General features: G+C 69.1%; 50 protein-coding genes. 30 read left to right on the top strand and 20 right to left on the bottom strand.

From position 1 onward, the window contains the following. Positions 1-244 precede the first annotated feature (244 nt). Complete coding sequence (locus J1M36_RS07750; protein ID WP_276401456.1) at positions 245-604, top strand: TadE family type IV pilus minor pilin; 360 nt, start codon at positions 245-247, stop codon at positions 602-604. 1 nt (position 605) lies between these two features. Then, positions 606-1,025, top strand: a complete 420-nt coding sequence (locus J1M36_RS07745; RefSeq protein WP_064846642.1) for an Rv3654c family TadE-like protein — start codon at positions 606-608, stop codon at positions 1,023-1,025. A gap of 148 nt (positions 1,026-1,173) precedes the next feature. On the opposite strand, the gene J1M36_RS07740 is transcribed toward J1M36_RS07745, so the two are convergent. Beyond that, positions 1,174-3,486 (bottom strand): DEAD/DEAH box helicase, encoded by a 2,313-nt coding sequence (locus tag J1M36_RS07740; protein ID WP_197493140.1) that lies wholly within the window; start codon positions 3,484-3,486, stop codon positions 1,174-1,176. A gap of 190 nt (positions 3,487-3,676) precedes the next feature. Between J1M36_RS07740 and J1M36_RS07735 the strand changes: the two genes are divergently transcribed. From J1M36_RS07735 to J1M36_RS07700, 8 genes are all read left to right on the top strand, one after another. Next, on the top strand, positions 3,677-4,135 hold the full coding sequence (locus J1M36_RS07735; protein ID WP_082943346.1) for a pyridoxamine 5'-phosphate oxidase family protein: 459 nt from the start codon (positions 3,677-3,679) through the stop codon (positions 4,133-4,135). A gap of 3 nt (positions 4,136-4,138) precedes the next feature. Further along, the gene (locus J1M36_RS07730; RefSeq protein ID WP_064846644.1) at positions 4,139-6,034 is read left to right on the top strand and encodes a methyltransferase; all 1,896 of its coding nucleotides are present in this window, start codon (positions 4,139-4,141) and stop codon (positions 6,032-6,034) included. Between the two features lie 10 nt (positions 6,035-6,044). Beyond that, complete coding sequence (locus tag J1M36_RS07725; RefSeq protein WP_064846645.1) at positions 6,045-6,470, top strand: pyridoxamine 5'-phosphate oxidase family protein; 426 nt, start codon at positions 6,045-6,047, stop codon at positions 6,468-6,470. A 158-nt stretch (positions 6,471-6,628) separates the two neighbouring features. Next, the gene (topA, locus tag J1M36_RS07720) at positions 6,629-9,532 is read left to right on the top strand and encodes a type I DNA topoisomerase (RefSeq protein WP_064846646.1); all 2,904 of its coding nucleotides are present in this window, start codon (positions 6,629-6,631) and stop codon (positions 9,530-9,532) included. A 120-nt stretch (positions 9,533-9,652) separates the two neighbouring features. Next, positions 9,653-10,633 (top strand): exopolyphosphatase, encoded by a 981-nt coding sequence (locus J1M36_RS07715; RefSeq protein WP_064846647.1) that lies wholly within the window; start codon positions 9,653-9,655, stop codon positions 10,631-10,633. Further along, positions 10,630-11,433, top strand: coding sequence for a sugar phosphate isomerase/epimerase (locus J1M36_RS07710; protein ID WP_064846648.1), 804 nt, complete (start codon positions 10,630-10,632; stop codon positions 11,431-11,433). Before J1M36_RS07715 ends, J1M36_RS07710 begins: the two co-directional genes overlap by 4 nt. A gap of 500 nt (positions 11,434-11,933) precedes the next feature. After that, entirely contained in the window at positions 11,934-12,773 is an 840-nt protein-coding gene (proC, locus tag J1M36_RS07705; RefSeq protein WP_064846649.1) for a pyrroline-5-carboxylate reductase, read from the top strand. A 48-nt stretch (positions 12,774-12,821) separates the two neighbouring features. After that, a complete protein-coding gene (locus tag J1M36_RS07700; RefSeq protein WP_064846650.1) occupies positions 12,822-13,919 on the top strand; it encodes a YbdK family carboxylate-amine ligase in 1,098 nt (365 codons plus the stop codon). Positions 13,920-14,082: 163 nt separating this feature from the next. Here J1M36_RS07700 and J1M36_RS07695 read toward each other — a convergent pair whose 3' ends face one another. After that, the gene (locus tag J1M36_RS07695; RefSeq protein WP_035965130.1) at positions 14,083-14,751 is read right to left on the bottom strand and encodes a TrkA family potassium uptake protein; all 669 of its coding nucleotides are present in this window, start codon (positions 14,749-14,751) and stop codon (positions 14,083-14,085) included. Beyond that, positions 14,744-16,189 (bottom strand): TrkH family potassium uptake protein, encoded by a 1,446-nt coding sequence (locus tag J1M36_RS07690; RefSeq protein ID WP_064846651.1) that lies wholly within the window; start codon positions 16,187-16,189, stop codon positions 14,744-14,746. The genes J1M36_RS07695 and J1M36_RS07690 overlap by 8 nt, the downstream gene beginning before the upstream one ends. A 147-nt stretch (positions 16,190-16,336) precedes the next feature. On the opposite strand from J1M36_RS07690, the gene J1M36_RS07685 reads away from it, so the two are divergent. From J1M36_RS07685 to ccsB, 11 genes are all read left to right on the top strand, one after another. After that, positions 16,337-17,548, top strand: a complete 1,212-nt coding sequence (locus tag J1M36_RS07685) for an acetoin utilization protein AcuC (RefSeq protein ID WP_064846652.1) — start codon at positions 16,337-16,339, stop codon at positions 17,546-17,548. Positions 17,549-17,635: 87 nt separating this feature from the next. Beyond that, the gene (locus J1M36_RS07680) at positions 17,636-18,673 is read left to right on the top strand and encodes a helix-turn-helix transcriptional regulator (protein WP_064846653.1); all 1,038 of its coding nucleotides are present in this window, start codon (positions 17,636-17,638) and stop codon (positions 18,671-18,673) included. 37 nt (positions 18,674-18,710) lie between these two features. Then, positions 18,711-20,051 carry an NADP-specific glutamate dehydrogenase gene (gdhA, locus tag J1M36_RS07675; RefSeq protein WP_064846654.1) on the top strand — a complete coding sequence of 447 codons (1,341 nt, stop codon included), beginning with the start codon at positions 18,711-18,713 and terminating at the stop codon, positions 20,049-20,051. Between the two features lie 87 nt (positions 20,052-20,138). Then, positions 20,139-20,981 carry a FadR/GntR family transcriptional regulator gene (locus J1M36_RS07670; protein WP_082943348.1) on the top strand — a complete coding sequence of 281 codons (843 nt, stop codon included), beginning with the start codon at positions 20,139-20,141 and terminating at the stop codon, positions 20,979-20,981. Between the two features lie 151 nt (positions 20,982-21,132). Beyond that, positions 21,133-21,231 (top strand): AURKAIP1/COX24 domain-containing protein, encoded by a 99-nt coding sequence (locus J1M36_RS07665; protein ID WP_005504750.1) that lies wholly within the window; start codon positions 21,133-21,135, stop codon positions 21,229-21,231. Positions 21,232-21,315: 84 nt separating this feature from the next. Further along, the gene (locus tag J1M36_RS07660) at positions 21,316-21,747 is read left to right on the top strand and encodes a glutaredoxin family protein (protein WP_082943349.1); all 432 of its coding nucleotides are present in this window, start codon (positions 21,316-21,318) and stop codon (positions 21,745-21,747) included. 83 nt (positions 21,748-21,830) lie between these two features. Beyond that, entirely contained in the window at positions 21,831-22,502 is a 672-nt protein-coding gene (locus tag J1M36_RS07655) for a histidine phosphatase family protein (protein ID WP_206478999.1), read from the top strand. Positions 22,503-22,594: 92 nt separating this feature from the next. Beyond that, complete coding sequence (locus tag J1M36_RS07650; protein ID WP_342358318.1) at positions 22,595-23,182, top strand: TlpA disulfide reductase family protein; 588 nt, start codon at positions 22,595-22,597, stop codon at positions 23,180-23,182. Continuing rightward, the gene (locus J1M36_RS07645; protein WP_085106234.1) at positions 23,179-23,937 is read left to right on the top strand and encodes a cytochrome c biogenesis CcdA family protein; all 759 of its coding nucleotides are present in this window, start codon (positions 23,179-23,181) and stop codon (positions 23,935-23,937) included. Before J1M36_RS07650 ends, J1M36_RS07645 begins: the two co-directional genes overlap by 4 nt. Then, entirely contained in the window at positions 23,934-25,607 is a 1,674-nt protein-coding gene (locus J1M36_RS07640) for a cytochrome c biogenesis protein ResB (RefSeq protein ID WP_193518970.1), read from the top strand. The genes J1M36_RS07645 and J1M36_RS07640 overlap by 4 nt, the downstream gene beginning before the upstream one ends. Positions 25,608-25,611: 4 nt before the next feature. Further along, positions 25,612-26,766 (top strand): c-type cytochrome biogenesis protein CcsB, encoded by a 1,155-nt coding sequence (gene ccsB / locus J1M36_RS07635; protein WP_241246965.1) that lies wholly within the window; start codon positions 25,612-25,614, stop codon positions 26,764-26,766. Between the two features lie 103 nt (positions 26,767-26,869). Here the strand turns inward: ccsB and J1M36_RS07630 are convergent, their stop codons facing one another. After that, entirely contained in the window at positions 26,870-27,451 is a 582-nt protein-coding gene (locus J1M36_RS07630) for a PLDc N-terminal domain-containing protein (RefSeq protein ID WP_241246964.1), read from the bottom strand. Between the two features lie 242 nt (positions 27,452-27,693). On the opposite strand from J1M36_RS07630, the gene J1M36_RS07625 reads away from it, so the two are divergent. Continuing rightward, entirely contained in the window at positions 27,694-27,972 is a 279-nt protein-coding gene (locus tag J1M36_RS07625; protein WP_035965117.1) for a DUF4229 domain-containing protein, read from the top strand. Positions 27,973-28,065: 93 nt separating this feature from the next. Here J1M36_RS07625 and J1M36_RS07620 read toward each other — a convergent pair whose 3' ends face one another. The 5 genes from J1M36_RS07620 to J1M36_RS07600 all read right to left on the bottom strand — a co-directional run bounded on the left by J1M36_RS07620 (position 28,066) and on the right by J1M36_RS07600 (position 32,236). After that, the gene (locus tag J1M36_RS07620; protein ID WP_035965116.1) at positions 28,066-28,950 is read right to left on the bottom strand and encodes a 1,4-dihydroxy-2-naphthoate polyprenyltransferase; all 885 of its coding nucleotides are present in this window, start codon (positions 28,948-28,950) and stop codon (positions 28,066-28,068) included. A gap of 228 nt (positions 28,951-29,178) precedes the next feature. Beyond that, a complete protein-coding gene (locus tag J1M36_RS07615; RefSeq protein WP_206478997.1) occupies positions 29,179-29,691 on the bottom strand; it encodes a 2'-5' RNA ligase family protein in 513 nt (170 codons plus the stop codon). Between the two features lie 95 nt (positions 29,692-29,786). Then, the gene (locus J1M36_RS07610; RefSeq protein WP_206478996.1) at positions 29,787-31,007 is read right to left on the bottom strand and encodes an AMP-binding protein; all 1,221 of its coding nucleotides are present in this window, start codon (positions 31,005-31,007) and stop codon (positions 29,787-29,789) included. A gap of 10 nt (positions 31,008-31,017) precedes the next feature. After that, complete coding sequence (locus J1M36_RS07605; protein WP_064846661.1) at positions 31,018-31,968, bottom strand: 1,4-dihydroxy-2-naphthoyl-CoA synthase; 951 nt, start codon at positions 31,966-31,968, stop codon at positions 31,018-31,020. A 10-nt stretch (positions 31,969-31,978) separates the two neighbouring features. Next, complete coding sequence (locus tag J1M36_RS07600; RefSeq protein ID WP_206478995.1) at positions 31,979-32,236, bottom strand: hypothetical protein; 258 nt, start codon at positions 32,234-32,236, stop codon at positions 31,979-31,981. 68 nt (positions 32,237-32,304) lie between these two features. On the opposite strand from J1M36_RS07600, the gene hrpB reads away from it, so the two are divergent. From hrpB to J1M36_RS07585, 3 genes are all read left to right on the top strand, one after another. Further along, positions 32,305-34,971, top strand: coding sequence for an ATP-dependent helicase HrpB (hrpB, locus tag J1M36_RS07595; protein WP_206478994.1), 2,667 nt, complete (start codon positions 32,305-32,307; stop codon positions 34,969-34,971). Between the two features lie 492 nt (positions 34,972-35,463). Continuing rightward, on the top strand, positions 35,464-36,399 hold the full coding sequence (locus J1M36_RS07590) for a CoA ester lyase (RefSeq protein ID WP_206478993.1): 936 nt from the start codon (positions 35,464-35,466) through the stop codon (positions 36,397-36,399). A 319-nt stretch (positions 36,400-36,718) separates the two neighbouring features. After that, on the top strand, positions 36,719-37,687 hold the full coding sequence (locus tag J1M36_RS07585; protein ID WP_206478992.1) for an L-lactate dehydrogenase: 969 nt from the start codon (positions 36,719-36,721) through the stop codon (positions 37,685-37,687). Positions 37,688-37,791: 104 nt separating this feature from the next. Here J1M36_RS07585 and putP read toward each other — a convergent pair whose 3' ends face one another. Both putP and gluQRS read right to left on the bottom strand, forming a co-directional pair. Beyond that, entirely contained in the window at positions 37,792-39,330 is a 1,539-nt protein-coding gene (putP, locus tag J1M36_RS07580) for a sodium/proline symporter PutP (protein ID WP_206478991.1), read from the bottom strand. Between the two features lie 112 nt (positions 39,331-39,442). Continuing rightward, complete coding sequence (gluQRS, locus tag J1M36_RS07575) at positions 39,443-40,372, bottom strand: tRNA glutamyl-Q(34) synthetase GluQRS (protein WP_064846667.1); 930 nt, start codon at positions 40,370-40,372, stop codon at positions 39,443-39,445. Positions 40,373-40,502: 130 nt separating this feature from the next. Here gluQRS and J1M36_RS07570 point away from each other — a divergent pair, with 130 nt between their 5' ends. Continuing rightward, positions 40,503-41,318, top strand: coding sequence for an MBL fold metallo-hydrolase (locus J1M36_RS07570; RefSeq protein WP_206478990.1), 816 nt, complete (start codon positions 40,503-40,505; stop codon positions 41,316-41,318). A gap of 57 nt (positions 41,319-41,375) precedes the next feature. Here J1M36_RS07570 and J1M36_RS07565 read toward each other — a convergent pair whose 3' ends face one another. Next, positions 41,376-42,581, bottom strand: a complete 1,206-nt coding sequence (locus J1M36_RS07565; protein WP_342358309.1) for a phosphatase PAP2 family protein — start codon at positions 42,579-42,581, stop codon at positions 41,376-41,378. A 438-nt stretch (positions 42,582-43,019) separates the two neighbouring features. On the opposite strand from J1M36_RS07565, the gene J1M36_RS07560 reads away from it, so the two are divergent. Next, on the top strand, positions 43,020-44,900 hold the full coding sequence (locus J1M36_RS07560; protein WP_206478989.1) for an FAD-dependent monooxygenase: 1,881 nt from the start codon (positions 43,020-43,022) through the stop codon (positions 44,898-44,900). Between the two features lie 98 nt (positions 44,901-44,998). On the opposite strand, the gene J1M36_RS13110 is transcribed toward J1M36_RS07560, so the two are convergent. The 4 genes from J1M36_RS13110 to J1M36_RS07540 form a co-directional block, all read right to left on the bottom strand. Further along, on the bottom strand, positions 44,999-45,421 hold the full coding sequence (locus J1M36_RS13110) for a LuxR C-terminal-related transcriptional regulator (protein ID WP_197493135.1): 423 nt from the start codon (positions 45,419-45,421) through the stop codon (positions 44,999-45,001). A 13-nt stretch (positions 45,422-45,434) separates the two neighbouring features. Next, complete coding sequence (locus J1M36_RS07550) at positions 45,435-47,072, bottom strand: NB-ARC domain-containing protein (protein ID WP_342358308.1); 1,638 nt, start codon at positions 47,070-47,072, stop codon at positions 45,435-45,437. A 75-nt stretch (positions 47,073-47,147) separates the two neighbouring features. Then, a complete protein-coding gene (locus J1M36_RS07545) occupies positions 47,148-48,350 on the bottom strand; it encodes an acyl-CoA dehydrogenase family protein (RefSeq protein ID WP_064846668.1) in 1,203 nt (400 codons plus the stop codon). A gap of 72 nt (positions 48,351-48,422) precedes the next feature. Then, positions 48,423-49,697 carry a CaiB/BaiF CoA-transferase family protein gene (locus J1M36_RS07540; RefSeq protein ID WP_064846669.1) on the bottom strand — a complete coding sequence of 425 codons (1,275 nt, stop codon included), beginning with the start codon at positions 49,695-49,697 and terminating at the stop codon, positions 48,423-48,425. 122 nt (positions 49,698-49,819) lie between these two features. Here J1M36_RS07540 and J1M36_RS07535 point away from each other — a divergent pair, with 122 nt between their 5' ends. After that, positions 49,820-50,743, top strand: coding sequence for a LysR family transcriptional regulator (locus J1M36_RS07535; RefSeq protein ID WP_064846670.1), 924 nt, complete (start codon positions 49,820-49,822; stop codon positions 50,741-50,743). Between the two features lie 6 nt (positions 50,744-50,749). Here the strand turns inward: J1M36_RS07535 and J1M36_RS07530 are convergent, their stop codons facing one another. From J1M36_RS07530 to J1M36_RS07515, 4 genes are all read right to left on the bottom strand, one after another. Further along, complete coding sequence (locus J1M36_RS07530; RefSeq protein ID WP_082943354.1) at positions 50,750-51,625, bottom strand: 3-hydroxyacyl-CoA dehydrogenase family protein; 876 nt, start codon at positions 51,623-51,625, stop codon at positions 50,750-50,752. After that, positions 51,622-52,428 (bottom strand): enoyl-CoA hydratase/isomerase family protein, encoded by an 807-nt coding sequence (locus J1M36_RS07525; RefSeq protein WP_193518946.1) that lies wholly within the window; start codon positions 52,426-52,428, stop codon positions 51,622-51,624. The genes J1M36_RS07530 and J1M36_RS07525 overlap by 4 nt, the downstream gene beginning before the upstream one ends. Next, the gene (locus J1M36_RS07520; protein ID WP_241246963.1) at positions 52,425-54,506 is read right to left on the bottom strand and encodes a TRAP transporter permease; all 2,082 of its coding nucleotides are present in this window, start codon (positions 54,504-54,506) and stop codon (positions 52,425-52,427) included. The genes J1M36_RS07525 and J1M36_RS07520 overlap by 4 nt, the downstream gene beginning before the upstream one ends. A 136-nt stretch (positions 54,507-54,642) precedes the next feature. Beyond that, positions 54,643-55,851 (bottom strand): TAXI family TRAP transporter solute-binding subunit, encoded by a 1,209-nt coding sequence (locus J1M36_RS07515; RefSeq protein ID WP_098054844.1) that lies wholly within the window; start codon positions 55,849-55,851, stop codon positions 54,643-54,645. A 586-nt stretch (positions 55,852-56,437) separates the two neighbouring features. Here J1M36_RS07515 and J1M36_RS07510 point away from each other — a divergent pair. Both J1M36_RS07510 and J1M36_RS07505 read left to right on the top strand, forming a co-directional pair. Beyond that, entirely contained in the window at positions 56,438-56,641 is a 204-nt protein-coding gene (locus tag J1M36_RS07510; protein WP_098054842.1) for a hypothetical protein, read from the top strand. A 43-nt stretch (positions 56,642-56,684) separates the two neighbouring features. Next, positions 56,685-57,671, top strand: a 987-nt coding sequence (locus J1M36_RS07505; RefSeq protein WP_241246962.1) for a PLP-dependent cysteine synthase family protein, incomplete at its 3' end; no start/stop codon positions are given.

Genomic DNA, 57,671 nt, shown 5'->3' with positions numbered 1-57,671 from the left:
GGCGGACCCGTTCGTCGGAGTGGGGCCACCACCACGCCGCCCGGAACTGCCACGGTCTCCAGTCACACCGTGGTTCGAACACCGTGGAGTGCCGGTGACCGAGCGCGTGGCCGTCCGTAGAAGGAGGACTCCCATGAGAAGGTCAAGAACCGTGCCGGTGCACGATCGCGCCGAAGCCCCACCGGGACAGCCGGAGCACCCACCACGACATCCGGATGCCGGAGCGGTCACGGTGGAAACGGCCGTGATTATGCCCGGTCTCGTCCTGCTCCTGGCCGTTCTGCTCGCGGCCGCAGCTGCCGGGATGACGACCGTGCGCTACGAAGAAGCCGCCCGGGCCTCCGCGCGCGCCGCCGCCCGGGGAGAAACCGCCGAGGTCGTGGAACGCACGGCGCGTGAGATCGCCGGGGACACCGCCGTCGTCCGGGTGAGCGTCGCGGACGACCGGGTCACGGTCGCGGTGAACGGCCCCGCCCCGGGGATCCTGGGGACGTGGAGTGATTGGCGCTTGCAGGCCACGGGCAGCGCGGCCGTGGACACCGCTCTCGGAACCACCGGGGGTCCGAGCGCCGGGCCGGGGACGCTTGATCATGCGAGGCCGTGACATGACGTCGGACGAGGTGCACGAGCATCGTCGGACTCGAGCAGTGGGCGCGGGAGATCATCGCGACGAGGGGTCCGGCACGGTGCACGGTCTGACACTGGCCGTGACGCTGTGCTTTGTCCTCGTGGTGGTCCTGCTCGTCGGGCAGGCCGCGATCCTCACGCACCGTGCGGCCAAGGCGGCGGATTTGGCAGCACTCGCCGCGGCCGACGTCGCTCGCGGCCTGAGCCCCGGTGTCCCGTGCGATGTGGCTGCGCGGGTGGCCGCCGACAACGGGGCGCAGTTGTCCGAGTGCGCGGTGGTGGCCCCTGAGAACACGATCGTGGACGTCACCGCGGTGATCGAGTTGCCACAACCCCTCGCGTCACTGGGCCCGGCCACCGGGGTGTCCCGGGCCGGACCGCCGCCGGGGGAGCCGTGAGCTCCGGGAACTTCACCCCCGGAGCAGCCATCAGCCCCGCAGCAGGCGCCCGCCCCGGAGTGGAAATGTGTATAAGGGGCAGGTCCCCCACCTCGGAGTAGTCAGCCATTGCGGGACGGCCACCCGCCGCGTGGCAGCCGCGAGCGCATCACGGCGCGAAGGACAGCACCCCGTTGAGCAGCTTGAGCGCCCCCGCCTTGTCGAGCGGATTGTTGCGGTTGCCGCACTTGGGGGACTGCACGCACGAGGGGCAACCGGACTCGCATTCGCACTGCGCGATCGCGTCCCGGGTGGCGGTGATCCAGTGCCGGAACATGTCGTACCCGCGCTCGGAGAAGCCCGCACCGCCGGGGTGGCCGTCGTGCACGAAGATCGTGGGCAGTTCGGTGTCCACGTGCAGGGCGGTCGAGAGCCCGCCCACGTCCCACCGGTCACAGGAGGCCAACAGTGGCAGGAGCCCGATCATCGCGTGTTCCGCGGCGTGCAGGGAGCCGGGGATGTCCGGTTCCTCGATCCCCATCGCGGCCAGCTGACCCCCGGAGACCGTGAACCATGTGGCCGTGGTGGACAACTGGCGGGGCGGCAGATCCAGGGGTTCCTCACCCGCCACCTCGTTGGACGCCACCAGTTTGCGTTGATAGCTGACCACCTGGGTGGTCACGTCCACGGCCCCGCGGTGAATGCTCACGGGACCCCACTGCATCGAATCGCGCACGTCCCGCACGCGGACCTCGGTGATGTCCCGCGCGACCGTGTAGAAGTCCGGGAACGCGCGGCGCACCGCCGCCACGTGTAGTCCCTCGTCCAGTTCCTCCACCAGATAGGTTCGGCCCTGATGCACGTAGACCGCGCCCGGGTGGGCTTGGTAATGCGATTGCGGAGCGCCCATGGTGCCGAGCACCGAGCCGGTCTCCGAGTCGATGATCTGCACGGGACCGCCGTCCCCGGAACGGATCGACACCATGGTGGCGGGCTGTTCGGACCGGGTCCAGAACCACCCGCTCGGGCGTCGGCGCAGGTGCCCCGCGCCCGTGAGGGAGTCGACGACGTCGCGCGCGGTGGGCCCGAACAGCTCGAGTTCGTCGGGGCGCAGGGGCAGTTCTGCGGCGGCCGCGCACAGGTGCGGTGCGAGCACGTAGGGGTTGGAGGCCTCGAACACCGTGGCCTCCACGGGGACGTCGAAGATTGCCTCGGGGTGGTTGACCAAGTAGCCGTCCAGGGGATCGTCACCGGCGATCAGTGCCGCCAAGGCGTGCTGGCCCGCCCGCCCGGCGCGGCCGATCTGCTGCAGGAAGGACGCGCGGGTGCCGGGCCACCCGGCGACCAGGACGGCGTCGAGCCCCGCGATGTCGATCCCGAGCTCGAGTGCGGATGTGCTCGCGACCCCCAGCAACCGCCCGTCCCGCAACTGCTGTTCCAGCTCGCGGCGTTCCTCCGGCAGGAATCCGGAACGGTAGGCGGCCACGCGATGACCGAGCGAGGGGTCCACCTCCTCGAGCTGCCGGTGGGCCGCCTGTGCGATGGTCTCCGCGCCGCGGCGGGAACGGATGAACGCGATCGTGCGGATCTGACGCAGCACCAGGTCGGTGAGCATGTCGGAGGCCTCGGCTGTGACCGTGCGGCGACGGGGCGCGCCGTTGTCCGAACCGCCGGGCGACTGTTCCGGCTCCCACAGCACCACGGTGCGCGAACCGTGGGGCGAGGTGTCACGGGTCACCGCCGTCACGTCCTGTTCGGACGCGCCGATGAGCTTGGCGAATGACTGCTGCGGGGACGCACTCGTGGCGGACGCCCCCACGAACACGGGGGAGGCCCCATAATGCGCCGCGACCCGGACAAGTCGGCGCAACAGGACGGCCACGTGCGAACCGAACACCCCCCGGTAGGAATGTGCCTCGTCCACGATCACGAACCGCAGCCGCCGGAAGAACCGCGACCAGCCGATGTGATGCGGCAGGATCCCGTGGTGGAGCATGTCCGGGTTGCACAGGATCACGTCCGCGTGCTCCCGGATCCAACGGCGCTCGCCGGGATCGGTGTCCCCGTCGTAGGTCGCCGCGCGCACGTCCGCGAAGCCGAGTGCACGCAGGGACGTGAGCTGGTCCGCGGCCAGGGCCTTGGTGGGCGAGATGTAGAGGGCCGTGGTCTCGTCCGGATGGTGTAGCAGGCCGGGGCGTTCGGCCACCGCGAGTTTGCCCCGGTGCACGGCGTCGAGCACGAGGGACTGGTAGACCAGGGACTTCCCCGAAGCGGTGCCCGTGGCCACGATCGCGTGTCGCGGAGCGGTCAGCGCAGCGACCTGGTGCGCGTACGGTTCATGGATACCCAGCCGTTCATATGCGCTGACCACGTCCGGGTGCAGCCATTCGGGCCAGGGCGCGTGGGTGGGTTCGCGTTCCGGGATCTCGCGCACATGACGTACCTGCTCGGGGCGGGGTCCGCGTCCGAGCAGGTCCACCATCTCCTGCGAAGTCGTCACCGTGACATTGTGGCCCACACCGGGCGGGGACGACGCCGCCCGGCTACCAATGCGCGGGGCCCGCCACGCGTCGTCGGCTCCCTGCCTGTGCAGGGACCCGGTGCCGGAATCCGATGCGGGGAAGACACCGCCACCTGGCCCACGTCCCGCACCCGCGTGGAATCATGGGGGTATGAGTAACGCTGAGCACCCGCACCCCATGAACATCGCCCACGAGCACGATGACGCGTCCCAGGTCCCGCCCATCACCGAGCTGAGCGAACAGGAGAGCTGGGAGCTGCTCAAGCAGGCACGCTTCGCGCGGCTGGCGACTCGCGACGGCGACGAGATCGACATCACCCCGCTGAACATCGTGACCGACGGCGAGAAGATCTTTTTCCGCTCCGCCAAGGGCACCAAGGTCCTGCACCTGCAACTGAACCCGAACGTGACGGTCGAGATCGACCGCGCCGCCGGTTCACAAGCGCACTCCGTGGTGGTGCGCGGCACGGCCGAGATGATCACGGACACGGACCGGATCGCGTACGTGGAAGAGCTTGGTCTGCGACCGTGGTTGGAGACGGAGAAGATCGAGTTCGTGGAGATCACGCCCACGCGCATCACGGGTCGCGCCTTCCGGTTGGGTCACTGACGGGTGGTCTCTTCCTGTCCCAACGACGCCGCTCCCGGGCCCGCGTTCAGCGTGGTCCCGGATGCCCCGCGCTCCGATGACCCGGAGCTGATCGCCCGCCTCCACGACGACCTCGTGGCCGCGGGGTTCACGGTGGACGGGGTCACGGACCTCGTGGGCGAGCAGGCCATGTCCGCGTGGTCGCGGGACCAGGCGGTCCCTGCCCGTCGCGCCCTGCAACGGCGCTCGCAGGACCTCCGTTCGGTGCCGGGCGGTGCGGAAGATACTCACTCCTCACCGCGCGGCGTCGGCAACGCTGCGGATTCCGCGGGCCATGACGTCGCCGCGTTGATCACCCTCGCCGCGTTCTTCCTGCTCGGGGACCCCGTAACGGCCACATCGCTCGACGCCGCGCTGCCCTCCGTGGGCGCTTCCGGCCTGCAACGGTTGGATCTGGTCGAGGCCGGCGTTGAGCCGGCCGGTGGTGCCGCCGATGCCGCCACCGAGTCGGCCGAAGGCGCCGTCGAGGCCGCTGTGCGCGGGCTCGGTGAGAACTGCCCGTCCCACGCGAACCCGGACGAGAGCGCAGCGGCGGATACCCCCGCGCCCTCCGTCACAGTGCGTTCCGCGGTGGATCTGCGGCCCTACGCCACGGATTCCTCGGCCGAGCTGTACGTCGCGAGCGACCTGGGTGCGTTCCAGCGACCGGGCGTGCTGCGCCATGACCACGTGCTGGGCATCGGGGGTGCATCGCTGACCCTCGTGCAGTCCACACCGCGCCGGCCCGTGGACACCGCCCTGGATCTGGGGACCGGATGCGGGATCCAGACCTTCCACCTCTTGGCCCACGCGCGCCACGTCACGGCCACGGACATCTCCGACCGCGCACTGGCCACCGCGCGGTTCAACCTGATCCTCAACGCCGAGGCACTGGACGTGGACCCGTGGGACTTGCCCGCCCGGGTGAGCCTGGAACGGGGGAGCCTGTTGGAGCCCGTGGCGGATCGCCGGTTCGACATGGTCGTGTCCAACCCGCCCTTCGTGATCACGCCGCGCAGCCCGGACGAACACGCCGAGGACCGCTTCACCTACCGGGACGGCGGTCTGCCGGGGGACCGGCTCGTGCGGGAATTATTGGGCGCGCTGCCCACCGTGTTGAACCCGGGGGCCACCGCGCACCTGCTCGCGAACTGGGAGATCCCGCGCGATCCGCACGAGGAGCCCTCGACCACGTGGTCCCGCGGGCCGGCGTCGTGGGTGCCGCCGGGAACCGGCGCGTGGCTCGTCCAACGTGAAGTGCAGGACCCGTGCGAGTACGCCGAGACCTGGTTGCGGGACGCGTCCCAGCAGCGCGACGTCGCCGACTACGAACGTGCCTACGCGGCCTACCTGGACGACTTCGACTCCCGGGACGTGGCCGCGGTGGGCTTCGGCATGGTGTGGTTGTACCGCCCGGGTGAGGAAACACCGGATATTGCACCGCGGATCTTCGAGACCGTCCCGCACCCGATCCAGCAACCCATCGCCCCGGCGCTCGCCGCGGAGTGGGAGCGCATGCTGCGCATGGCGCGCGACGAGGCGGACCACGGCGCTCGCGGCCCGGCAGCGGCGTCGGACACCGATCCCGCGTGGCTCGCGCGGCACTACACCGTGGCGCAGGACGTGACCGAGGAACGCCACGGCACACCCGGGGCCCCGGACCCGGCCCTGATCCTGTTGCGGCAGGGGGCGGGACTGCGTCGGAGCGTGATCCTCTCGAGCGAGGCGGCGGGCTTCGCGGGCGTGTGCGACGGCGAGCTCAGCGCGGGGCAGATCCTCACGGCCCTCGGATCGCTGCTGGGGTGGCAGGACGGCCCGGCACCCCAGCTGCTGCGTGAAATCAAAGGCCTGATCACACATGGCTTCCTGACGGAGGTGTAAGACTGAACCCATGAGCGAGAACCTGAATCCCTTCCGGGTCATGGATTCCCAGCGGGTCTGGGAGTTGTTGGGCGACATGCCGTACGGCCGCCTTGCCGTCCAGGGCGCGGGCCTCGTGGACATCTTCCCGGTCAATCACGTGGTCAGTCAGCGAAAGATCTATTTCCGCACGTCACAGGGCACCAAGCTGGCCAGCCTGGTGGTGAACAACCACGTGGCATTCGAGGTGGACAAGGTCGAGGGCACCCACGTTGAATCCGCGGTGGTCCACGGCCGGGCGCGCCGGTTGGAGACCCGGGCGGAGGTGGAGGCGGCGGAACAATTGCCGCTGACCCCATGGGCACCGAACTACAAGTTCCACTACGTGGTCCTGGAGCCGGACGACGCCACCGGACGCGAATTCACCATGGGTGAGGAACCGGATCACGACCTGTAGTGATCCAGCGTGTCGTACGCTGACGTCCCGGGCACGGAGTGAACGCGGCACGCGGAGGAATCGAGCGCCGTCGCCCACGCCCACCGGCCGATCAGCATGAACGGCCAGCATTGAACACAGACCCGCCCCGCAACCACGGGTCATGACGAGGAGCACCTTTGGCATCCAAGGCCACCAAGAACGCCGGTACGGGCAAGAGCCTGCTGATCGTGGAGTCACCGTCCAAGGTGAAGACGATCGCGGGGTACCTGGGGGACGCCTATGAAGTGGAGTCCTCCATGGGCCACATCCGTGACCTGCCGCAGCCCTCCGAGCTGCCGACGGACATGAAGAAGGGCCCGTACGGCAAGTTCGCGGTGGACGTGGAGCACGAGTTCGACCCGTACTACGTGGTCAACCCGGACAAGAAGAAGAAGGTCACGGAGCTCAAGCGCAAGCTAAAGGACGCGGACGCCCTGTACCTGGCCACGGATGGTGATCGCGAGGGTGAGGCGATCGCGTGGCACCTGTTGCAGGTGCTCAAGCCCAAGGTCCCCGTGTACCGCTTGACGTTCCCGGAGATCACCCGGGAGGCCATCGAGCGCGGGTTCGCGCAGTTGCGGGAGATCGACCAGGACCTCGTGGACGCCCAGGAGACCCGCCGCATCCTGGACCGGCTCTACGGCTACGAGATCTCCCCGGTGCTGTGGCGCAAGGTCTCCTCGGGGCTCTCCGCCGGGCGCGTGCAGTCCGTGGCCACCCGCCTGGTGGTCCAGCGCGAACGGGAGCGGATCGCGTTCGTGCCCGCCGACTACTGGGACCTCACCGGCACCTTCTCCCGGCCCGAGGGGCAGGACGCTGGGCGGGCCTTCACCGCCCGGTTGAGCTCCCTGAACGGCCGCCGCGTGGCCACCGGCAAGGACTTCACGGACCGCGGCGAGCTCAAGGCCTCCGGGCAGAACGCCCCCGCCGCGCTGGACGAGACCGTGGCCACGGCGCTCGCGGCCGGATTGCAGGACGCCGAGTTCTCGGTCCGTTCGCTCGAGACCAAGCCCTACACGCGCCGTCCCGCCGCACCGTTCACCACCTCCACGCTGCAGCAGGAGGCCGCTCGCAAGCTGCGTTTCACCTCGCGCACCACCATGCGGGTTGCGCAGCGGTTGTACGAGAACGGCTACATCACGTACATGCGTACCGACTCGGTCGCGCTGTCCGATCAGGCGGTCAACGCCGCGCGCTCGCAGGCCAAGGAGCTCTACGGCGCGGAGTTCGTCCCCGCCTCCAAGCGCGTGTACGCGTCCAAGTCCAAGAACGCGCAGGAGGCCCACGAGGCCGTGCGCCCCGCGGGGGACACCTTCCGCACCCCGTCGCAGGTGCGCTCGCAGCTGTCCGTGGACGAGTTCAAGCTCTACGAGCTGATCTGGAAGCGCACCGTGGCCTCCCAGATGGAGGACGCCAAGGGCAGCACCGCGACCGTCCGCCTGGGCGCCACGGCCACCTCCGCCGCCGGGGAGCATTCCGGGGCCGACGCCGAGTTCTCGGCTTCCGGGACCGTCCTCACCTTCCGGGGGTTCCTGGCCGCGTACGAGGAGGGCCGGGACGTGAACCCGGATCTCGCCCATGAGAACTCGAAGCAGTCCGAGAAGTCCGAGGACAAGCGGCTGCCCGTGATGGCCGAGGGTGACGCCCTGGACGCCTCCGAGGTCACCGCGGACGGGCACACCACCACGCCCCCCGCCCGCTACACCGAGGCCTCACTCGTGAAGACCCTGGATGAACTGGGGATCGGGCGGCCCTCCACGTACGCCGCGACCATCTCCACGATCATGGACCGGGGTTACGTGCAGGTGCGCGGCTCGGCGTTGATCCCGTCCTGGCTCGCGTTCTCCGTGGTGCGGTTGTTGGAGGAGCATTTCTCCGACTACGTGGACTACGACTTCACGGCGGAGCTCGAGGAGGACCTGGACCGGATCGCCCGCGGCGAGGCCGAGCGGGTCAAGTGGCTCGAGGGGTTCTACTTCGGTGACACCGCCTCCGAACCAGGACTCAAGCCGCTCGTGGACGACCTCGGGGAGATCGACGCCCGCGCCGTGAACTCGATCCCCGTCACGGACGAGATCACGTTGCGCGTGGGCAAGTTCGGTCCGTACCTCGAGACCGGTGGCACGGTGGACCCGGAGACGGGGGAACTGACCGACCCGGTGCGCGCGAACGTCCCGCTGGACCTCGCCCCGGATGAGCTCACGCCCGAGAAGGCGCGGGAACTCATGGAGATCGGCAAGGCGGACGGCCGTGAGCTGGGCGTGAACCCGGACACCGGTCGGATGATCGTGGCCAAGGACGGCCGTTACGGTCCCTACGTCACGGAGGTGATCCCGGAGCCCACGCAGGAGGAACTGGACGCGATCCCCACCGAGTACTACAAGAACGGCAAGCCCAAGCCCAAGAAGGTCGAGCGGCCCAAGCCCAACACGGCATCCCTGTTCTCGTCCATGAACCTGCAGGACATCACCCTGGACGACGCCCTCAAGCTGCTGTCCCTTCCCCGGGTACTGGGTGAGGACACCGACGGTGAGACCATCACGGTGCAGAACGGGCGTTACGGCCCGTACCTGAAGAAGGGCTCCGACTCCCGGTCGATCGGTTCCGAGGACCAGATCTTCACGATCACCCTGGACGAGGCCAAGACCATTTACGCGCAGCCCAAGCAGCGCGGTCGCCAGGCCGCCAAGCCCCCGCTCGCGGATCTGGGTGCGGATCCCCTGACCGAGAAGCGCATGGTCATTAAGGAAGGCCGCTTCGGCGCGTACATCACGGACGGGGAGACCAACGTGACGGTCCCGCGTGCCGAGGCGATCGAGCAGATCACCGCGGCCCGCGCGTCCCAGTTGCTCGCCGAGAAGCGGGCGAAGGGCCCGGCGCCCGCCAAGACGACGTCGCGCTCTCGCAGCTCGGCCAAGAGCGGCACGGCCAAAAGCGGGACGGCGAAACGTTCCACGGCCAAGGGTGCGACTACCAAGAGTGGCGCGGCCAGGAAGACCACGCGCAAGACCGCCGGCGCGGGGCGTTCCGCGAGCAAGTAGGACCGGTTCGTGCGGCGGCGTCCCGGCGGCGTCGTCCCCGCGGTCGTCCCGAAGCCCCGCGATCCGGTCCGGCCCAACGGCCCCACCCAACGCCTCCACCCAGCGAGCGAAGGAACTCACATGCGGCTCTCCGTCCTGGACGTCGGCTCCAACACGGTGCACCTGCTCCTGCTGGACGTCTATCCGGGGTCGCGGCCGGAACCGTACGCGTCCCACAAGATGGCGCTACGGCTCGTGGACTACCAGGACGACGACGGTCGGATCACGGACGAGGGCCGTGACCTGCTCACCGGGTTCGTGGTGGAGGCGCGTGACTTTGCCGTGGAGCACCGCGCGGAGGACCTGCTCGCGTTCGCGACCTCCGCGATCCGGGAGGCCACCAACGGCAACGCCGTGCTGGACCACGTCCAGTCCACGTCCGGGGTCACGCTCACGGAACTGTCCGGGGACCAGGAGGCGGCCGTGACGTTCTCCGCGGTGCGCCGCTGGTTCGGCTGGGGCGCCGGACGCGTCCTGGATTTCGACATCGGCGGAGGGTCCTTCGAGATGGCGATCGGCACCAACGCGTTGCCCACGGTCGCCACGTCCGTCCCGCTCGGTGCGGGTCGGCTGTACCGGGCATATCTCGCGGGGTACGACGTCGCACCCCCGGCCCGCTTCAAGGCCTTGCGCAAGCACGTGCGCACCACGCTGCGTCCCGCCGTGGACCGGATCGCCGCCGGGGGACAACCGAATCTGGTCGCGGGCACGTCCAAGACGTTCCGCTCGCTCGCGCGGATCTGCGGGGCGGCGCCGTCGGGCCAGGGACCGTACGTGCAACGCGTCATGCACCTGGAGGACCTACGCTTGTGGACGCGGCGCATGGAGGCCATGACCGTGGCCGAACGCGCGGACCTGCCCGGTGTCTCCGAACACCGTGCCGCGCAGGTGGTGGCCGGGGCGATCGTCGCGGAGACCGCCATGGACCTGCTCAAGGTGGAGTCGCTGCGGATCTCCCCGTGGGCCCTGCGGGAAGGACTCATCCTGCGGCGCATGGACCGGCTGCTGCGGGACTCCACGAGCTCGACCGTCGATCCCAAGGACCTGGTGACCAGCTCATGACCGACACACCCGTCTACCGCCCGCACGTGGCCCTGTCCACGAGTTCGCTGTACCCGCAGGGTGTCCCCGAGACGTTCGACGCCGCCCAGCGCCTGGGCTACGACAGCGTGGAAGTGCTCGTGACCCACGAGCGCATGAGTCAGCTGACCCACCAACTGCTGGACAACATCCAGAAGTACCAGCTGCCCATCTCCACGATCCACGCGCCCACGCTGCTGTTCACGCAACAGGTGTGGGGCAAGGCGTGGACCAAGATCCAGATGGCCGCCAAGCTCACGCACCAGGTGGGCGCGGAAGTCGTGGTGGCCCACCCGCCGTTCCGGTGGCAGCGCAAGTACGCGCGCAACTTCGTGGCCGGTGTGCGTGAGGTCTCCCGGATGACCGACACCAAGATCTCCGTGGAGAACATGTACCCGTGGCGCGTGGGCGGGCGTGAGGCCGTCGTCTACTCGCCGCATTACAGCCCCCTGGGTCAGGACTACGACTGGGTCACGTGGGACTTCTCCCACGCGGCCACCGCCAAGATGGATTCGCTCGCGGCCGTCAAGGAACTCGGTTCCCGGTTGGGCCACGTGCACCTCACGGACGGTTCCGGTCAGACCATGGCGGACGAGCACCTCCTGCCGGGGCGGGGCGTACAACCGGTCGCCGAGACCCTCGAGTACCTGCGTGATCAGCGCTGGCAGGGTGTGGTGGGGGTCGAGGTCTCTACACGCAAGACCAAGGACGCGGACGAGCGGGACGAGTGGCTCGCCGAAGCCCTGTCTTTCGCGCGCCGCCACATGACGGTGGAGGGCTAGCCCGTCGGACCCCGGACCCGGTGCACCGCGGCGGGCCGGTGCCGCCACCCCTTCCGCCTCACACCGCCTTGCACCGCCACCCGTCCAGGGTGGCGCGCACATCTGCGCTGCGATACGCACGGTTTCGGCCCCGAGTCCGCGCGTTCTGCAGCGAGGATGTCCCGGGCCGCACCGGCGTGGGAGCGGGCTGAGGTTGCCGCTTCCGCCCGGTCACCAGGGGTGGATACACATAAGTCCCGGAACAGCTGCCTGGACACGGGATCCGTGTCTTTTCGGGCCATGAATGTTCGCAGCCGCGGGGCGCGGTGCTTCCCCGGCCCCGTATGGAGTGCTCCCCGCCGACCTCCACGGCACGGAGTCCCATCCGGCGCGCTCGCGGGGACCGTCCGCCGCGCGATACCGTTCAAGGAGAGTTCCGTGACCGCAACAACACCCCGTGAGCCCTACTGCGCGGCAACAGCACGAGAGGGCCCCCGGGCGGGTGTGAAAGGACTGATGGCATGAGCGAGCTGACCCTGGCGTTCCTGGGAACCGGTTCCATGAACGGTGCGATCCTGCGAGGGGTCCTGGCGGGCGGCACCGAGAAGGGGGCGGTGCGCGCGACGACCCGATCGGCGTCGTCGGGGGAGGAGCTGCGTGACGAGACCGGCGTGACCGTGTTCGCGGGCGAGGAGGACGCGGAGGCGAACCGCACTGCCGTGAAGGGCGCGGACGTCGTGCTGCTGGGGGTCAAGCCGTACGCGATCCTGGACCTGGCGCGCGAGATCGCACCCGCTCTGGACCCCGGGACCGTGGTGGTGTCCGTGGCCGCCGGTGTCACGCTGGACGCCCTGCAGAAGGCCCTGCCGCAGGGGCAGCCGGTAGTGCGCTCGATGCCCAATACGCCGTCGAGCGTGGGCCGTGGCGTGCTGTCCGTGACCCCGGGTGAGCACGTGTCCCGTGAGCAGCTGGACGCGGTGAAGGACGTGCTGGCCGCCGTGGGCACGGTCGTGGAGGTGCCCGAGAACCTGATCCGCGCGGTCACGGGTGTGTCCGGCTCGGGCCCCGCGTACGTGTTCTACCTGGCCGAGGCCATGCAGCACGCGGGGGAGCAGCTGGGCCTGGACCCGGAGACGGCGCGCGTGCTCGCGAAGGAGACGGTCTCCGGCGCGGGCGTCCTGCTCGCTCCCGACGACGCTGATCCCGCCGCCCTGCGCAAGGCCGTCACCAGCCCGGGCGGCACCACGGAGCAGGCGATCACCACGTTCGACGAGAAGGGCCTGCGCGAGATCATCGCGGCCGGCGCGGAGGCGTCCGCGACGAAGGGTGACCACATGGAGAAGGAATACGGCGGCGAATGACGTGAACCGCCCGGCCCACCACACGAGACCACGCAAGGCGGTAGCACCATGAGCACGTTCGGCATCGAGGAAGAGTTCTTGCTGGTGGACCGCGGGGACAACCTCCCCGCACGGCCCACGCCGGAACAGTCGGCGCAACTGATGTCGCTGACCGCTGGCGGCGGTGCGGCCACCCCGGAATGGCTCTCGTGTCAGGTCGAGGAGACCTCCCCGGTGTTCCGCGACGCCGCCACGGCAGTGGATTCGCTCGTGGAGTTCCGCACGGCGCTGCGCGAGGCCACGAACGCCATGGGCATGGACGTGGTGGGCGTCGCCGCAGCCCCGGACGTGCGGCCCGAACCCGCGCAGATCACCCACGACGCCCGCTACCAGCGACTTGCCGGCCAGACCCCGGCCATCGCGGCGGACCAGTACATCAGCGGGATGCACGTGCACCTGGGGTTCCCGGACCTGGAGGCCGCGGTGCGTGCCCTGAACGGGCTGCGGGGCTGGTTGCCCGTGCTCGTGGCCATCGGTGCGAACTCGCCCGTGTGGCGGGGCGTGGAATCCGGGTTCGAGAGCTGGCGTTCCATCCACTATCGCCGCTGGATGACCAACGGCGTGCCGCCCCACTTCCAGGACCTGCACGACTACGACTCGCGAGTGGCCATGCTCACCGCGTTCGACGCCGTGGAGAGCCCCGCGAGTCTCAGCTGGCTCGCCCGGTTGTCCCACCGCCACGACACCCTGGAGATCCGCGCGTGCGACGTCCAGTTGGAGGCCCAGGACTCGGTGGCCATCGCGGTGCTCACGCGCGCCCTCGCGAACTACGCGCTCGAGGCGTCGCCCGCGGTCGCGTTCACGCAGGAGTACCTGGACATCGCACTGTGGCAGTCCGCCCGGTGGGGGCTGAGCGGCCGGCTCCTGGATCCCGTCACGGCCACCCTGGTCCCAGCCGAGGAACTCGTGAGCACCCTGCTGGAACGGGTGAGCGGGCACTACACCTCGCAGGAGGACCGTCGCTTCGCCGAGGCGGGGGTGCACCACATCCTCGAGCGCGGTAATGGGGCGAGCCGTCAGCGCCGGGCTTTCGGCCGCGCCGGCGTCCCCGGGATCATGGCGCTCGCCACGCGGGCCATGACGGCCGCGCCGTCGGATGCTGAGTAACGCGGGGTAGCGTCACGCGCGTGCGCCATAGCGGGGGACGACGTCGCTCGCGGGCGTCGGTCACGCCGGTCACCGAGGAGCGCGTGCCGGTCGACGCTGACCGGCACCGAGGGGCGTCGGGCCGTGATGCCGGATCACGACGGCCCGCCGAGACGCAACCGGGTCAGGGGCGTGCGGCGAACCGTTCGATCAGGTCAACGTGCCCGGACACGATGAGCAGGTCCCGCGAGCTGACCGTGGTGTCCGGGCGGGCGTAGGTGAAGTCCTCGCCCGGGGACTTCACACCCACCACGGTCACGCCGTACTTGGAGCGGATGTCGGACTCGCCCAGCGTGAACCCCTGGGTCTCCCGGGGCGGGTACATCTTGACGATCGCGAAGTCGTCGTCGAACTCGATGTAGTCCAGGAGCCGCCCGGAGACCAGGTGGGCGGTGCGGCGCCCGGCGTCGGCCTCGGGGAAGATCACGTGGTGGGCGCCGATGCGCGCGAGGATCTTGCCGTGGGCGGGGGAGATGGCCTTGGCCCAGATCCGGTCGATCCCCAGGTCCACGAGGTTTGCGGTGGTCAGCACCGAGGACTCGATGGACGTGCCCACACCCACCACGGCGGAGGAGAACTCGGCGGCGCCGAGCTGGCGCAGGGCGTCGATGTCCGTGGCGTCGGCCTCGACCACGTGGGTGAGCTGGCCGGACATCTTCTGCACGAGGGCGGCGTCGCGTTCCACGCCGAGGACCTCGCGCCCCTGCTGGATCAGCTGCAGGGCCGTGGCCGAGCCGAAGCGCCCGAGGCCCACCACCAGGACGGGGACGGAGTGGGAGGAGTTCTTAGCCAATGATGGGCCTCTCTTCCGGGTACGTGTAGAGCCGGCGCCGCGAGCGCAGGGCCAGGGCCGTGGCCACGGTGTTGGTACCGATGCGGCCGATGAGCATGATGACGGACAGCACGTACTTCCCGGCGTCCGGGGCGCCCGCGGACACACCGGTGCTGAGACCGCACGTGGCGTACGCGGAGATGACCTCGAACAGTACGTGGTCCAGGGGCATGTGGGTCAGGGCGACCATGATGCTCGAACCCAGCAGCACCACGGAGGCGCCCATCATGATCACGGAGATCGCGATGCGCAGCACGGAGTCAGGGATGGTGCGGAAGAACGCGATCACGGACTGGTCGCCGCGGGCCTCCGCGAGGATGGCCAGGAAGACGACGGCGAGTGTGGTCACCTTGATCCCGCCGGCCGTGGACGCGGAACCGCCGCCGGCGAACATCATGGCGTCCGTGAGCAACAGCGTGACCTGGGACGTGTCGGTCATGTCCACCAGGTTGAAACCGCCCGAGCGCATCATCACGGACGCGAAGAACCCCTGGAAGATCCGCTCGGGGACGGACTGTCCGCCCAGGGTGTCCGGGTTGGCCCACTCGATGGCCGTGAACAGCACCCACGCCAGCAGCAACAGTGCGGCGGTGGTGACCACGGTGAGTTTGGCGTTGAGGTTCCACCGGGTGAACCGGAACCCCACCTGACGCAGCACCAAGATCACGGGGAAGCCCAGGGACCCCACGATCACCCCGATGCACACGGGCAGCAGGATGAGCCACGCGGTGGGCCCGGCGTGGTCGTAGGGCACGAGCCCGTCCGTGTGGGGCGTGAACCCGGCGTTGTTGAAGCTCGAGATCGCGTAGAACACCCCGTGCCACAGGGCCGTTCCCAGGGGTTCTCCTTCGGCGAGGAACCCCACGGAGAGCACGAGCGCCAGGGCGGCCTCGATGCTCACGGAGGTGATCACGATGATCTGCAGCAGCGAGCCGACCTCACCCAGGCGCCCGATGTTGAGGGCCTCCTGGGTGATGAGCTTGGACTTGAGCCCGAGCTTGCGCCCGATGGCCAGCGCCAGGATGGACGTGAGCGTCAGGGTGCCCAGACCGCCCACTTGAATGGCGATCAGGATGACTACCTGGCCGAACACGGACCACTGCGCGGCCGTGGACACCGTGGTCAGTCCGGTCACGGTCACGGCGGAGGTCGCGGTGAACACGGCGTCCACGAACCGGGTCTCCTGACCGGGGTTGGCGGACAAGGGCAGCCACAACAGGGCCGCGAAGCCCAGGTCCACGATCACGAACACGATCACCGCGAGCCGCGCGGGCGAGGAACTCGCGATCTGGTCCACGAAGTCCCGGATGCCTCGCGCCGTGCGTGTGGTCAGCGGTTCACCGGAGGGCGCGGGGGATGCAGGCTCCTCGACGGCGTTGGGTTGTTCGAGCTCGCTCACGGCACCTCCTCGCGGGATCCGATGGACGGTCGGGTCACGCGGAATCCTACGGTCCCGCGGGGGTGGATCGGCGCAACGACCCCCAGTATCCCCCGTCACAGTGCGCTGCAGCGACTGCCGCATGCGCGTGAGTGTTCTAATGGAGGTGTGAGCTCCGCGACAACGGGCAAGGATGCCGTCTACCCCACCAGTGTCTACTGGGATCCCCGGTTGCTCCAGTACGACTTCGGGGACTACCACCCCATGAGCCCCACCCGCCTAGACGCGACCATGCGGTTGGTGCAGAACCTGGGCCTGGACAGCGCGCCCAACGTGCGGGTCACCGTCCCCGAGGTCCCGGACGACCCCGTCCTGGAACTCGTGCACACCAAGACCTACGTGCAGTCCGTGCGCGCCGTCTCGGAGGACCCCACGCGGCAGATCCCCGAATGCGGTTTGGGCACCGAGGACACTCCCGGCTACGAGGGCATCCACGAATCGAGTGCGCGCCTGGTGGGCGGCAGCTACCAGGGTGCCGCGGACCTGCTGAGCGGTTCCGTGGTCCACGCCGTGAACTTCGGCGGTGGCATGCACCACGCCGCGGCGGACAAGGCCTCAGGTTTCTGCGTGTACAACGACTGCGCCGTGGCCATCCAGCACCTCTTGAACAACGGAGTGCAGCGCGTGCTCTACGTGGACGTGGATGGCCACCACGGGGACGGCACCCAGTCGATTTTCTACGACGAGCCCCGCGTCATGACCGTGTCCCTGCACGAGACGGGCCTGTCCCTGTTCCCGGGCACGGGCTTCGCCAACGAGATCGGCTCCGGGGCGGCGGCCGGCACCGCGGTCAACGTGGCCATGCCCACGCGCGCGGACGACTCCCAGTGGCTTCGAGCGTACGACGCCGTGGTCCCCCCGATCGCGCGCGAGTTCCGTCCCGAAGTGATCGTTTCCCAGCACGGCTGCGACTCCCACTTCCAGGACGAACTGACCCATTTACGCATGAGCGTGGACGGGCAGCGTCAGATCGCGTTGGCGGTGTCCGAGCTCGCGGCGGAATTATGTGAGGGCCGGTGGATCGCCACGGGTGGCGGCGGGTACGACTGCCACGACGCCGTTCCCCGCTCGTGGGCGCACCTCGTGGGGGTCGCCTCGGGATACCCCGTGGACGTGAACACGCCGGTCCCGCAGGCGTGGCGCAGCTACATGGCCGAAAAGTACGGCGGGCGCCCGCCCGAGCGCATGGGCGACGACGTCGACATCTGGTGGCGTTCGTGGGAGATCGGCTACGACCCCAGTGACGAGACCGACCGCAGCATCATGGCCACGCGCAAGGAGGTCTTTCCCCAGTGGGGACTGGACCCCTGGTACGACTGACCCTGGCAGGGCTGACGCTGGTGGGACCGACCCGTGACGGGAAGGTCTGATTGGGTCAGGGTGGGCAGCCCGTCTAAGGTGAATCCCATGTCCCACGACGCATATTCCGCCTTGTCCGACCCCACCCGACGCCGCATCCTCACGGCCCTGTGCGGCGGGCCCCGGCCGGTGGGCGAGCTGGTCACCGCGCTCGAGGTCTCCCAGCCCACGGTGTCCAAGCACCTCAAGGTCCTGCGCGACGCCGGGATGGTCACCACCCGCGCCCAGGGACAGAAGCGCTTCTACAACCTCACCGCCGAGCCCTTCGTGGCCGTGCTCGACTGGGTGAACGAGCTGGTCGCCGCCGCGAACGAGGCGGACACTCCCGTGACGGATACACATGAGTCCGCCCCGGCCGAGTCCGATGAGCCCGCCATGGCGAACGACGTCGCTGCGCAGCTGGCCGTCGACGACGCTGCACAGCTGACCACGGACGCCTCCGCCGAGTCGACCGACCACGACGCCGCGCCGTCGCCCGAGGACGCCCCGCGCCCGGAGCCCGTACGCGCCGAGGCCGCTGACGTCGACGCCGCCCAGGAACCTGTGCGCGACCCCGAGCGGTCCCTGCCGTGGTTCACGGCGGAGGTCACCGACGTCACGACGGAGGCCACCAACACCTCGGACAATCCCGAGGTCCTGGACATCCCCGCTCCCACGGTCGCCCCCGGATCCCCGGTCGATGATCCCCGTCCGGAAGAAAATTCTGGGGAAGCAGAGACGCCCGTAGAAGCCGAGTTTTTCGACGAATCATCCCAGGGGTCCGAGAAAGTCGTGCAGTTCAGCTCGGGGGTCACCGAAGAAGCTATCAATTCCGCTGATCCGGAGGGCCTGGCCGACGAACGGGAGGCCCAGGTCACAGGGGATACTGTGGACGATGGTGCCCACACCGAGCCCGCTGCGCAGCCCCGTGCCGCGCATGATGCCGAGCCCCACGATGCAGAGCCCCGCGCTGTCTCCCCGGAGACGAACTCGCCCGAGATCGCGGAGCTCATCCGACCTCGCGGGGCCGCGCATCGCCGTCAGAGCGGTCTGCTGTCCACTCTGACGGGTTTCCGGCGACGCAACCGCGGTTCACGCCGCGGTTGAGTGGGAGCCGCAGACCTTTCAAGAGGGCAGGAGAGACATGCACGAGAAACTGATCCCCATCCGGCAGATCGTCACGGCGCGCAACCCGGGTGAGTCCGAGTTCCACCAGGCTGTGGACGAGGTCTTCGAGTCGTTGGGTCCCGTGGTGGCTCGCCATCCGGATCTGTTGGACTCCGCGATCGTGGAGCGTATCTGCGAACCCGAACGTCAGATCATTTTCCGTGTGCCGTGGATGGACGACCAGGGCCAGGTGCACATCAACCGCGGGTTCCGGGTGGAGTTCAACTCCGCGCTGGGTCCCTACAAGGGTGGCTTGCGGTTCCACCCGTCGGTGTACCTGGGCATCGTGAAGTTCCTGGGTTTCGAGCAGATCTTCAAGAATGCGCTGACCGGTATGCCCATCGGCGGCGGCAAGGGTGGATCGGACTTCGACCCGTCCGGGCGCAGTGACGCGGAGATCATGCGGTTCTGCCAGTCCTTCATGACCGAGCTGTACCGCCACATCGGTGAGTACACGGACGTCCCCGCCGGTGACATCGGCGTGGGCGGGCGTGAGATCGGGTACCTCTTCGGTCAGTACAAGCGCATCACCAACCGCTACGAGTCCGGTGTGCTCACGGGCAAGGGCCTGTCCTGGGGCGGTTCGCTCGTGCGCACCGAGGCCACGGGCTACGGTGCGGTGATGTTCGCGGAGGAGATGCTCAAGACCCGCGGGTTGGACCTCGAGGGCCGGGACGTGATCGTCTCCGGTTCGGGCAACGTGGCGATCTACGCGATCGAGCGGGCCCAGTCGCTCGGCGCCAAGGCGCTCACGGCGTCGGACTCGAGCGGTTACGTGGTGGACAGCAACGGCATCGACCTCGAGCTGCTCAAGCAGGTCAAGGAGGTTGAGCGGGCCCGGATCAGCGAGTACGCCGAACGGCGCGGCTCGAGTGCCCGATTCGTCTCCGACGGTTCGGTGTGGGACGTCCCCGGCACGGTCGCGCTGCCGTGTGCCACGCAGAACGAGCTCAACGGCCGTCAGGCCAAGACCCTGCTCGAGAACGGGATCGTGGCCGTCGCCGAGGGTGCCAACATGCCGTGCACCACCGAGGCCGTGCACCGGTTCCAGGAATCGGACGTGCTGTTCGCGCCGGGTAAGGCCGCCAACGCCGGCGGTGTGGCCACGTCCGCGCTCGAGATGCAGCAGAACGCGTCCCGCGACTCGTGGAGCTTCGACTACACGCAGCAACGCCTGCGGGAGATCATGCGCGGGATCCACGATCGCTGCGCAGAGACCGCCGAGGAGTTCGGGATGCCGGGCAACTACGTGGCCGGTGCGAACATCGCGGGGTTCCTCAAGGTCGCCCGGGCCATGGTGGCCCAGGGCATCATCTGAGCACGGCCGCGTCCGGAGAGCGGCGCGCCGGGCGCCCGACCGTGCCATACGGCGGTCGGGCGCCGTACGACGTTTAGGGTGGGATATATGGCAACGCATCGAGAGGTTCTGCAATGGCTCGAGAACGAGCTGTTCGACGCAAACCTGGTGCTGGGTCAACGACTGCCCACCGACAAGGACCTGGCCGCGATCTTCCGGGTGTCCCGCAACTCCATGCGTGAGACCCTCAAGATCCTGGAGGCCCAGGGCATCGTCAATCTCTTCGAGGGCCCGCACCGCAGCATTCTCCCCATCCTGGTGCGCGAACCGGCCGCGTCCGCGGGTCCCGCACTGCAGTTGCACATAGCGACGTCGCAGCACCCGTTGCGTGACATCGTCCAGACTCGCGTGATGCTCGAGACCTCGGCCCTCGAGAACGCCGAGAAGCACAGCATCCCGCGCGAGGAACTGCACGCGATCATGGCGCAGATGGACGAGGACCTGGGGCTCAAGCAGTTCCACCACCTCTACGTGAGCTTCCACATCGCGCTGGTCAAGGCGGGCGGCAACGCGGTGAACGCGGCATTGTTCACTGCCCTGCGGGACTCGATCTACGAGTACACCCTGGCACTCGTGGGTCATGTGCCGCTGTGGAGCACCACGTCCAGCCGCATCCGCGCCGAACACCGGGCCATCGTGGGCGCCCTCGAAGCGGGGGACCACAACCTGGCCGCCCGCCTCGTGGCCGAACACATCACCTACCAGTACGAGGAAGCCGGCGTGGACCCGGACGACTCCCGCGCCTCGGTCGCGGAACCACGCTCGCTGGACCGTGTGGCGTCGTCCCGGGACAAGCGCACGGCCACGCCGCGGGGGCGTTCCGTCACGGAGCAGGACGGGCGGCCAGAGCAGGACGAGGAACTCGACGCCGATCGCCGCGCGAGCGCCTGAGCGCCCGTTTTCGGGCCCGGCGGGGTCGCACGGTAAGGTAGGCCAGTAGTTTGCCGTTAAACGTATGTTGCCCCCGCGTTAGCAGGGGCGGGGCGGTGTTCACCCGCGGCCCCCAGCAAATACCACTGTCCAGAGAACTGTGAGGGATCCTATGGGTTCGGTCATCAAGAAGCGCCGCAAGCGCATGTCCAAGAAGAAGCACCGCAAGCTGCTTCGCAAGACTCGTCACCAGCGCCGTAACAAGAAGTAAGCGCGCCCGTGATAGGCCCCGTTCCCGCTATGGGAACGGGGCCTTCATCGTGTGCGCAGTGTCCGCGTGCGTAGCATGGGCCGCATGACGCAGCAGCCCGTGAGCCCCGACCGTCTCGATCCCGCCCGTCCGGCCGAACCGGGCCCCGCCGTGCAGGCGGAACCCGCAACGGCGACGGCGCGTGAAACCGGCGCGGGCGCCGGTGCCGCGGGGAGGCAGGACGGGCGCGAGCGACGTCGTACGCCCCTGCTCTCCGGCGCGGACTGGACCCGCCCGCGCCCGGCGCACACAGTGACGCTGCTGACCAAACCGGGATGCCATCTGTGCGAGGACGCGCGCGAGGTCGTGACCGGGGTGTGCGAGCAGACGGGCAGCGAGTACCGCGAGCGGGACATCACGGGCGATCTGCAGCTGCTGCGCGACTACGCCGAGTACATCCCCGTGGTCTTCGTGGACGGAGCCCCATGGGACCGGTTGCGCATCGACGCCGCCCGGTTGCGCGCCGTGCTGTCCTGACGCGCAGTGCTGTCCTGACGGGGTCAGTTCCGTGCCGACGGGGCCGATTGGGGGCTGACAGCGGGGTTTGAGACACTGGGGGCATGCCTTCAGCAACCGTTCACCTCCTGCGCCACGGCGAGGTCCACAACCCCGCGCACGTGGTCTACGGGCGGCTCCCGGACTACCACCTGTCCGAGAAGGGCGCTCGGATGGCCGAGGCCGCCGCGGCGGACCTGGCCCGGCGGGTCCAGGATGGCGATCGGATCGTTCTGCTGGCGTGCTCGCCGCTGACCCGCACGCGGGAGACTGCCGCACCCGTGGCCCGCGAGTTGGGGCTCGAGGTGCGCACGGACGAGCGGTTGATCGAACCGGCCAACCACTTCCAGGGTCTGCACGTGACCGGTCGTGAGCTCGCCAAGCCCAAGCACTGGCCCTACATGCTCAACCCCTTGCGGCCCTCGTGGGGTGAGCCCTACAAGGCGCAGGTCGAGCGCATGGCACAGGCCGTGCGGGAACTCGCCCGGGACGCGGTGCGCCGCGGTGGCGACGGCGCCCAGGCCGTGGCCGTGTCCCACCAGTTGCCGATCTGGCTCACGCGGTTGTCCGCGCAGGGCCGTCCGTTGCCGCACGACCCGCGGCAGCGTGAGTGCAACCTCGCGTCCCTGACGTCCTTAACGTTCAAGGACGTGGACGCCGCGCAGGTCCCGGAGGTCTCCTACCGGGAACCCGCCGCCCACCTCTATCCAGGCGTCAATCAGCTTCCCGGCTCATAATTGATCTCTCACCCCACGACCTCTTCCCAGGTGTTCTCCCCGTGACTTCTCCGCGTTGTTCATCCGCCCGTTCCCTGCCTGCCCGTGCCCGAGTGCGCACGGGAGCGGTCGCCGTGGTGGTGTGTCTGGGGCTCGCGCTCGCGGGGTGCTCGTCCTCGGGCAACGACAGCCTCGCCCAGCAGGCCAACGCCGGCGGCGAGAAGGGCTACGTGGCCGGTGACGGTTCCGTGAGCGAGTACGCGCCGGAGCAGCGCGGGGAGCCCGTGCAGTTCGAGGCCGAGATGTTCGACGGCAGCACCGTGAGCGCCGAGAGCCTGCGCGGCAAGCCCGCCGTCGTGAACTTCTGGTACGCAGGGTGCGCGCCGTGCCGCGCGGAGGCCCCGGACCTCGTGGCCCTGCACCACGAGTACCAGGACCGCGCGCAGTTCCTGGGCGTGAACCTGCGCGACCAGCAGCCCACCGCGGAGGCGTTCGAACGCAACTACGGGGTGGACTACCCCTCCGCGTCCGATCTCAACGGGGCCGTGCTGCTCGCACTGAGCGACTACGTCCCGCCGCAGGCCGTCCCCACGACCCTCGTTCTGGACGAGCAGGGTCGCGTGGCCGCCCGCGTGCTGGGCAAAGCGAACAAATCCACCCTGGACGCCCTGATCAAGGACACGGTGGCTGAGTCCGCATGAACGGCAATCCCTTCGCCGAGGTCGTCCTCGACGGTTCACTGATTGCCGCGCTGCCCGTGGCGCTGCTCGCGGGATTCGTCTCCTTCGCCTCACCGTGCGTGCTGCCCCTAGTGCCCGGGTACCTGGGCTACATCACCGGGCTCACCGGGGTGGACCTGCGGGAACAGCGGCGCGGGCGGATCCTCACGGGCGTGGTGCTGTTCGTCCTGGGGTTCTCCGCAGTGTTCGTGCTGATGTCCGTGGTGCTCGCGCAGCTCGGCGCGTTCGCGTGGTTGTTGGGCCAGCAGTGGATCATGGTGGTGCTCGGGATCCTGGTGATGCTCATGGGCGTGGTCTTCATGGGTGGTTTCTCGTGGTTCCAGCGTGACCGCAAGATCGAGCGCCGCCCGCCCCCGGGGCTGTGGGGTGCGCCCCTCCTGGGGATGGCCTTCGGTTTGGGATGGGCCCCGTGCATCGGCCCGACCTTCGCCGCGGTGCAGGCGCTCGTCTACGTGGACGGCGCGTCCACCGGCAAGGCCGTGGTGCTCACCACCGCCTACTGCCTGGGACTGGGCGTCCCGTTCGTGCTGATCGCCCTGGCGTTGCGCCGGGGCATGGGGGCCATGTCCTTCTTCCGCAGGCACCGTCTCACGCTGCAGCGCGTGGGCGGTGCCGTGCTCGTGCTCATCGGGGCCGCCATGGCCACGGGCGTGTGGTCCGCACTGGTCTCGTGGGTCCAGTCCGAATTCGTAACCGATTGGGTGATGCCGATATGACCGAGACGCGCACGCCACGCCCGAAGAAGGCGCAGCGTTCCGACGTGGAGGTCCCCTCACTGGGTCCCCTCGGCATGGCCCGGTGGGCCTGGCGGCAACTGACCAAGATGTCCACGGCCCTCGTGCTGTTGTTGTTGCTCGCGATCGCTGCGGTCCCGGGATCCCTGTTCCCCCAGCGGGTCCAGGACCCGGACGCGGTGACCAGCTACATCGAGGCGAACCCCACCATGGGTCCGTGGCTGGACCGCCTGCAGCTGTTCGACGTCTTCTCCTCCTACTGGTTCTCCGCGATCTACCTCCTGCTGTTCATCTCGCTCGTGGGCTGCGTGCTCCCGCGCGCCGTCCAGCACTTCAAGGCGTGGCGTTCCAAGCCGCCGCGCACCCCGCGCCGGATCTCCCGGTTGCCGCAGTACCGCAAGGTCATGCTGGGCGGGCGCGACGGCGCTGCCGCACCTTCCCCGGACGACGCCGTCGAGCAGGCCGCCGCCGCCCTGAAGAAGCGCGGCTACCGGGTGCAGACACAGGACCTGGGCTCCGCGGCGCCGTCGGTCGCGGCCGAGCGCGGGATGCTCAAGGAAGTGGGCAACATCCTCTTCCACGTAGCGCTGCTGGGCGTGTTGGTCTCCGTGGCGATCGGTGCCCTGTTCGGGTACAAGGGGCAAAAGATCATCGTGGAGGGGGAGTCCTTCGTGAACACCCTCGTGGACTACGACTCCTTCAACCCGGGGACCAATTTCGACCCGGACTGGCTCAACCCCTTCTCGGTGCGGCTCAACAACTTCCAGGCCACGTTCAACCGGGACACCTCCGATCCCCGGCACTACGGTCAGCCCACCGACTTCAACGCGGACCTGACTGTCACGGACGGACCCGGGGCCACACCCCAGGACGTGAACCTCGCGGTCAACAAGCCCCTCAACGTCAACGGCACCAAGGTGTACCTGGTAGGCAACGGTTACGCGCCCGTGATCCGCGTGACGGATGGGGAGGGCAACGTGGCCTACGAGGGCCCCGTGGTCACGGTCCCCTCGGACTCCGTGTACACGTCCTCGCTGACCCTCAAGGTCCCGGACGCCCGCCCCGATCAGCTCGGGTTCGTGGGGTTGTTGTTGCCCACGGCCGTCTCGGAGCCGGGGGAGATCCCGCGCTCCGCGGACCCCGCGCTGAACAACCCCGCGCTGATCCTGTCCTCGTTCTACGGGGACCTGGGCCTGGACAGCGGGCAACCGCAGAACGTGTACGTGCTCAACACCGAGAACCTCACGGAACTGAACTCCATGACTTCGGCCAACGGGCCCATCCTGCTGGACGGTCAGCACCGCGAGGTGCAGTTGCCCAACGGCAAGGGCAGCGTGGAGTTCCTGGACGTGAAGCGCTACGTGGGTCTGGACGTGCACAGCGACCCCGGGCGGATCCCCGCGTTCATCTCTTTCGTGCTCGCGTTCATCGGGCTCATCATGAGCCTGTTCATCGCGCGCCGGAGGGCGTGGGTGCGGGCCACCACCACGGAGGACGCCAACGGGGTGCGGTGTACTGTTCTGGAGTACGGACTGTTGGCGCGTGGCGAGGACCACCGCTTGGGCGCGGAAGCGGAAAAACTGACAGCTCTGTGGACGTCATTGTGGGAGGACCGCGGCGTGCGGGAGTTCCACCTGAATTCGAAGGCGTGAACTAATGGGTAGCAACATCAACGTGACCTTGGGCAACTGGAGCGAATGGTTCATGCTCCTGGCCGCCATGACCTACCTGGTGGTGTTCGTGGCCTTCGTGTGGGACATGGCCTCCCACTCCAAGACCCTCGGCCTGACTGAACGTGCCCGGCGTGACACCGCCGAGGGCGAGGCCAAGGAACTCGTGGGCGCCACGGCCGCGCATTCCGGGGCCCGGGCGGCGGGTTCCGCCACGGTCGGTTCCACGGTGTCGCGCTCCGCGTCCACTCGCTCTTCCGCCGGGGGTGCGTCCGGCGACGGCGCGGGGACCGGTGAGTCCGTCGCGGATGAGTTCCGGACTTCGGCGGACGGCGTCAAAGGCGTGAACGAGTTCGAGGCGCTGGACTACCAGCACAACAGCCGCCGCCCGGCTGCCCGTGTGGCCGTGACCCTCATGGTCATCGCGTTCCTGCTGCACGCGTTCGCGGTGGTCTCCCGCGGTGTCGCCGCGGACCGTGTGCCGTGGGCCAACATGTACGAGTTCTGCACCACGGGCGCCCTGGTGGTGGCCGGCGTGTACCTCGTGACGCTGTTCTTCAAGGACCTGCGCTTCGTGGGACCCATGGTCTCCGGCCTCGTGCTCATCATGCTGTGTCTGGCCACGATCGCGTTCCCGACCCCCGTGTCCCCCTTGCAGCCCGCGCTGCAGTCCTACTGGCTCATCATCCACGTGTCCATCGCGGTCGCGGCCTCCGGGATCTTCACCATCACGTTCGCGATGGCCGTGCTGCAGTTGCTGCAGTCCCGCCGCGAGAAGAAGCTGGCCACCGGCGAGGACGCCCGTCTGGGCTTCCTGCGGGCCGTGCCCACGTCCGTGACCCTCGAGAACTTCTCGTTCCGGCTCAATTCCGTGGGATTCGTGTTCTGGACCTTCACCCTGGCCGCCGGTGCCATCTGGGCGGATCAGGCCTGGGGTCGGTTCTGGGGTTGGGACACCAAGGAGGTCTGGACCTTCGTGGTGTGGACCGTCTACGCCGCCTACATGCACGCGCGCGTGACCCGCGGCTGGAACGGCAATCGTTCCGCGTGGCTGTCGATCGCGGGCTACCTGTGCGTGGTGTTCAACTTCACGGTGGTCAACACGCTGTTCCCGGGCCTGCACTCGTACTCGGGCCTGTGAGTCTTCCGCGGGCATGAGCCCGTGACATGAGTTCGCGAAACAGGTGAGCCCCGTCCCTCATGGGGCGGGGCTCACGTCATGTTCAGTGGGTATCTCGGGCTCGTTACCGGGGAGTGGAACCACCGGGACGCGAGTCGTCGCCGCGCGGATCGTCGGGGTTCAGGCCGTCCGCGTCGGGATCGTCGCGGGGAGCGTCTGAGTTCTCCGAGTGGGAGCCGCTGCGGGGGGCGGCGTCGTCCGGGTCGTTCGCGCGGACATCATCCGCCGGGTGGTCGGGGGAGGGAGCAGCGAGGCGCGGGTCGGAGGGATCCAACACCGGTTCCTCGGCGTCGGGGCGTTCGCCCGGGGCGCGACCGGTGCGCTTGAGTTCGTTCTCCCATTCCTGGAGCTTGCGAGCGCGTTCCTGTTGCTTGCGCCGCTCCTCGAGGTTGCGCAGGAACTGGGGGTCGTCGTCCGGGCCGCGGCCGCGCTGGGGTTCGCGGGCGGCGTCGTCCTTGCGGGGGCGGCCGAAGAAGAGCCACAGCACCGCCCCGACCACCGGCAACAGCAGGATCACCAACAGCCAACCCCACTTGGGAATGGCCCGCACGGCGTACTTGTCCGACTGCGCGCACTCGATGAGCGCGTAAATGATGACGCCCACAGCGAGGGCGCCTGCTCCGATGATCAGGATCGCTCTGCCCATGCGGATCATCCTAGGGGAGTGGACTGGGCAGTTCCTCTTCGGGTCAGCGCGGCGGGTGGGGGAGCGCGTCCCGTCCGGATCGGGCCCGGGCAGGAAGGCGCCCTGACCAGGGCCGGGGCCTTGAGTGGGGAGGGCGTCCGAGGCAGATGCCCCGCACGGGCAACGTCCTGTCCAGATCGGGGCTTTTCGCAGGCAACCACGGTGCCCGGGAAGCACCCAGGGCGGGCCCGTAGAATGGTTGGGTGAACTTCGTGAAGTATTCCCTGCTGCGCCTGGGCATCCTGGTGGTGCTCTTCCTGCTGTGCATGTACCTGGGGCTGGGGTTGGTCTTCTCCGGGATCGCGGCCGTAGTGGCGGCCTTCGCGATCTGCTACATCTTCTTCCCCAAGCTGCATTACGCCGCGGGCCAGGACTTCCACCGATGGATCTCACGCACCCCCAAGCCCACCAACCGGGTGGCCCTGGAGGACCAGGAGATCGAGGACTCCTACACGGACCGCGAGGCTCGCAAGGACGTCTGAGCGTCCGCCCGCGGGGTTCTGGCCCGGGGCACTTCAGGGGTCGCGATGGCGCACACCCGGAGCGCGACGCCATGATTCAAGCGGCGGGGAGTGTCAGCCCAGGTACTGGTGCACCAGCACTGCGATCGCGTAGAGCACGGTCACGCCCAGGTTGATGAAACCGCACTGCTTGAGCACGGGGATCAGCTCGCGCCGGTCGGTGGTCCTGAGCACGGTCACGGCCGCGCCGATGGCCAGTGGCGTCACGGCATAAATCAGGAGCACCCACGGGTTGTGTGGCACGAGCAGCAACGGCAGGACCATCCCCACGAACAGCTCTGTGGTGAACGTGAGCCGGGCCTTCGGATCGCCCAGACGCACGGCCAGGGTCTTCTTGCCCACGGCGCGGTCCCCGGGGATGTCCCGGACATTGTTGGCCATGAGCAGCGCGCACGCGAACAGCCCGGTGGAGATCGCCAGGACCCACGACTCCAGGTTGAGCCGCCCGGCCTGGGTGATCGTGGTACCCAGGGTGGCCACGAGACCGAAGAAGATGAACACGAAGAGATCGCCGAGTCCCATGTACCCGTAGGGCTTCTTGCCACCCGTGTAGCCCCATGCCGCGAGGATCGCCAGGACACCCACCGCGGCGAGCCACCACTGCTGGGAGACCACCACGAGCGCGATGCCTGCGAGCGCAGCCAGCCCGAAGCACACGAACGCCGCGGTCTTGACCTCGCGGGGGGATGCCGCACCGGAGCCGGTCAGACGCAACGGGCCCACGCGATCGTCGTCCGTCCCGCGCACGCCGTCCGAGTAGTCGTTGGCGTAGTTCACCCCGATCTGCAGGAACAGCGCGACCAGCAGCGCGAGGACCGCGGGGCCCAACCGTGCGGCAGCCATCCACTGGGCGGCGGCGGTGCCGGCGATCACGGGGGCCGCGGCCATGGGAAGCGTACGCAGACGTGCTCCCTCGACCCACTGAGCTGGTGTGGCCACGGTGCAACCTTTCGAGAACGGGGACGGGTTCGTGTCATTGTTTCACGCGCTGTGCACGTGCACACGTTCCAGGGACACGATGAGCCCAGGCGGTCCCAGCGGCCCGGCCGTGGATGCGGTCGCGGATTCCGGTCGGGCGCTGGGGCGCCTGAGTGCGTCAGGCATGCGCGGTCTCGCCGAGCCCAAGGGATGACGACGGCGCGAGCGCGGTAAGCCGCCCGGTCCGGTTCAGCCCACCACCGTGGCGGTGACGCGCTGGTCGGGATCCCATCGTCGCAGGCCCGCGATCTCGACCGCGCGCGGTGCGGGCACGTCTGCGAGTACTTCCAAGGCCTTACCCACCTGAGACGCGGTGAGTCGCTTACCCAGGGTCAGGTGCGGAACCCACGGGCGGGCCGGGGGTCGGGACTCCGCCGCGATCCGTTCCAGCTCGCGGACGGCCTCCGTGACCCTGGGTGGCACAATCACCGACTCCGCGAGCACGAAGGGCCCGTGCCCCACAACGAGCAACCCAGGGATGTCCACGGAACACGGCAACAATGCGGAGAACATCTCCCGTGCTCGGGCCAGGACGTGTTCGGGCATCGAGGGCGCGGACAGTGCGGTGATGTGCGGGGCGTTGGACGCACCGCAATGCGTGGCGAGGCTCGGTAGACCGGCCCCGTGCAGTGCCGCCCACCGCGAGCGGATCAGATCATCTGAGGCGGGGGAGAGCACCAGGTCGAGGGAGTGCGCGGGCATGATGTCACCTCGTCCCGTCCGTGGGGTCGTCGCGAAGGACCGCCCGGCCTGTCGCGGTCGGCAGCCACACCCCGGCCCCGTGGAACGCCGGCGCGCTATACATCGGGGCTCGCGAACAACGCTTCGGCGGAACGGCGGTCGGGTTTCCCCGTGGCCAGCATGGGCAGTTGCGCCACGTGACGCCACAGCTTGGGCACCGCGGGGGCTCCGAGCCCGTCCCGGATCGCCGAGGACAGTTCATGCTCCACGGCATTGAGGTCCGAGCCCTCCCGCAGCGCGATCAACGCCGCGACCGCCTGCCCCCACTCCGGGTGCGGCACCGCGAGCACGAGTGCCTGGCGGACCCGCTCATCACGCTGCAGTTCGGCCGCGACCAGTCCCGCGGAGACCTTCACACCGCCGGTGTTGATGACGTCGTCCGTGCGGCCCAGCACCCTGAGCGTCCCGTCCTCCCGCAGCACACCGAGGTCGTCCGTGCGGTACCAGCGCACGCCGCCGATCACACGGAAGTGGTCCGCGGTCTGGGCGGGATCGTCCAGGTAGCCGTCGGCCACGGCCGTCCCGCCCAGCCAGATCCGGCCCTCCCGGCGCTCGTTCGGATCGGGTACGGCGCTGGATGGTGCACCGTCGGGGACGATCCCGGCGGTGACGGCGTCGAGCGCGGCGTCGTCGTACACGCAGCCCCCGCACGTCTCCGACATCCCGTACGTGCGCACCACGTGCACGCCCTCGTCCGCCGCGCGCGCGGCGAGGTCGGGGTACAGCGCGGAGCCGCCCACGAGGACGGCATCGAAGCGGGCGAGGGCGGCGACGGCGCGCGGGTCGGGTGCGCCGTCGCGCGGGTCCAGAATGCGCTGCAGCTGCGTAGGCACCACCGAGACGTAGCGCACCGGATGGGTGAGCCGCTGCGCGGCGTCCGCGAACGCGGCGGGGGTGAAATGCTCGGTGGGCATCGCGACCGGGCGCGTGCCCGCAAGCACCGAGCGCGCCAGCACCTGGATGCCCGCGACGTAGTGCGCCGGTAGGCACAGCAACCATTGACCGGGGCCTGCCGTGGCACGCTCGGTGGCGCGACCGGAGGCCGTGAGAGCTTGCGTGCTCAGCACGGTCTTCTTGGGGCGCCCGGTGGAGCCGGACGTCGCCACGACCACCGCAGGGCCCGGTCGGGACAGGGCTGCGGTCAGGCGCGGTACGAGCTCGAGTGGGTCCCCGGGGACGGGCCCGTCCAGGGTGACGACGTCGCTCGGCAGCGCCCGCGCCTCGGGTGCCGGCACGGGCTCACCCGGCAACGCGGGATCATTCGGATAATCCGACATGCCGTGATGCTCAGAAGTAGTAGGGGAACGCGGACCAGTCGGGGTCGCGCTTCTGGAGGAAGGCGTCCCGGCCCTCGACTGCCTCGTCGGTCATGTAGCCCATGCGTGTGGCCTCGCCCGCGAAGACCTGCTGACCCACCATGCCGTCGTCCGGGAGATTGAACGCGTACTTGAGCATCCGCACGGCCTGCGGGGACTGAGCGGTGATCTTGCGGGCCCACTCGACGCTCGTCGTCTCGAGGTCCGCGTGCGGGACCACCCGGTTGACCGCGCCCATCCGGTGCATGTCCTCGGCGGAATATTCATCCGCGAGGAAGAAGATCTCTCGTGCGAACTTCTGGCCCACCTGGCGGGCCAGCAAGGCGGAGCCGTAGCCGGCGTCGAATGAACCCACGGTCGCGTCCGTCTGCTTGAACTTGCCGTGCTCGCTCGACGCGATGGTGAGGTCGCACACCACGTGCAGCGAGTGGCCGCCGCCAGCGGCCCAACCGGAGACCGCGGCGATCACGACCTTGGGCATCGTGCGGATCAGACGCTGGACCTCCAGGATATGCAGGCGCCCGGCGCGGGCCGGGTCGATGGAGTCCGCGGTCTCACCCTCGGCGTAGTGGTAGCCGTCCCGGCCGCGGATGCGCTGATCGCCGCCCGAGCAGAACGCCCACCCGCCGTCCTTGGCGGAGGGGCCGTTGCCCGTGAGGATCACGGCGCCAACGTCCGAGGACATCCGGGCGTGATCCAGGCTGCGGTACAACTCGTCCACGGTCCCGGGACGGAATGCGTTGCGCACCTCGGGCCGGTCGAACGCGATCCGCACCCACGGCAGATCCCTGACCACGTCCCCGTCCCGTTCCACCCCGCGGTGGTAGGTGATGTCCTGCAGGTCCTCGAAGCCCTGCACCGGACGCCACTGCTGCGGGTCGAAAATCTCGGATACCTGCTCGGGAAGCTGCGCGTTGGTCATGGGTACCACTCTAGGCAGGTGGCCGGGGCGCCGTCCCACTCGGCGTCGGGTCCGTTGACGTCGCTGTGCCCGCCGACACTGCTCGGTCGTGGCCGTTCGAGCGGCCCGCCATCGCGACCGCGCACGCGCCGACGACCACGGCCACGAACGTCAAGGTGAGGAACGTGAAGGTGAGCATTCCCGTCACCGCTGTCACCACCAACAGGATGACACCGGCGACGATCGCGCCGATGCCCAGTGTGCGGCCACGTTTCGCGGTCGAGTTCATGCCCACCTCTCCGTCGGGGGCTGCCCACCCTAACAACCGCGTCCGAGGGCTCGGCCATACTGGAACCCATGAGTGCCGCCCCGTTCGACGTCCGCCGGATCGGCCGGGGCCTGCCGTTCGCGGAGTCCGTGCCGGCTCTGCAGGAGGCGCTGCGCGGGGGCGCGGCCGTGGTGCAGGCCCCGCCCGGGACGGGCAAAACCACTCTCGTGCCGCCGATGGTGTCCAACGCGGTCCGGGAAAACCTCGTAGGGGCGTCCGGTGCGGATGCTGATCCCGTCACCGGCCGCGTCGTCGTCGTCCAGCCCCGCCGGGTGGCCGCTCGGGCCGCCGCGCGCCGGCTGGCCGCGCTCACGGTGACGGAGCCGGGCGGCGTCGTCGGCTGGAGCGTGCGGGGCGAGCGCAGGACGTCGAAGGCCACTCGGGTGGAGTTCGTGACCCCCGGCATCCTGCTGCGCCGACTGCTGCAGAACCCGGAACTGGCCGGGACCGCGGCCGTGGTGCTGGACGAGGTGCACGAGCGGGGCGTGGAGTCGGACCTGCTCGTGGGGATGCTCGCGGAGCTGCGGCAGCTGCGGGAGGACCTCGTGCTCGTGGCCATGTCCGCCACGGCGGAGGCGAAACGGTTTGCAGCCCTGCTGGGAGGGGACGCGCCCGCTCCGGTGGTGGACTGCCCGTCCGCGCTGCATCCGCTCACAGTGGAGTGGGCGCCGGGCCCGCAGCGCCTCGACGAACGGGGTGTCACCCCCGCGTTCCTGGCTCATGTGGCCCGCACCGCCGCGGCGGCTCATGCCCGCGCTGTGGCCACCGACCCGACCGTGGACGCCCTCGTGTTTCTCCCCGGCGCCCGGGAGGTCTCCCGTGTGGCGGCCCAGCTGCGGGGCCTCACCGACGCCGAGGTCCTGGAACTGCACGGTCAGCTCAGCCCGCGCGAGCAGGACCGCGCCGTCGCGGGCCGCGCGCCGGGGGAGCGCCCGCGCATCGTGGTCACCACGTCCCTCGCAGAGTCCTCACTCACCGTCAACGGCGTGCGCCTCGTGATGGACTCTGGTCTGGCCCGCCAGCCCCGCCGGGACGCCGGGCGCGGGATCTCCGGGCTCGTCACGGTCTCGGCGTCCAAGGCGTCGGCCGAGCAGCGCGCCGGCCGCGCCGCTCGCCAGGGCCCGGGCACGGTGGTGCGCTGCTACGACGACGCCGCCTGGGGCGCCATGCCCGCCCACTCCGTTCCCGAGGTGCGCACGGCGGACCTCACCGCCGCGTGCCTCGCGCTCGCCGTGTGGGGCTCACCGGGAGGTGAGGGGATGGCCCTGCCGGGCCCGCTGCCGCCCCGTGCCCGCGCGGACGCCGAAGCCGAGCTGACGCGCCTCGGCGCGGTAGCCGAGGACGGCCGCGCCACCGGCCTCGGAAGCCTGCTGGTCTCCCTGCCGGTGGAACCCCGCTGGGGTCGCGCCCTGTTGGACGGAGCGGACCTCGTGGGTGCTAGAACGGCGGCGGAGGTCATCGCCGCCGTCTCCGACGGCGTCCGCGTGCCCGCTGCGGACGTCCCCGCGCTGGTGCGCGGGCTGCGCTCCTCCCGCGGTGGCGAGTCCGCTCGGTGGCGCCGCGAGGCGCAGCGGTTGGAGCGGATGGCGGCGCACCCCGCGCTGGCGGGCGACGGTGCGGCGGAGGGAGCCGAGGAGAACACGGACGCGCCGCCCCGCGGGCCGGAATCGGACGTGCCCGACGACGTCCGGGAGGGTGTCGTCGTGGCCCTGGCGCGGCCCGAGTGGATTGCCCGGCGGATGGACGCCTACGGGGACCAATGGCTGCTCGCCTCCGGAACACGCGCGGGGCTGGAGACCGGGAGCCCGCTGCGTCACCACGAGTGGTTGGCCGTCGCCGAACTGACGCGCGCCGCGGGCAGGGTTGCCGCGGGCACCGGCGCGGTGATCCGTGCGGCGGCACCCCTGGACCTGGCGCACGCGCAGCTCGCCGCCGGTCCGCTTGCCCGCACTGAGACGCGCGCGAGCTTCTCGAACGGTCGCGTGAGCACCCGCGAGGTGCGTGCGGTGGGCGCGATCGAGCTCTCCGCCACGCCCGTCCGCGCGGATCCGGACACGGCCGTGCCCGCCATCCGCGCCGCGCTCGCCGCCGAGGGCCTGGACCTACTGCCGTGGGACGACGCTTCCCGCGGGCTGCGCGCCCGGCTCGCGCTGCTGCGTCGTCACCTGGGGGAGCCGTGGCCCGCGGTCGACGACGCCGCTCTGGTCGAGCGCGTGACCGAATGGCTCGCCCCCGAACTGCGGGACGTGGCGCGTGGCGGGTCGCTGCGGTCGATCCGCGTGGTCGATGCGCTGCGCAGGCTGCTGCCCTGGCCGGAGGCGGCGCGCTTGGACGAGCTGGTCCCCCAGCGGCTCATGGTTCCCAGCGGGAACACCGCCCGGATCGACTACCCGGCGGTCTTCTCGGAGGACGAACCCGCCCGTCCGGCGGTGGTCGCGGTGAAACTGCAGGAGTGCTTCGGGTGGGCGCAGACGCCGCGCGTCGTGGCCGGGCGTGTGCCCGTGCAGTTCCACCTGCTCTCCCCGGGGCGGAGCACGCTCGCGATCACCGATGACCTCGCGTCCTTCTGGTCGGGGCCCTACGCCCAGGTCCGGGCCGAGATGCGTGGCCGTTACCCCAAGCACCCCTGGCCCGAGGACCCGTGGAACGCGGTGGCCACAGCCAAGACCTCCCGCGCGCTGCGGCGGGACGGCTGAGCGGGGCCCGTGCGCGGGCGGACAGCGCGGGCCCGGTGTGCGAGCGCGGCCCGGGCGGTGGGGTCTGGACGGTTGCGCCGGGCCGGGCCGGGGTGGTGCAGGTGGGTGGAGGCTGCTGAAGCCTGACCACGGAGGTGGTGCGGTGCGGACGGGACGGCCGTGGACACCCCGTTTGAGATCCGCTGTGAGCTGCGTTACGGTGAAGTTTCGCCCCACCCCGGAGTGCATCACCACGTGCGCCCTGGGTCCGACCGTTCATCTCACGGCGCGGAAGCACCGGGCAGCACGACTGGCAGACGACCCGCACCGGCCCCTCATCGTCCAGGCCGGTCCGTGTGATCGGCTTGCCCGCGCTACCCCACCTCACCCGTCACGCCGCACGGGAGGGCCGGAGAGCACCCGCGCAGCCGCGGCTCACCGCCCGCACGTGCCCGGACACCGAGGTCAGAGGGGGCGTGTCCGTTCTCAGACACAGATCGCGAAGTGACTCTCATGACCACCACCACTGCGGAAACCACCATGACCATCGATCCCACCGAGACCCCCGCCGTGGGCCCGGAGCTGGCCCGTTCGTGGCTGCTTGTCAACGGCTCCCACAGGTCCCGTTTCGACCAGGCCGCGCAGAGTGCCGCGGACGCCGTGGTGCTGGACGTCGAGGACTCCGTGGCACCCGCGGACAAGGCCCAGGCCCGCGAGAACGTGATCGCGTGGCTCGGCTCCCGCAACCAGGAGGGTCAGGTCAACCGCGCGTGGGTGCGCATCAACGGCTTCGGCACCGCGTGGTGGGAGGAGGATCTCCGCGCCCTGCGGGACGTCCCCGGGCTGGACGGCGTGATGCTGGCCATGACCGAGTCCCCGGAACACGTGACCCGCACCGCGGAGCTGTTGCGCGGGACCCGAATCGTGGCGCTCGTGGAGACCGCGCGCGGCGTGCAGAACCTCCAGGCCATCGCCACGGCCCGGTCCACGTATCGCTTGGCGTTCGGGATCGGCGATTATCGCCGTGACACGGGCTTCGGCGAGAACCCCATGGCGCTGGCGTACACGCGCTCGCAGTTCACCATTGCCTCGCGTGCCGCCAATCTGCCCGGGCCCATCGACGGACCGGCCGTGGGAGCTCTCGGCGCCAAGCTCGCGGAGGCCACCGGTGTGACCACGGAGTTCGGGATGACCGGCAAGCTGTGTCTCATGCCGGAACAGACCGCCACCGTCAACGAGGGGCTGTCCCCGTCCCTGAGCGAGCTGTCCTGGGCCACCGAGTTCCTGGGGGAGTTCGAGGCCGAGGGCGGTCAGATCCGCAACGGTTCCGACCTGCCCCGACTGGCCCGGGCCCGCAAGGTGTTGGGGCTGGCGTCGGCATTCGGGATGCGCTTGCCGGAGGGCTACGACATGCACTTCGAGGCCCCCACCGACACCTACCACTGCTGACCTGGGCAGGGCGTGTGGCCCGGACCCGGGAGCGCCTTCAAACGTGGCCGTGGCTTGGGAGTGTCTGGAAAGTCGGCCGTGGCCTCCGCGTTGAAGCACACTCGAAGAGCGCAGCCCACGACGGCGCGGGACACCACCGCCCCGACGTGGGCTGCTCATTGCCAGGCATCGCCGTCGCGGCCGAAAATGGGGTGGGGACCGCGCGGTGCCCACCGCGCGGGACGCCACCGAACGGCGTCGCCGTCCCCGTCAGCTGATCCGGGTTCGTGGGTCCCCCGCGGGCGCGGTCGGACCGAGCGCGTCGAATGGAGAATGAGCCGTGAGCCCGTCAAACGAAACTACCGTGCGCCGCACCAAGATCGGGGTCGTGGGGGCAGGATCCGTGGGGACATCCCTGGCCTACGCCGCGATGATCCGGGGCACGTCCACGGACATCGCCCTCTACGACCTGCAGACCGCCAAGGTGGAGGCCGAGGCACTTGACCTCTCCCACGGCCAGATGTTCGCCCCGGGCGTCCGTGTGGAGGGCTCGGACGACGTCGCCGTGCTCAAGGACGCGGACATCGTCTTCGTGACCGCCGGCGCCAAGCAGCGCCCCGGGCAGACCCGCCTGGATTTGGCCGGTGCGAACACCGCGATCCTCAAGTCGCTCATGCCGCAACTGGTGGAGCAGGCGCCGCAGGCGGTCTTCGTGCTGGTGACCAACCCGTGCGACGTGCTCACCGTGGTGGCCCAGCAGATCACCGGGCTTCCCCACCAGCGGATCATGAGCTCCGGCACCGTGCTGGACACCTCCCGGCTGCGCTGGTTGATCGGCAGCGAGGCGCAGGTGAACACCAGCAGCGTGCACGCCTACATCATCGGTGAGCACGGGGACAGCGAGTTCCCCGTGTGGTCCTCCGCGAGCATCGGTCAGGTGCCGCTCAGCGAGTGGGAGGTGGACGGGCGCCGGCCCTTCACCACCGAGCGCCTGGACGAGCTCAAGGACCAGGTGGTCAACGCCGCCTACCGCGTGATCGAGGGCAAGGGCGCCACCAACTACGCGATCGGCCTGGCCGGGGTGCGTATCGCGGAGGCCGTGCTCAAGGACCAGCAGTCGGTGCTGTCCGTGTCCACCGTGCTGGAGGACTACTACGGCGTGAGCGGCGTGGCCCTGTCCGTGCCATCCGTGGTGGGGGGCGCCGGTGTGGGCCAGCAGCTGCGCATTCCCATGGGCGAGCCCGAGAAGCAGCAGCTGCGCGCGTCAGCGGGGACCATGCGGTCCTCGCTGCACGACCTCGGCTTCTGAGCCCGCGCGCCCCGGCGGAACGGGTTTCGCAGGAATGAACGACGCCCTCGCACCGTGCGGTGCGAGGGCGTCGTCCGTCTGCGCCGCGGCGCAGGCCGTGGAACTCAGACGGTCCCGGGGGTGGTGCCACCGGCGGCCGCCTTGGCCGCGGCGGTGGGATCGGCTTGCTCGGGGTGGTGGACCAGGCGGAGAGTCTCGTCGAACTCGCGCTGGATCTCGGGGTTCTCCCGGTGGGTGGCCAGCGAGACGATGATGCCCACCAGACCACCCAGGATGAAGCCCGGGATGATCTCGTAGAGGTCACTCCACGGGGTGTACTGCCACAGGAACACGGTCGCGGCACCCACGACCATGGCGCTGATGGCGCCCGCGTTGGTGAGCTTGCGCCAGAACAGGCTCATGAGCACCACGGGGCCGAAGGCGGCACCGAAGCCGGCCCACGCGAAGCCCACTAGGTCCAGGATGGTGGAGTTCTGTTCCCACGCGAGAGCGGCCGCCACGAGGGCCACGAGCAGCACGCCACCGCGGCCCAGCCACACCTGCGCCCTGGGGGACGGGGTGCGCTTGGCGGCCAGGTTGTAGAGGTCCTCCACCAGCGCGGAGGAGGAGACGATCAGCTGCGAGGAGATCGTGGACATCACGGCCGCCAGAACGGCGGCGAGCACGAGGCCCGCGATCAGCGGGTGGAAGAGCACCTGGGACATGTCCAGGAAGATGGCCTCCGGGTCCGTGGGCTCCTGGCCCGGGCGGTTGCCGTAGTAGGCCATGCCCACCAGGGCGGTGCCGATGGCACCCAGCACCGTGAGGATCATCCAGCCGATTCCGATCCGGCGCCCGGACTTGGCGTCCGCGGGGGTGCGCAGCGCCATGAAGCGCACGATGATGTGGGGCTGGCCGAAGTAACCCAGGCCCCACGCGAGCGAGGAAATGATGCCCACCGCAGTGCCGCCCGCGAACAGGGACAGCGCGTCGGGGTTCACGTTCTCGATCCGGGTGGCCATCTCACCGGGCCCGCCCACCAGGAAGATGCCCACGATCGGCACGAGCAGCAGCGCGCCCAGCATCAGCAGACCCTGGAACAGGTCCGTGTAGGACGCCCCCAGGAAGCCTCCGAAGAATGTGTAGAGCACGGTCACCCCGGCCACCAGGAGCATGCCCGTGAGGTAGCTGGTGCCGAACGAGGACTGGAAGAACACACCGCCGGCCACCATGCCGGAGGAGACGTAGAACGTGAAGAACACCAGGATGATCACACCCGAGATCACGCGCAGCACGCGGGTGTTGCCCTTGAGGCGGTTGTCCAGGAAGGACGGGATGGTGATCGAGTTGTGGGAGACCTCGGTGTAGGCCCTCAACCGGGGAGCCACGATCTTCCAGTTGATCCACGCACCAATGGTCAGCCCGATCGCGAGCCACGCCTCCACGAGACCCGAGAGGTACACGGCACCGGGCAGACCCATGAGCAGCCATCCGGACATGTCCGACGCGCCGGCCGACAGTGCAGCCACGCCGGGCTTGAGGTTGCGCCCGCCCAGCATGTAGTCGTCGAGGTTCTTGGTCTTGCTGTTGGCCCACAGGCCAATGCAGATCATGGCGATGAAATATGCCAGGATCGCCAGGAGTTGGTACGCCTGATCGGACATACTCGTGCCTTCCGGTACGGGGTCGTTGGACTGCGTCCACTGTATAGGGGAGGTGACGCAGATCCCATGCGAGCCGTGTGAGACAGTTCACAACTCTACCGCTCCGGAGGCCCTACGGACGCGTCACCGGCCACGGTGTGAAGGTCGCGGGTTCGCGCCGCCACGAGCTCGGGTCCCATCGGTCCAGCACGTCCGCGGCGGTGCGCACGGGGTGGACGATCCCCAGAGAGCCGGCGAGCCACGCGAGCACGTCCTGCGCCGTGTACCCGATGTCCTCGAGCTCCCCGAGCGTGACGGCGCCGTCCCGCTTGGCGAGCCGCGCCCCGGCGGGACCGAGCACCAGCGGCACGTGGGCGTACTCGGGAACCCGGTGCCCCAGCAGCCCCGCGAGATACGCCTGTCGCGGAGCGGACGGCAACAAGTCGTCCCCGCGCACCACCTGGTCCACACCCTGTTCGGCGTCGTCCACGACCACGGCCAGGTTGTACGCCGGCGTCCCGTCGTTGCGCACGAGCACCATGTCGTCCACGGCTCCCGTGTACTCGCCCACGAAGTGGTCGTGCACCGTGAACTCCCGCGTCTGCGCCCTCAGCCGGATGGCGGGGGGTCGCTGGGTACGACGTCGCGCGCGCTCGGCCGCACTCAGGTTCCGGCACGTGCCGGGGTACGCGCCCGGGATGCCGTGGGGAGCGGAGGCCGCCGCGTGGATCTCCTTGCGCGTGCAGAAGCACTCGTACGTGAGGCCCGCCTCGGTGAGATCCTGTACGCGGTCCAGGAATCGGGGAATGCGTTCGGACTGGTGGTCCACGGGGCCGTCCCAGTCGAGGCCGATCGCCCGCAGATCCGCCACGTTGCGCTGTGCGGCCCCCTTCTTGACCCGGTCCAGGTCCTCCACGCGCAACAGGAAGCGGCGCCCCGTGGCCCGCGCGAATCCCCACGCGGCCAGGGCCGTGCGCAGGTTTCCCAGGTGCAGGTCCCCCGACGGCGACGGCGCGAAGCGGCCCGCCGGGGTCACGGGGGTGTCGGGGTTGGTCGAAAACACGCGGCACACAGTAGCACCGCCCCGCCGCGGGTTCCCGTCGCGCGGGGCGGCCGGAGCGGCGTCGTGCCACATGCCCCGGTGGCTTGCGGCGATACGTAGAGGGTGCGGGGTTGCCGATAGACTGAGCCCCATGGCACGCACCCAGGAGTTGCGCCCCGGCGTCTATGTGATCGGCACCGAGAACTGGAGATTGAACTCCGGTCTGGTGCTGGGCACTCAGCGCGCCCTGGTGATCGACACGGGTGCGGGGCCTCGCCAGGGCCGGGAGATCCTGACCGCGGTGCGTGAGCTCACGGAGCTACCGCTCACCGTGGTGAACACGCACGCGCACTACGACCACTACATGGGTAACGCGGTGTTCACGCGCGCCGGGGCCACCGAGTTCTGGGCGCACAAGGCGTGCGCGGCCGCGATGGCGGAGGTCGGCGAGTACCAGCGCAGTTTCGTGAGCACGCAGGAACCCGAGATGGGTGAGGGCCAGGGCATGGACACCCAGCTCGTTATGCCCACCAACACTCTTCCGGGGGACGGTCGCAGGCCTTCCCTGACCCGGATCGACCTGGGGGAACGCCCCGTCACCCTGTTCTTCCTGGGCCCCGGTCATACGAACAACGACGTGTGCGTGGGCGTGGACGACGTCGTCTTCTGCGGTGATCTCGTGGAGGAGGGGGCGGACCCCAACTTCGAGGACGCCTACCCCCAGCGCTGGGTGGAGTCCTTGCGCGCGCTCGCGACTCTGGAACGCTACCGAGTGTTCGTGCCGGGCCACGGCTCGCCCGTGACCGGCAACTTCGTGTCCCAGCAGGCGGACACCATGGAGCTGGCCATCCGGCGCGCTCGGGACGTGGGCCTCTCCGGTGAGGGCCCGTCCACCGCCTCGATGTACCGCTTGCCGTACCAGGCCGGCGTGGCCCGGGTTTTCCTGGACCGATTGGCGGCGATCTAGCCGGCCGTCACTCCCGGACGTCCGATAGCAGTTGCGTTCGTTGTCACCGGGTCGCCGTCACCGGGTCGTGTCGCGCAGTCGCCGCGCCACGAGCGACCACCCCAGGGCCGCGGCCGCCGCGATGCCCACGTACCCCGCCGTGAGCGTGACCCGCCCGGCGAGCGTGCCCGCCACGGTCGGGGAGGGCCACCAGATTGCTGCCGCGAGCAATGCCGCGGCCACCACGGTCAGGGTGATCGCGGTGCCCAACCGGGGTCGCGCGGGGAAACGCGGGCGGTACACGGGCGCTCCGTAGGGGGCGGGCTGCGACCACGTCGGCTGGGGCTGCTGGTGCCCGTACTGCGCGTGCGGGTACCCCTGCTGAGCCTGCGGGTACGATGCCGCCCGCTCCTGCTCACCACGCTGCTGTTCTGCGAACTGCCGCTCGGCGCGCTCGTGGGCCGGCGGAAGATAGGCACTCTCGCCCCGGTCCTCGCTCCATTCGATGTCCTGGCGTCTACGCGAACGGTTCTTCCGGAACTGCCGGTAGAACTGGAGCGATGCCGCTCCGGGGCGGGCGTCGGTACGGGAGAGAGCGGCGTCGACGGCGCGTGCCACGAGGGTTGCCACGACGCCCCACCCGCCCACGATGAGCAGCGCGGCCGCGGCGTCCGTGGGACGGTGCCAACCGTTGAGGATGGTGAGCATGCCAGTGACCGCCGCTATCAGGGCTCCCCAGCGCCCCGCCCTGGCCCGCAGGTGGGGAGGCGCCACGAGCAGCACGGCCATGAGCGCGGAAGCCGCCGCGGTCGTGTGACCGGACGGGAACGAGTTGGACGCGATCTGCTGGATCCCCCAATCGGGTTTGTCGAGCACCCCGTGCTTGAGGAACTGGGTGGTCACGTTCGCAGCGAACGCCGCCCCCGCGGCACATACGGCGGCCGTCCAACGGCGGTAGCGCACGGCCCACACGAGCGCGAGGACACCGGCGGCCACCGCCCCGAGCTCCGGGACGTACTGCGCGAGGACGAGGGCCGCGCCGGGGAAGTAGACATTGCGGTCGGCCTTGGCCTGGGCCAGGGCGACCTCGTCGAGTGCCTGACCCGTGACCGTGTGCAGACTGCCGTACGCGATGAGCATGACCAGACCCCACAGCACCGCGAGCGCCAGGAAGGCACCGACCACGGTCCGGGTGGTCACCGAGCGAGCGGAGGTCCCGGCCGGTGGGCCGGCGAACTGCGGATAGGAGGCCTCGGGGCCGCGGGGGGAGGGGGCGTGGGACACGGAAGACTTACCTCACCGATAGAAGGACAGGTGGGCCCACCCGGGTGTGGCGGGCCCGTCCCCATGGTGACACGTTCCGCCCGGACGGTGCTGTGAGTTCCGGGGTGGGCCGCCCGGGCCGAGAGCGCCACCAGGGGGGCTCAGTGGGCGAACGAGTTCTGGGGCGACATTCGGACCTAGCGTGCTCATTGGGGGCGAATTCCGACGGCGAGATCTGCCAGATATCAAAAGCGTTCGGTAACTAATCAATATGAATTTCGTCCGAATGGTCGAATTGCGTAGTCCTACCCTTACGACAACGCCAATTTCATGCTAGCCGATCCAGTTTTTGAGGCGGATGTTGTCTGTAGCGACTGAACTGCTTGTGAGTTACCGAGTGAGATCCATATCGTGTGAGACAAAACACAGAATGTCATTCCATTCCTCCAAGGAGATATCATGCAGTTTCATGTAGATGGCTATCAAACCGGTGATCCCATGACTATGCCCGCTCAGGGCTCGGGGGTGGATCGTCCCGCCGAGTTGCCCGACACCATGGATGTGCTGATCGTGGGGTGCGGTCCCGCCGGGTCGATCACCGCAGCACAGCTGTCCCGGTTCCCAGAGGTCAACACCAGGTTGATCGAACGCCGGGGACACCGATTGCCGTTGGCCAATGCGGATGGCGTGCACTCCCGGACCATGGAGACGTTCCAGGCGTTCGGCTTCGCCCACGAGATCTACGAAGAAGCGCACACCATCACGGACATGGCTTTCTGGAAGCCTGATCCCCAGGACCCGGAACGTATCATCCGCGAGATGAGCACCCGCGAACTGCCGGAAGAATTCAGCGAATGGCCCATGATGCTGATCACCCAGGTGCGCATCATCGATCATTTCAATCGGTTCATGAAGAACGCGCCCACTCGGATGGAACCGGATTACGGCTACGAATTCGTGGACATGGAAGTCGCCCCCGAGGAAGAGAACCGCGAATACCCGATCACGGTGACCCTGCGCCGCACGGCCGGACCCGACGAGGGCCAAGAGCTTCAGGTGCGTACCAAGTATGTGGTGGGGGCGGACGGCGCTCGGAGCAATGTGCGCAAGTCCCTGGGGTATCGACTGCACGGCAAGCAGGCCAACCATGCGTGGGGCGTGATGGACATCTACGCTGACACCAACTTCCCGGACGTTCGCAAGAAGTGCACCATCAAGTCCTCGACCGGTCGCACCATCCTGCTCATCCCGCGCGAGGGCGGGTTCCTCTTCCGGCTCTACGTGGATCTGGGTGAAGTGGCGGAGGGTGATCGTTCCGTGCGTGAGACTCCACTCGAGGACGTGATCGCCACTGCGCAGCAGATCATGAGCCCGTACAAGCTGGATGTGAAGAACGTGGTGTGGCACTCGATCTACGAGGTGGGTCACCGCGTTTCCGACCATTTCGATGACCGCGCCTCGGAGAAGACCTCCAGCCAGGACCCCCGCGTGTTCATCACCGGGGATGCGTGCCACACGCACTCGGCCAAGGCGGGGCAGGGTATGAACGTGTCCATGCAGGACGGGTTCAACCTGGGGTGGAAACTGGGCCACGTGCTCTCCGGAAACAGCCCCGTGGAACTGCTGCGCACCTACGCGGAGGAGCGCAAGGACATCGCCCATCGTCTGATCGAGTTCGACAAGGCATGGTCCACCCTCATGGCGCAGCCGAGTGACCAGTTCGAGAACCCCAACGAACTGGAGGATTTCTACACGAAGAACGCCGAGTTCAACGCGGGCTACCTCACCGAGTACGAGCCATCGATGATCACGGCGGACACCAAGCACCAGGAACTCGCTGAGGGATACCCGCTCGGTAGGCGTTTCAAGTCCGCCATGGTGGGCCGTGTGTGCGATCTGGTGCCCATGCACATCGGTCACGATCACTTCGCGGACGGTCGGTGGCGTGTCTACGTTTTCGCTGACGACGCAGCTCCGGGAGTTTCCCAGACCCTCCAGGATTGGGCCCACTGGGCTGAAGGATCGCTGTCTCCCGATCTGTTCGACACCAAGTTGATCCACCGCCAGCGGCACACCGAATTCGATGTCTCGGACGTGCCGGGGGCGTTCAAGCCCAAAACCGGCACGTTCCGACTGACGGACATGGAGAAGGTGTTTGGCACATTGGAGGGACACGACATCTTCGAGGAGCGCGGTATCAGCGCGGACGGTGCGGTGGTAGTGGTTCGCCCCGACCAGTACGTGGCCGGCATCTTCCCGCTGGGGGACACGGCGGAGATCGAGGAGTTCCTCTCAGGCGTATTTCCTTCGGTGCGCTCCGCGGCAATGATCACCGTCTGAGTCCCAGCCGCACCAGCGTTTCTTCACGCGCTGACCGGCTGACACTGGCGCCTCGGACCTCTCGATCCGGGGCGCCAGTGCATGTCGTGCTTCGCGCCTTACATTCCTCGTCTGCCGTCGACCCACGATGCGATGTGCATGCGGGTCGTGACGTCCAACTTGGTGAGGATGCGACCCACGTGGCCGTCCACGGTGCGCGGCGAGACCACCAGTTCTTCGGCCACCTGCCTGTTGGTCAGCCCCCGAGCCACCAGTTGAGCGACCTGCCATTCCTTGCGGGTCAGCGGTTGGATGTCCGTCTCCTGATCGGCATCCTGCGGTTCGGCGAGTGCCACCGCGATCGCTTCCTCCTTGGTCAAGCGCTTGTGCTCGAAGGGTGAGGAATCCGACGTTCCCGGTTCGAGTCCTTGTCGGACACGCTTGGCGGAGGCCCGGGAAATCTCGTCGATGTGGGGCCCGAACGCCCGGATCGTGGTTCCCAGACTGCGCCACACGGAGGCCGCGGCGCCAGAGAGTTCCACGGCGCGCGGGAAATCACGGGTGGAAGCGGCAACCCACGAGAGCAGTTCGGTCGTCAGGGCTGTGCAGATCGCCCACGCGGTCGTGGGCGGCTACTGCGCGTTCATAGTGAACTATCGCGGTGGAGAGATCCCCTGTGAAGATGCCGTACAAACCACTCCAGTGCTCCGTGTGAGCAAGCAGGCCGTCGTCCCCGAGGGCCGTGGCTACCCGTCGGCATTCGGCGAGGTATTCCGCGCCAGCTTCGTGATCGCCTTGCAACAGACTGACCCAGGCGACCACCCACAACGCGGATCCTCGTTCGTGTCGTTCCGGGGCGTCGTCGTACTCGCCCAGCACACGGTCGAGCCAGAAACGTCCTTCGCTGAGGTAACCGTCCGACACCCAGTGGTGACGCAACGCCACCGCCAGGCGTGCAGCAGCGTTGATCTCACCGGGGGTGGCTACGGACCACTGCAATGCCGCCATGGAATTGGGGCGTTCCGTGCGAGCGCGCAGGATGAACTCACCCTGGCGCGGAGTAGACCACTGTTCGACCATGGTTTCCGCCCGGCGAAGAAAGCAATCCCGGTGACGACGGCGCAGCTCAGTGGCCGCGCCGTCGTTCAGCCGGTCGGCGCCGTATTCACGCACGGTCATGAGCTGGCGGTAGCGCACTGCCTCCCCGTTGCGTTCGGTGAGCAGGATGGACTTGGCCACGAGGCGATCCAACAAGTCCAGAACGAGATCCGGGACGAGACCATCGAAACTGCAGATCTCCTCGGCGGCTTCCAGATCGAAACTGCTGGGGAAGACTGACAGCCGTTGCCACAGCACCTGCTCCTCCGGGGTGCAGAGCTCGTAACTCCAGTCGATCAACGCTTGGAGTGTCCGGTGCCGGGGCTGAGCAGTGCGAGACCCGCGGCTCAACAATTGGAAGCGCTGGTCCAGGCGATCGAGCAACTGGGTCACGGACATGCTCTGCAACCGCGCAACGGCGAGTTCGATGGCCAGTGGCATGCCGTCGAGGCGCGTGCACAACTCGATCACGGCCCTCTGGTTCTCGGGAGTGATCGCGAAGTCACCCACCACGTTCCGTGCACGGTCCACGAACAAGGCAATCGATTCGAAGCGTTCAAGGTCCTGAACCGCATGGTCGTCCTCCACGGAGGGTGTCGCCAAGGGAGGCACGGGATAGATCGCCTCGCCGGCCATGCTCAGGGGCTCACGGCTGGTGGTGAGGATCCTCACCCCCGGGGCCGTGGCCAGGACACGGTCCACCAACTCCCCGGCCCCGGACAGCACGTGTTCACAGTTGTCGAGGAACAGCAACAACTCCTTGTCCTGCAGGTAGTCCGTCACTCGTTCCAGCGCCCCGCGATTCGACTGGTCTTGAATGGCCAGGGCGGAGGCGACTATCGGGCTGATGGGGGCACCAGGGTTGAGGGATCCCAGATCCACCATCCACGCACCGTCGCGAAAATGGGTCTGCAAGCGCTGACCGACTTCTATCCCCAGGCGGGTTTTGCCCACGCCTCCGGGACCCGTGAGGGTCGTCAACCGCGAGCGGGACACCGTGGCCCGCGCTTCCTTCAGTTCCCTGCGACGTCCCACGAATGAGGTCGAAGCGGTACTGCTCGTCGCAAAGGACTGACTACCTACGCGGTTAACCATGCCCATCATCTTCTCGCGGCGAGGCCCGGAACAGAACTCACGAACCCTTACGGCGTACCCACCAGCCCGGACCCGTCAGCTGCGCGTGCGCGTGAAGGACGAGATCCGGGTGATCTCCCGGCCCACGATGAGCGCCTGCATCGAGTCGGTGCCCTCGTACGTGGAGACCACCTCCATGTCGGTGAGGTGACGGCCGATGTGGTACTCCAGCAACAGCCCGTTGCCGCCCAGCATGTCCCGGGCGGTGCGGCACATGGCCAGGGCTTTGCGGGAAGTGGTCATCTTGACCATGGAGGCCATGGCGTCCGTGAGCTGGTCGCGCTCCTGCAACTGCGCCATGCGGGTGCACAGCAGCTGCATGGAGGTCAGGTCCGAGAGCATGGTGGCCAGCCGCTCCTGCACCAGCTGGTAGCTGGCGATCGGCATCCCGAACTGTTCACGCTCCAGGGCGTAGTTCGCGGCGATCTCGAACGCCGCCATGCCGTGCCCCACGGCCTCCCACGAGGCACCGCCGCGGGTGGCCTTGAGCACCTTGTTGACGTCCTTGAAGCTGTGGCAGTTCTCCAGCCGGTTCTCCTCGGGGACCCGCAGGTCCTCGATCACGATGTCCGCCTGGTTGATGGCGCGCTTGCCGATCTTGCCGTCGATCACGGTGGGGAGGTAGCCCTGCGGGTACTCGCCGTCCTCCTGTTTCTCCACCACGAAGCATTTGACCTGTCCGTCCGCCTCGTCCCGGGCATAGAGCACGATCACGTCCGCGGCGTGGCCGTTGCCGATCCACCGCTTGTGCCCGTTGAGCACCCAGTGGTCCCCGTCCCGGCGCGCGGAGGTCTCCAGGGACACCGAGTCCGAGCCGTGGGTGGGCTCGGTGAGCGCGAACGCACCGGTCGTCTCGATCTTCGCCATGGTGGGCAGCCACCGCTGGCGCTGCTCCTCATTGCCCAGCATGTAGATGCTGCCCATGCACAGGTTGGAGTGCACGCCGAAGAACGTGTTCACGGAGCCGTCGATCCGGCCCATCTCACGGGCCACCAACCCGGCGGCCTGGCGGGAGAGTCCGGGGCAGCCGTAGCCCTCGATGAACGTTCCCACGACCCCCAGGTCGGCGAGGCCCTTGAACGCGGGGAGGGGGTGCTCGCCGCGCTCCCAGAACGCGTTGATCGCGGGCAGCACGTGCTCCTGACCGTAGGCGCGCACGCGGTCGCGCAGGGCGATCTCCTCGGCGGAGAGTTCCTGGTCCAGCAGGAAGAAGTCGGGGTTCTCGAGCAGTTCGCTCATCACGGGTCCTTTCGGTGGCCGGGAGGCGGGGCTCCGCCTCGCTGCGGCGCGAGATTCTGGTGTGGGGAGGGGCTACGCGCGGTTCGGGGCGTCGCTCGGGGAACCGGCGGCGCCGTCGTGCGCGGCGGCGAGCACTGCACCGACGGCCGCGCGCTCTGGTGCGGGGGTGTCGTCGTGGGCGGCGCGACGGGAACGCAGCCAGGCCATGACATCGGTGCCGTCCGCACCGAGGGCGGGCGGGGCCTTGTCGTAGCGCACCGGGGTGCGACTGAAGGTCACGGGGTTCTTGATCAGGGGCACGGCCTCGTCGCCCTCGCCCACCTGCACCACGGGGTCCAGGCCCAGGGAGGCCGCGTACTCCACGCCCTCGGGGATGGTGAGGATGGGGGCGCACGGCAGGCCCTCCGCCTGCAACCGGGACGCCCACACCTCGGCGGTGTCCGAGGACAGCGCCTTGTTGAGCAGCGGGCGCAACTCCTCACGGTGTTGGTTGCGGTTCTCCACGGTGTCGAAGCGCGGGTCCTCCGCGAGCTCGGGCAGGCCCAGCACCGTGACGAAACGCCGGAACTGGGGGTTGTTGCCCACCGTGATGATGAGGTCCTTGTCCGCGGTGGGGAACGGTCCGTACGGGAACAGACTGGGGTGGTCGTTGCCCATGCGCTGGGGGTCGTTGCCGCACGCCGCGTAGCCCGTGGTCTGGTTGACCAGGGAGGACAGCGCGCAGGAGAGCAGATCCAGATGGATGTGCTGGCCCCTGCCGGAGACGTCCCGCTCGTGCAGGGCGCCCAGGATGGCCACTGCGGCGTGCAGCCCGGTGAGGACGTCGAACATCGCCACGCCCGCCCGCTGGGGTGGGCCGTCCGCGGAGCCGGTCACGGACATGAAGCCTGAGACGCCCTGGACCAACAGGTCGTAGCCCGGCAGGTGTGCGCCGCGGTCCGTGCCGAATCCGGTGATGCTCGTGTGGATGAGCCCGGGCCACCGCTCGGCCACGGCTTCGGGATCCAACTCGTAGCGGGCCAGCCCGCCGGGCTTGAAGTTCTCTATGAACACGTCCGCGGCGTCGATGATCTCGTAGGCGGTCTCCAGGTCCGCCGGATCGCGCAGGTCCAGCACGATGGAGTGCTTGTTGCGGTTCACGGAGAGGTAGTAGGTGCCCACCCCGTCCCGGCTAGGCGGCTTGTACCCGCGGGTGTCGTCCCCGGTGGGGCTCTCCACCTTGACCACGGTGGCGCCCATGTCCGCGAGCAGCATGGTGCAGTAAGGCCCCGCGAGCACGCGGGAGAAGTCCGCGACGACCACTCCGCTGAGCGGCCCGGAGGTCGCAGGATCCTGGGTGAGGGACATGAACGCTCCACTGGGACGGGGAATGTGTTTCATCCCACACAATCACCGTCATTAGGTTCTGTCCAATACAAGAAGAGCGATGGACTGATGCGCGTGTGGCAACAATCACGTAGGCTCCGCCCATGGAAGTCCACGAAGCCAAGGCGTTCTTGGCGGTTGCCGAGGAACTGCACTTCGGGCGCGCCGCCGCCAACCTGCGGATCGCGCAGCCACCCCTGAGCCGGCTCATCAAGAGCATCGAGAAGTCCCTGGGTGCTCAGCTGTTCGAGCGCAGCACTCGGCAGGTCTCGCTCACCCCGGCCGGGGCGGCCCTCCTGGAGCCCGCGCGCGAGCTGGTGGCGGCCTCGGAACAGGCCCGCACCGCGGTGGCCAAGTCCATGACCGGAGAGACCGGGCGCGTGCGCCTCGGGTTCGCGGGAGCGTCCATCAACCGGCAGGTGGGGGAGCTGGCCCGCCACGTGCGCACCCACCGCCCCGGGGTACACCTGGAGCTGCACGGCTCGCAGTTCTCCCACACCGCCATGCAGAAGGTGCTGGGCGGCTCCCTGGACGTGGCCATCGGGCGGTGGGATTTCATCCCCTCGGAGCTGCGCTCGTCCGTGCTGGGCCACGAGGAGGTCATGGTGGTGCTGCCCAGCAACCACCCGCTGGCGGACGCGCCCCGGGTGGAGATGTCACAGCTGGCCGAGGAGTCCTGGGTGATCCTGCCCTCGGGTCCGGGGGCCGCATTACAGAACCGGCTGACCTCCCTCGCCACAGCGGCGGGTTTCGTGCCACGCGTGGCCCAGGTGGCGCCGGACTCGTGGACCCTGGTGGTGCTCGTGGCCGCCCAGATCGGCTGCGCCCTGAGCCTCGACACTGTGCGGGACAACGTCGCCTCGGACGGCGTGGTGTTCCGGCCCCTCGCCCAGCCGCAGCGCCCCCTGGACGTGCAGCTCATGTGGCGCGCGGCGGACCCCAACCCCGCGCTGTGTGCCGTGGTGCGCCTGGCCCAGAACCTCTACGGGGACCCCCGCGGCCAGGCCGCAGAGGTCCCCGGAACCTAGCGGGTCCTACTCGTAGTCGTACCAGCCGTGGCCGGTCTTTCGGCCGTAGTCACCGGCCTCGTACTTCGCCTTGATGGACTCGGCCGGCAGGGACGCGGGGTCACCGGTCTGCTCGTACTCGGCCAGCCGGATCAGGTAGACCACGTCGATGCCCACCATGTCCATGAGCTCGAATGGGCCCATGGGGTGGTTCAGGGCGGTCTTGGCGGCCACGTCGATGTCCTTGTAGTCCGCCACCCCGTCCTCGTAGAGCTTCAGCGCCTCCGTGCGCAGGGCGCCGAGCAGGCGGTTGGCCACGAAGCCCGGAACCTCCTTCTTGAGCTCCACGGGGGCCTTGCCGATCGAGCGGGCCAGCTCCATGGCGGTCTCCACGGTCTCACGGGAGGTGCCCTCGTGGGGGACCACCTCCACGCACTTCATCACCAGCGCGGGGTTGAAGAAGTGCACGTTGCACACCTTCTCCGGCCGGTGGGTGGCGTCCGCCACGCGCGAGGACACGATGTTCGAGGAGTTGGTGGCCAGGATGGTGTGCTCGGGGCACACCGCGTCCAGCTCCGCGAAGACCTGACGCTTGATGGTCAGGTCCTCCACGGCGGCCTCGATCACGAAGTCCGCCTGCGCGGCGCACGCGTCCCGGTCCGTGGAGAACGTCAGGCGCTCGAACGCGGCGTCCACGTCCTGCTGGGTGCGCCGGCCCTTGCTGACGTCACGGTCCATGCGGGAGTGCAGCTGCTCGGAGGCCTTGTCCACGGCCTCCTGCTTGATGTCCACCACGTCCGTGTCGTACCCGGCGAGGGCGCAGACCATGGCGATCTGGGAGCCCATGGCCCCGGCACCGATCACGGTGATGTGCTGGATCTCCTTCAGGGGGTTCTCGCTCACTTGCTCACGTCCTTCTGTGCTGCACTGTGGAAATCGGGGGTCCGCTTCTCCAGGAACGCGGTGGTTCCCTCGGCCTTCTCGGCGCTGCTGTAGAGCACGGACTGGGCCAGGCGTTCCAACAGGATCCCGGTCTGGTGGTCCACGTCGAAGCCGTGGCGGATCACGGTCTTGGCCAGCTGGATGGCCAGCGGGCCCTTGGCCATGATGGCCTGCGCCGTCTCGCGGGCGGTAACCAGCAGCTCGTCCGGCTCCACCACCTGGGTCACCAGCCCCATGTCCAGGGCCTCGTCCGCCTTCACACGTCGCCCGGTGAGCACGATCTCGGTGGCCCGGCCCAGGCCCACGAGCTTGGCCAGGCGCTGCGTGCCGCCCGCGGCGGGCATGATGCCCAGCCCGGTCTCGGGCAGCGCGAACTGCGCGTTCGTGGAGGCCACGCGGATGTCGCATGCCAGGGCGAGCTCGTGCCCGCCGCCGAATGCGTAGCCGTTCACCGCTGCAATGGTGGGTTTGGGGAACTGCTCCACCTTCTCGTACACGCCCTGCATGGTGGCCTTCAGCCCGTCCTTGGGCGTGCGTACGGCGAGCTCGTTGATGTCCGCGCCCGCCACGAAGGCCTTGTCCCCGGCGCCGGTGAAGATCAGCACCTGCACGTCGTCGTTCTCGGCCAGCTGCGAGAGGGTCTCGGTGATGGCCCGCAGCACGGTCGCGTTGATCGCGTTGCGCACCTCCGGCCGGTTCACGGTGACCAGGGCGATCCCGTCCGTGACGTCCACGGTCAGGACGTCGGTGTTCTCTGCGCTCATGATGCGTTCTCCTTCGTGTTCTCGTGCGGGGCGTGCGCACCCGCGGGGGCACCGCCGGTGCCGTGCGCGCCGTGCGTGCCGCGGGCGGCGTCGGGAACCTCGGCTCCCTCCGGCACCCTGGTGATCTGCCCGGTCTCGGGGTCGACGACGGCGCGCGGCCGGCGCAGGCGCGCGAGCACCGCGGCCGCGACCACCAGTACCAGACCGATGAGCGTGACCGGGGCCCCAGGCAAGAACATCATGAATCCGCCCACGGCGAGAACCACCCGCAGGCCCATGGGCAGCTGCCGCTCCACGAATGTGAGCCAGCCGCCCATGGCCGCGGCGATCGCGTAGACCGCCACGAGACTGGAGAGGAAGGCCAGCCCGATGTGCACGGGCTCGCCCTGGGCCACCAGTGCGGGGTTGAGCGCGAAGCCGAACGGCACCACGTACTTCACGGCGCCGAGCTTCATCGCGGAGAAGCACGTGGCCATGGGCGAGGCCTTGGAGATGCCGGCCGCCGCGAAGGCCGCGAGCCCCACGGGCGGGGTGATGTAGGAGACCGACGCCCAGTAGATGACGAACAGGTGTGCGGCGATCGGGTCCACGCCCAGGGCCGTGACGGCCGGGACCATCACGATGGCGAGGAACACGTACGCGGCGGAGATCGTCAGGCCCATGCCCAGGATGAAGCACACCACGGCGCCGGCGATCAGGATGAGCACCACGTTGTCGCCCACCAGGGCCACCAGGTCGCGGGACAGGGACAGGGCCACGCCCGTGGCGGTCAGCCCACCCAGGATCAGGCCCACGCCCGCGATGATGCCCACGATCTGCGCCAGCGTCTTGCCCACGTCCACGCCCATGTCCACCCACTGGCGGGGGCCGAACCTGACGCTGGGCTTGACCAGGGCGATCAGCAGCAGGATGGCCACCACCCAGTACGGCACCCGGGCCTCGGAGTCCGTGGTGAACAGCAGCGCCGTGAGCACGGCCAGGGCGCCGAGGTAGGGCCAGCCCATGGCCAGGGCGTGGCGGGCGCGCGGCAGCAGGTTCTTGGGCGTGCCGCGCAGTCCGCGCTGGGCGGCGTAGCCGTCGATCTGCAGGAAGATGCCCAGGTAGTAGAGGATCGCGGGGATGGTGGCCGCCACCAGGATGCTCGTGTACGGCACGCCCACGAAGGAGACCATGAGGAACGCCGCGGTGCCCATGATGGGCGGAGTGATGGAGCCGCCGGAGGACGCGGTGGCCTCCACGGCCCCGGCCACCCGGGCGCTGAACCCGGAGCGCTTCATGGCCGGGATGGTCATGGGTCCCGTGGTCAGCACGTTGGACACCGCCGAGCCGCTCATCATGCCCATGGCCGCGGAGCTCGCCACGGCCACCTTGGCGGAGCCGCCGCGGTAGCGGCCGAACACGGCCATGGACAGCTCGTGGAAGAAGTCCGCACCGCCGGTGTGCTGCAGCACCACGCCGAACAGCAGGAAGCCCACCAGGATGGTGCCCGCGGTCTGCAGGGGCAGGCCCAGCACGCTGTCCACGCCCATGGTGTGCACCTGGGCCAGGGTGGGCAGGTCGTAGGAGATGCCCTGCAGGAAGGACAGCGGGATGATCCCCGCGAACAGCGGGTACACGGAGAACAGGAACGCGATCACGAGCACCACGAGCCCGGCGGCCCGGCGCAGGGTCTCCAGGATCAGGGCCCAGAACACGAAGCTCAGCACGGTGGCCAGGGTGGGGGCCATGTACTGCCAGCCGTACTCCTGGATCTCGATGCCATGCACCGCGAAGTACGCGCTGGTGCCCACCACGGCCAGCAGCAGCAGCACGTCGTACCACGGCACGCCCCGCCGCTGCCGAGCCGCGGCCCCGGGGGCGTGCTTGCGGATGGGCGTCACGATGAACACGATCGGCACGAACACCGCGATCAGCAGGTACAGGAACGAGTTGGTGGGGATGGTCACCCCGCCCACGTTCCAGAAGAACACCTGGTTCATGGTCAGCAGCACGCCCACCATGGTCAGCACGATCACCAGGCTGCGCCAGAACGGTGTCAGGCGCGGGCTCGCATCGTGCAGGGAGACGTCCGAGGGCATGGTGGGCTGGGCGGCGTCGTCGCCCCCGTGCGGGTGCGTGGCGGTGATCTCAGCGCCGGTGCGGGGGGCCCGGCGGTGCCGGCGGGAGTCACGGCATCGGCGGGGCCAACGGTGTCGGCAGGCTGGTACGGGGTGCTCATGCGTGGCCTCCGGAGGGTGCGGTGGTGGACGACGTGCCGGGCAGGGTGCCGGGGGTGTCCGGGAGCTCGGGAAGGTTGGCCTTCTTCCAGTCCACCCACTCCTTGCGCGCGGACTTGGGGTCCTCGCGGTCCTTGTGGTCCTGCCAGAACGCGGGCCAGGCCTCGTGCATGCGGCGCTCGCGCTCCAGCAGGGCGTCCTGGCGGGTCTGCAGGTCCTTGCTCCAGCGGCCCTTGCTGGTGAGGAACTCCACCATGGCCTCGTGGAACGGGATCACCAGGGGCGTGAGCTGGATCTGGTCCGTGCCGAAGCGGTGGGCGTCCGGGGTGGTGTCCTTGTAGTCCGGGTAGTAGCGGTCCATGTCCGCGACCAGTGCGGCGACCTCGTCCGCGGGGCGGTCCGCGCGGGCGACCACCGGGATGGTGTACTGCATGTTCACCGCCGTCTCCCCCTTGGCCAGGCCCGCACCCTTGGAGAACTCGCCGGGTTTGACCATCGGCGCCAGCTCCTTCCACGTGGCGTACTGGGAGGGCGTGCCGCCGCCCAGGTTCAGCCAGCGGATGGGGTACTGGGAGGCCAGCTCGGAGACGTTGGCACCCACCACGTTCTGGTACAGGGTGTCGATCTGACCGGTCTTCAGCGCCTCGATCTGGCCGCTGTAGGTGACGTCCACCATCTGGACGTCCTTGCCGGTGAGGCCGCCGTAGTTGAGGATCGCCTCCATCTTGCGGTTGATGGACGTGCTCGCGATCAGCTTGGGGAACTTGCGGCCCTTGAGGTCCGCCACGGTCTCGATGCCGCTGTCCTTGCGCACCAGCACCCCGTAGTTGCCCGGGGGAGTCCACACGAGGCGCAGCGCCTGCGGGCCCCACTGCTCGGAGCAGTACTCGTCATTGCCCTCGAACGCGTAGTAGTACTCGTCCCCGGTGCGCGAGTACTGGGCCGTGCCGTTGATCAGCGGGGCCAGGCGCCCGATGCCCGTGTCCGAGGTCATCAACCGGATCTGCCGTCCCGTGCGCTGGGTCAGGGTGTTCGCGACCGCCGCGAGGTCGTTGTACGTCCCGGTGCCCACGCCGTAGGTGGACCACACCAGCTGATGCGTGCGGTCGGTCGCGCGCGGGCCTCCCGCGCAGGCCGACAGGCCCCCGATCACGGGCAACGACGCCGCTGCGGCCAGCAACGATCGTCGGCTGAGGGTTCGTGTCATGGTGCCTCCACGGGAGTGATGCGATGGACCCACCGGCCCAACGCCGCCGCAGGGTGCGCGGGGGCCGGTTCGACCGGTGGGTACATTCATACCGTCAATTGCGTGACCCACGACACTTTCCGGTCGATTGATGCCTAACCAGTATCGCCGAGGGTCAGGTGGGGCAATGCGTCACGATGACGGCGGCGGGTCCCTGCCAGTCCTCGAACTCGGCGGCACGTTTGGGCCAACGTGCGCATTGTGAGGCACGTTCTGGCCAGCCCCCGGAGTGTGAGGCACGTTGAAGCCACGAACAGCGGGTATTCCTGGCCTCGACGCGCCTGAAAGTGCACCCGGTGGCTCGAGAGTGCCTCAGATGTCAGGCAGTGGGCGGGGTGTCGCTCTCGCGACGTCGCATCGCGGCCTGGTGGACACGCAGGTCCGCGAGGAGACGACGCCGCTGCGGCTCCACCGTGCGACCGTCACCTCGGTCGGTTCGAGGGTTCGATCGTCCGCCGGACCGGCGTCGGAACATGGTCGCACCGCGGGCAACTCTGGCCGACTGGCCAATCGACCCGTGCGGCGCGCTCCCCGATAGGCTCCGGCCATGGACACTTCCGCCCTGGACTACGTCGTGACCGAGTGCAAGGCACTACTCGAAACCCGGTTTCCGGACGGGTCGGAGCACGGTGCGGCGGTGGCGGGCTGGGACGATCCCACGGCGGTCGTGTGGAAGCGATTGGCGGACCTGCTGCCGGACTACTGGCTGACCGCGCTGACGGGTGATGCCCGCCCCGGCTGGCTGTGGTGACGGGATGCCCCGCGGGGAAGTGGGTCCGGCATAGGGTTCCCTCATGAGCACTCGAGGAATGAGCGTGGGGGAGCGAGCGGCGTCGTCGTCGGCGGTGGCGCCCGAGGAGGACATCGACCGTTTCGACGCGGAGGCCCGGCGATGGTGCGCCGAGGCCGTGGTGAAGGTGCGGGCGGAGGGCAACCGGTCGTCGGACACGCACCTGCTATCGGTGCCGCTGCCCGAGGAGTGGGGCGTGGACCTGTACCTCAAGGACGAGTCCACGCACCCCACGGGCTCGCTCAAGCACCGCCTGGCGCGCTCGCTGTTCCTGCACGCGCTGTGCAACGGGTGGGTGCGCAAGGGGCGGCCGGTGATCGAGGCGTCGAGCGGGTCCACGGCGGTATCCGAGGCGTACTTTGCACGGCTGATCGGGGTGCCGTTCATCGCCGTCATGGCCCAGGGGACCAGCCGTGACAAGATCCGCCTGATCGAGCTGCACGGCGGTCGCTGCCATTTCGTGGAGCGCCCGGACCAGGTGTACGACGTCGCCGCGGGCCTCGCGCGCGAGACCGGCGGTCACTACATGGACCAGTTCGCGTTCGCCGAACGGGCCACGGATTGGCGCGGGAACAACAACATCGCGGAGTCGCTGTTCGCGCAGATGTCCCAGGAGCGCTATCCGGATCCCGCGTGGATCGTGGCCACGGCAGGCACCGGCGGGACCTCCGCGACGATCGCCCGCTACGTGCGCTACACCGGCCGGCAGACGGGGGTGTGCGTGGCGGACCCGGAGAACTCGGCCTTCCTCCCGGCCTGGCGCGAGCAGGACCCCTCGGTGACGACGCCGCTCGGGTCCCGGATCGAGGGCATCGGCCGACAGCGCGTGGAGCCGAGCTTCATGGGCTCGGCGATCGACCGGATGATCCGCGTTCCCGACGCCGCCGCGGTCGCCGCGATCCGCCACCTGGACACCCTGATCGGTCGCAAGGCCGGGGCCTCCACGGGCACGGGGCTGTGGGCGGCGTTGCGCATCATCTCCGATATGGTC

This window comes from Kocuria sp. KRD140 (assembly GCF_017168375.1).
GTDB classification, from domain to species: Bacteria; Actinomycetota; Actinomycetes; order Actinomycetales; family Micrococcaceae; genus Kocuria; species Kocuria marina.
Note: the sequence above shows the minus strand (reverse complement) of the source record. Positions and strands in the feature narration are given on the sequence as shown.

Bases quoted from the DNA above. Each gene is read 5' to 3' on its own strand.
- J1M36_RS07745 (WP_064846642.1), top strand. From the start codon at position 606: ATGACGTCGGACGAGGTGCACGAGCATCGTCGGACTCGAGCAGTGGGC.
- J1M36_RS07740 (WP_197493140.1), bottom strand. From the start codon at position 3,486: ATGGTGGACCTGCTCGGACGCGGACCCCGCCCCGAGCAGGTACGTCAT.
- J1M36_RS07735 (WP_082943346.1), top strand. From the start codon at position 3,677: ATGAGTAACGCTGAGCACCCGCACCCCATGAACATCGCCCACGAGCAC.
- J1M36_RS07725 (WP_064846645.1), top strand. From the start codon at position 6,045: ATGAGCGAGAACCTGAATCCCTTCCGGGTCATGGATTCCCAGCGGGTC.
- J1M36_RS07715 (WP_064846647.1), top strand. From the start codon at position 9,653: ATGCGGCTCTCCGTCCTGGACGTCGGCTCCAACACGGTGCACCTGCTC.
- J1M36_RS07710 (WP_064846648.1), top strand. From the start codon at position 10,630: ATGACCGACACACCCGTCTACCGCCCGCACGTGGCCCTGTCCACGAGT.
- proC (WP_064846649.1), top strand. From the start codon at position 11,934: ATGAGCGAGCTGACCCTGGCGTTCCTGGGAACCGGTTCCATGAACGGT.
- J1M36_RS07700 (WP_064846650.1), top strand. From the start codon at position 12,822: ATGAGCACGTTCGGCATCGAGGAAGAGTTCTTGCTGGTGGACCGCGGG.
- J1M36_RS07680 (WP_064846653.1), top strand. From the start codon at position 17,636: ATGTCCCACGACGCATATTCCGCCTTGTCCGACCCCACCCGACGCCGC.
- gdhA (WP_064846654.1), top strand. From the start codon at position 18,711: ATGCACGAGAAACTGATCCCCATCCGGCAGATCGTCACGGCGCGCAAC.
- J1M36_RS07670 (WP_082943348.1), top strand. From the start codon at position 20,139: ATGGCAACGCATCGAGAGGTTCTGCAATGGCTCGAGAACGAGCTGTTC.
- J1M36_RS07665 (WP_005504750.1), top strand. From the start codon at position 21,133: ATGGGTTCGGTCATCAAGAAGCGCCGCAAGCGCATGTCCAAGAAGAAG.
- J1M36_RS07660 (WP_082943349.1), top strand. From the start codon at position 21,316: ATGACGCAGCAGCCCGTGAGCCCCGACCGTCTCGATCCCGCCCGTCCG.
- J1M36_RS07655 (WP_206478999.1), top strand. From the start codon at position 21,831: ATGCCTTCAGCAACCGTTCACCTCCTGCGCCACGGCGAGGTCCACAAC.
- J1M36_RS07645 (WP_085106234.1), top strand. From the start codon at position 23,179: ATGAACGGCAATCCCTTCGCCGAGGTCGTCCTCGACGGTTCACTGATT.
- J1M36_RS07640 (WP_193518970.1), top strand. From the start codon at position 23,934: ATGACCGAGACGCGCACGCCACGCCCGAAGAAGGCGCAGCGTTCCGAC.
- ccsB (WP_241246965.1), top strand. From the start codon at position 25,612: ATGGGTAGCAACATCAACGTGACCTTGGGCAACTGGAGCGAATGGTTC.
- J1M36_RS07630 (WP_241246964.1), bottom strand. From the start codon at position 27,451: ATGGGCAGAGCGATCCTGATCATCGGAGCAGGCGCCCTCGCTGTGGGC.
- J1M36_RS07615 (WP_206478997.1), bottom strand. From the start codon at position 29,691: ATGCCCGCGCACTCCCTCGACCTGGTGCTCTCCCCCGCCTCAGATGAT.
- J1M36_RS07610 (WP_206478996.1), bottom strand. From the start codon at position 31,007: ATGTCGGATTATCCGAATGATCCCGCGTTGCCGGGTGAGCCCGTGCCG.
- J1M36_RS07605 (WP_064846661.1), bottom strand. From the start codon at position 31,968: ATGACCAACGCGCAGCTTCCCGAGCAGGTATCCGAGATTTTCGACCCG.
- J1M36_RS07600 (WP_206478995.1), bottom strand. From the start codon at position 32,236: ATGAACTCGACCGCGAAACGTGGCCGCACACTGGGCATCGGCGCGATC.
- hrpB (WP_206478994.1), top strand. From the start codon at position 32,305: ATGAGTGCCGCCCCGTTCGACGTCCGCCGGATCGGCCGGGGCCTGCCG.
- J1M36_RS07590 (WP_206478993.1), top strand. From the start codon at position 35,464: ATGACCACCACCACTGCGGAAACCACCATGACCATCGATCCCACCGAG.
- putP (WP_206478991.1), bottom strand. From the start codon at position 39,330: ATGTCCGATCAGGCGTACCAACTCCTGGCGATCCTGGCATATTTCATC.
- J1M36_RS07570 (WP_206478990.1), top strand. From the start codon at position 40,503: ATGGCACGCACCCAGGAGTTGCGCCCCGGCGTCTATGTGATCGGCACC.
- J1M36_RS07560 (WP_206478989.1), top strand. From the start codon at position 43,020: ATGCAGTTTCATGTAGATGGCTATCAAACCGGTGATCCCATGACTATG.
- J1M36_RS07550 (WP_342358308.1), bottom strand. From the start codon at position 47,072: ATGGTTAACCGCGTAGGTAGTCAGTCCTTTGCGACGAGCAGTACCGCT.
- J1M36_RS07545 (WP_064846668.1), bottom strand. From the start codon at position 48,350: ATGAGCGAACTGCTCGAGAACCCCGACTTCTTCCTGCTGGACCAGGAA.
- J1M36_RS07540 (WP_064846669.1), bottom strand. From the start codon at position 49,697: ATGTCCCTCACCCAGGATCCTGCGACCTCCGGGCCGCTCAGCGGAGTG.
- J1M36_RS07535 (WP_064846670.1), top strand. From the start codon at position 49,820: ATGGAAGTCCACGAAGCCAAGGCGTTCTTGGCGGTTGCCGAGGAACTG.
- J1M36_RS07525 (WP_193518946.1), bottom strand. From the start codon at position 52,428: ATGAGCGCAGAGAACACCGACGTCCTGACCGTGGACGTCACGGACGGG.
- J1M36_RS07520 (WP_241246963.1), bottom strand. From the start codon at position 54,506: ATGCCCTCGGACGTCTCCCTGCACGATGCGAGCCCGCGCCTGACACCG.
- J1M36_RS07515 (WP_098054844.1), bottom strand. From the start codon at position 55,851: ATGACACGAACCCTCAGCCGACGATCGTTGCTGGCCGCAGCGGCGTCG.
- J1M36_RS07510 (WP_098054842.1), top strand. From the start codon at position 56,438: ATGGACACTTCCGCCCTGGACTACGTCGTGACCGAGTGCAAGGCACTA.